We start from the raw sequence: 52,371 nt of genomic DNA, 5'->3' as shown, positions 1-52,371 counted from the left end.
ACCGCCACCGGGCGCGTCCGAGGCTGAGCTGGTCGACTGGATCGCTCGGCTCGAACAGATCAAATGCATTGCCGAGGCCGTGCAGGCAGAAGCAGCGGTACGCCTCGAGGAAGCCGCCCGCGTCCGACAGGCTGCCGCTGGGGTTCCCGCCCGGAAGCTTGGTGAAGGCGTGGGCTCGCAGATCGCTTTGGCGCGTCGGGTTTCACCGGCCAAGGGTGCGCAGCTGCTCGGGTTGGCGAAGATCCTGCTCGCTGAGATGCCGCACACCTTCAGGCTGATGAAAGCGGGGCTGTTCTCGCAGTGGCAGGCCACCATCTTGGCCCGCGAGACCGCCTGCCTCTCAATGGAGGACCGTCGGGTCGTCGATGACCGGCTCTGCGCGCCCGGACCGAGCGGTGAACAGCCGAAGGCCGTCACGATGGGGCTGCGGCAGCTCGAGAACGCCGCCAAGAAACTCGCCATCACCCTCGACCAGGAATCCGTCGTGGCCCGCGCCGCCAACGCGACCAAGGACCGCCGGGTCGGTCTGCGGCCGGCACCGGACACCATGACCTGGCTCGGAGCCCTGTTGCCGGTCAAGGACGGCGTTGCCGTGTTCGCGGCCTTGGACCAGGCCGCGAACGCGGCCCGTGCCGCCGGTGACGAACGGACCCGTGGCCAGGTCATGGCTGACACCCTCGTCGACCGGGTCACCGGCCGCGAGACCGGGGTGAAGCCTCGGATCGAGGTCAAGGTCGTGATGACCGCCGACACCCTCACCAACGACGGCGACCAGCCGGCCACGGTCGAGGGCTACGGACCTGTTCCCGCAGCCTGGGCCCGCGACGCCTTGGCAGACGCCGAGGTGTTCGTCCGGCGGTTGTTCACCGACCCCGCCGGCCAACTGGTCGCGATGGAATCGCGCTCCCGCAAGGCACCCGACGGGCTGGCCGAGTTCATCGCCACCAGGGATGGCGGGATCTGCCGCACCGTCGGGTGTGATGCCCCGATCCGCAACATCGACCACATCCAACGCCACGCCGACGGCGGCCAAACCAACGCCCAGAACCTCCAAGGGCTGTGCGAGCGATGCAATCAAGCCAAAGAAGCCGTCGGCTGGCAGGCAAGACCAGGGCCAGACGGCAGCATCACCACCATCACACCCACCGGGCACACCTATGTCAGCCCACCACCCGAAACCTGGCAGCCGGACCCACCACCCCTGTCCCCAGCCGAGCTCAGGCTGCGCAACGTACTTCTCGACTACACGGCTGCCTGAGCGTGCCGGTGGTAGACCTTGTTCGCGATCTTCCAGGCTCCGTCGACGAGCACGAGCAGGAACACGTCGGTGAAGGTGTCGGGGCCGTGGATGAGGGTCATCGTCGCGGTGGCGACGGTGCCGTGGACCTCGACGGAGTCGAGGCGGCGTACGCGGTCCTGCTCATCCGGAGCTGGGGAGCCGGTGAAGAGGGCGCAGTAGTCGTCGAGCGGCCAGGAGACGAAGGCGCCGTCGCGGATGCCTTCGATGTGGGCCGAGGGGAGGAAGGCGTCGCGGAAATGGGCGGGGTCGCCGGTGGCGTGGCCGGATACGTAGGCGTCGAGCGGACGCAGGGCGTCCGTAGGCACGTTCACACCATCTGTCACGAGCAGAGTCATGCGCACAGGGTGCTGTGCTCGAGGGCGCGTGACAAACAGATTTCCCGAGCGAGGATGGGCCTCAGAGCGGCTCGAGCGAGTCCTCTCCGGAGACGGGGTCGTAGAGGTAGACCTGCTCGCCGGCACGGGGGTCGCGGGCGCTGATCACGTGGAAGGTGGGGGACGCCGGGTCGGCGAGGTCGACGACGGTGGCACCGGCTCCGAGCACGCCGCGTACGAGGTGTGGGGGTGCGGTGGTGTCGATGCGGGTGACGATGCCGGGCGTGACCCAGACCGGTATGCCGGCGAGGAATCCGCTGACCTGGAAGTGGAGGTGGCCGGTGAGGACGGCGCGGACGTCGCTGCCGCGCACCACCCGGCCGAGGGCGGAGATGTTGCGGAGCACGACGCCGGCGACGTAGGGGAGCGAGGCGACGTGAAGAGGCGGGTGGTGGAGGACGAGGACGGTCCCGTCCCGCGTCGGAGTCGCCAGCTCGGCCGCGAGACTGGCCAGCTGGTGCTCGTCCAGGAAGCCGTGGGTCTGGCCCGGTACGAGGCTGTCGAGGGTGATGACCCGGAGGTCGCCCAGGAAGCTGACCGCCGCGCACAGGTCCGAGTCCGGATCCAGCAGACGACCGCGGTCGCTGCCGTCGGCGTCGCGGTGTCCGCTGCCGAGCACCTCGCGGAACGGTCCGCGGGCGTCGTGGTTGCCGGTGGAGTAGAGGTGCGGGATGCCGCGCTCGGCCGCGAACGCGCCCACCCGCTCCAGGACCGCGCGGCAGCCTGCGGCCGAGCCGTCGTCGGCGATGTCGCCGCTGACGACGACGGCGTCCAGGCCGGGCACGTGGCGGGCGTCGCGCAGAATGCCTTCGAGCGCGGCCACGGCATCGACACCGTCCATGTCGGTGCCGCTCGCGGAGACATGGGTGTCGGAGAGATGCAGGATCCGGGTCATGTCGTGAAGGCTGACATGAGGACCTCGGCGACGCCGTCCTTCTCGCTCCGCACGGCGACGTCGAGGTAGTGGGCGTCGACCTCGTCCCCGGCCTGGGTGAGGTCGACCTGGACACAGGCGATCGCATCGGTGCAGCCGGACTCGGCCAGCGTGGGCGAGCCGGGGAACTCGGCGAGCCAGGCGTCGAGCTCCGCCCGGGGGACCGTCATCGCGCCCTCGTACTGCCAGTCCTGGAACTCGATGTAGGTGCAGCTCGCGGCCGAGGTGCCCTCCGGCAGGCTCGGCGCCCCGACTGCGTGCGCGAGGTCGACGCAGTCTGCCGGCACATCGTCGGCCGCCTCGCGCAGGTCGGTGTCCACCCAGGCGACGAACGTGACGCCCCCGGCCAGCGCTGCGACGAGGAGCGCCGCCGCGCCCGCCATCAGCGCCCACGCCCACCAGGGAACCCGGCGCCGGGGACCGCTCATGCCCACTGTCGGGAGCGCTCGACGGCCCGCGTCCAGGAGGCGTACGCCTCATCGGCCGCCCCACGACGCGAGGCGTCGGGGGAGAAGGTGCGGTCCAGGGCCCAGGTCTCGCGGATCTCGTCGAACGAGGACCACACGCCGACCCCGAGCCCGGCGAGGAAGGCCGCGCCGAGGCCGGTGGTCTCGACGTAGCGGGGACGCGAGACGTCGACCTCGAGCTGGTCGGCCTGGAGCTGGCACAGCAGGTTGTTGGCGGCCGCGCCACCGTCGACGTTGAGCGAGGCGACAGGCGTCGGCATGGTCGACATCACGTCGCGCACCTCGAAGGTGATCGCCTCCAGCGTGGCCCGCACGATGTGGGCACGGGTGGTGCCGCGGGTGATGCCGATGATCGTCCCGCGGGCGTCAGGATCCCAGTGGGGCGCACCCAGACCGGTCAGCGCGGGCACGAAGACGACGCCGTCGGACGAGGAGACGGTGCGCGCCAGCGCCTCGGTCTCCGCGGCCGAGCCGATGATCTGCAGACCGTCGCGCAGCCACTGCACCGCGGCGCCGGTCACGAAGATCGAGCCCTCCAGGACGTAGGTGACCTCCCCGGAGGGTGACATCCACCCCGGCGAGGTGAGCAGGCCGGACTCCGAGCGCTGCGGCGAGGAGCCGGTGTTGGTGAGCACGAACGAGCCGGTGCCGTAGGTGCACTTCGAGTCGCCCACCTCGAACGCGGCCTGACCGAACAGCGCGGCCTGCTGGTCGCCGGCCACCCCGGCGATCGGCAGCGAGAGGTCCAGGAACGAGCGCGGGTCGGTGACCACGCCCTCGCCCCAGTTGGGGCCGATCTCCGGCAGCGCGTCGCGCGGCACCCCGAACAGGTCGCACAGCTCGTCGGACCAGTCGTTGGTCGTGATGTCGAACAGCAGCGTGCGCGACGCGTTCGAGACGTCGGAGACGTGGTGCAGACCTCGCGTCATCCGGGCGATCAGGTAGGAGTCGACGGTGCCGATCGCGTAGCGCCCGGACTCCACGTGGGTCCAGGTGTGCGGCTCGTTCTCGCGGATCCAGGCCAGCTTGGTCGCGCTGAAGTAGGGGTCCAGGCGGAGCCCGGTCAGCTCCCGGACCCGCGCGTCGTGGTCGGCCATCGAGGAGCACATCGCGGTCGTACGCCGGTCCTGCCACACGATCGCGCGCCGCGGCGAGCCCAGCGTCTCCCGGTCCCACAGCACGACCGTCTCGCGCTGGTTGGTGATCCCGATGCCGACCAGATCGTCCCGGCCATGGGCCGCGAGGACCGTACGGCACGCCTCCAGCGTGGCCTGCCAGATCCCCTCGGGCACGTGCTCGACCCGGCCCGGGCTGGGGAAGTGCTGGTCGAACTCCTCATAGCCCCGAGCGGCCACCTCGCCCTTCTCCGTCACGATCAGCGCGGTGACGCCGGTGGTGCCGGCGTCGATGGCGAGGATTGCGCTCACTTCGGGGCCCTGACGATGTCGAGGATCCGCCGGTCGATCCAGGCCAGGTCCTCGGCCACCCGCATCTCGTAGTTCTCGGTGGCGACCCAGGCGAGGAAGCCGGTGGCGCCCTGCGCCGCGGCGTACGTCTCCAGCTCGGCCTCGAGCTCGGGGGTGACCGGCACCTTCTCGGCCTCGGTCGAGGCGGTCAGGTAGAAGTCGCTCAGGTCGAGGAGTCGCTTCAGCTCGGTGATCGGCGCCGCGTGGTCGTCGACGCGCAGGTCGGCCGCGATGTCGTCGTTGCCGCCGTAGCCGGCCTCCTCGCGCACGACCAGGAGCGCCGCGCTCTGCCGCCCGCGGCTGTCGCCGCCGGCCTCGTCGCCCGCGGCCAGGGCCGCCAGGAGCCGGTGCTGCAGAGGCTCATCGGGGGACGAGGCCAGCCAGGCGGCCTCCATCGCCTCGACCACCTCGGGGCCGGTGAGGATGTTGCCCTGGATCGCGTAGCCGTCGCCGGTGCGGCCGCCCGCCCAGTCGAAGCAGGACGACCCGGTGTGGGAGACGGCGTTGCCGTCGACGTCGACGATGCCGACCTGGCGGTGGTCGCTGCGCTCGTCCTCCTCCAGGAGCCTCTCCAGGGCGACAGCAGCGGTCGCGCCCTCGTCGAGGTGGGCCAGCGCGAGGCCCTTGTAGGCGACGTTCGCCTCGGCCTGCGTGGCGATGGCTCCGACGCCCGCGACGGCGGCCGGAACGGCTGACCCGACGGCCAGGAACTTCGAAGCGACGGCCACACCCCAGGTGGGCTCCCCGGTGCCGGGATCAACAGCTCTGGCGACGATGGAGAAGGTCATGACAGCGACCCTATCCACGAAAATTCGGCTGGTTACGGCGTGTTTACGAATTGTCGTACACCTAACGGCGCCGTTGGGCTTTGATGGATGGATCCCTTCACCGTTTTCGAGCACATGTCTTGAAATCCATACCAGGAGGAACCATGACCAACCTGGCGCAAGAGGAGACCCCCGAGCTCAAGAGAGTCATCGGCCCCAAGCTCCTGCTTCTGTTCATCGTCGGGGACATCCTCGGCACCGGTGTCTATGCTCTGACCGGTTCGGTGGCCGGCGAGGTCGGTGGTGCGGCGTGGGCCCCGTTCCTGGTCGCCTTCGCCGTCGCGACGATCACCGCCTTCTCCTACCTGGAGCTGGTGACGCGGTTCCCGCAGGCGGCCGGGGCGGCGCTCTACACGCACAAGGCCTTCGGCATCCACTTCATCACCTTCCTGGTCGCGTTCACCGTGATGTGCTCGGGAATCACCTCGGCCTCGACCGCGTCCAACGCGTTCGCGGGCTTCCTCAACGACGGCCTGGGACTCGGTGCCGCACCGGGAAGCCTGACCCTCGTCCTGATCGCGCTCGGGTTCATGACCCTGGTCGCGTTGATCAACCTGCGCGGTGTCGGCGAGAGCGTCAAGGCCAACGTCGTGCTCACCCTCGTCGAGCTCTCCGGTCTGCTGCTGGTCATCTTCGTCGGCCTGGCCGGGATGTTCGCCGGCAAGGCGGACTTCTCCCGCGTGATGATCTTCGAGTCGGCCGAGGGCAAGAACGCCTTCATGGCGGTCACCGCGGCCACCACGCTGGCGTTCTTCGCCATGGTCGGCTTCGAGGACTCGGTCAACATGGCCGAGGAGACCGAGAACCCTCGCCGTGACTTCCCCAAGATGATGCTCACCGGCCTCGGGATCACCGGACTCATCTACGTCCTGGTGTCGATCTCCGCGGTCGCCCTGGTCCCGGTCGGCGACCTCACCGACCCGGAGAAGGGATCCGCGCTGACCCAGGTCGTCGCCGCCGGCGCCCCGAACCTGCCGTTCGACACCATCTTCCCGTTCATCGGGATGTTCGCGGTGGCCAACTCCGCCCTCATCAACATGCTGATGGCCTCGCGGCTCGTCTACGGCATGGCCAAGCAGTTCGTGCTGCCGCCGGTGCTCGGCAAGGTGCTGCACGGGCGGCGCACTCCGTGGATCGCGATCCTGTTCACCACCGCGATCGCCTTCGGCCTGATCATCTGGGTGGTCAACGCCAGCGGCTCCGAGAAGGGTGCCGAGACCGTCTCGCTGCTGGGCGGCACGACCTCGCTGCTGCTGCTGTGCGTCTTCACCGTGGTCAACATCGCGCTGCTGATCATCCGCCGCCGTCCGCCGGAGAACCCCGACTACTTCAAGGCGCCGATCTGGATCCCGGTCGTCGGAGCGGTCACCTGCGCCTACCTGGCGGGCCCGTGGGCACGCAGCGCCGAGCAGCTGGACCAGTACAAGGTCGCCGGTGTGCTGCTCGTCATCGGCATCGTCCTGTGGGGCCTCACCCGGATCTTCTACAAGCCCGAGGGCGGACACTTCCAGGACATCGAGCACATGGACCTCAACCCCGAGGACGACGAGTAGCGGGGTGACTCTCGGTCGGGGCCGGCGTACGTTCCCCACGGACGTACGCCGGCCCTGGCCGTCGTCGCGCCGCGCTATGTTCGGGTGCTGTGAGCGTTCCCGCGAACCTGGATCATCTGGTCTACGCAGGATCAGATCTCGCTGCGGCCGTGGCAGAGGTCGTGGCGCTGACGGGCGTCACGCCCGTGGCCGGCGGGAGGCACCCGGTCGGGAGCGCGAACGCGCTGGTCGCGCTCAGCGTGGGAGGCGAACGACGGCAGCACTACCTCGAGGTGGTCGGTCCGGACCCGGACCGGGCCGGCGCCGCTCCGGTGACCGCATTCGGCATCGACCGGCTCACCGAGCCGCGGATGGTCACCTTCGCCGCACGGGCGGACGGTGAGAGCATCGAGCGGGTCGTAGAGCGCTCACGCGCGGGCGGCTACGACCCCGGCGACCCGCGCGCGATGTCGCGGGCGACTCCGGGCGGCGAGATGCTGGAGTGGCGGCTGACGCGTGCGATGGAGGGCCCGGTGGAGCCGCTGAAGCCGTTCCTGATCGACTGGGGCCCCACCCCTCACCCCGGCCTGGGTGCCCTGCCGGTCCTCGACCTGGTCGCCGTGCGCGGTGAGCATCCCGATCCGCGTGCCGCGCGGCGTACTCTCGCTCTTCTCGGGGTCGAGCTCGAGGTCGACAAGGGACCCGAGCAGCGGCTGGTCGTGGTCCTGGACACCCCCAGGGGCCAGGTCACGCTGGGATGACCCGATCGCTGAGATGACTTCGTAACAATCGGGTAGCCCGCGTACCCTGAGGCTCGTGAACGACGCCTTCCCCTCCCTCGAGCAGCTGCACGCCATCGGAGCCCTTCAGCAGCCGACCTATTCCGACCCGGTCGCCCTGGCCGCGGCGGTCGACAAGCTGAGGAACCAGCCGCCGCTCGTCTTTGCGGGGGAGTGCGACCAGCTCAAGAGCTCGATCGCTGCTGCCGGCCGCGGTGAGGCGTTCATCCTGCAGGGCGGCGACTGCGCCGAGGTGTTCGCCGAGGCGACCGCCGACAACACCCGCAACAAGCTCCGCGTGCTGCTCCAGATGGCGGTCGTGCTGACGTACGCCGCCTCCGTGCCGGTCGTGAAGATCGGCCGTCTCGCGGGGCAGTACGCCAAGCCGCGCTCCTCCGACACCGAGACCCGCGACGGTGTGACCCTGCCCGCCTACCGCGGCGACGCCGTCAACGGCTTCGAGTTCACCGCCGAGTCCCGTGTCCCCGACCCGCAGCGGCTGCTGGACGTCTACCACGCCTCCGCCTCGACGCTGAACCTCGTGCGCGCCTTCACCACCGGTGGTTACGCCGACCTGCGCCAGGTGCACACCTGGAACTCCGAGTTCGTGCGCAACTCGCCTGTCGGCGCGAAGTACGAGGCGATGGGCTCCGAGATCGAGCGCGCGATCGCGTTCATGGAGGCCATCGGCGCCGACCCGGAGGAGTTCCACCGGGTCGACTTCTACTCTTCCCACGAGGCGCTGCTGCTCGAGTACGAGCACGCGATGACCCGCATCGACTCGCGCACCGAGACGCCCTACAACGTCTCCGGCCACTTCGTCTGGATCGGTGAGCGCACCCGTCAGCTCGACGGTGCCCACGTGGAGTACTTCCGCCACCTCAACAACCCGATCGGCTGCAAGCTCGGCCCCACCGCGACCCCCGACGACGCGCTCGCGCTGGCCGCCAAGCTCAACCCGAAGAACGAGGAGGGCCGGCTCACCTTCATCACCCGCTTCGGTGCGGGGAAGGTGCGCGACGGGCTGCCCGGTCTGGTCGAGAAGATCACCGCCGAGGGCGTCAACGTCACCTGGATCTCCGACCCGATGCATGGCAACACCTTCTCCACCTCCAACGGCTACAAGACCCGCCGCTTCGAGGACGTCCTCGACGAGGTCCAGGGCTTCTTCGACGTCCACCACGCGCTGGGGACGGTCCCCGGCGGCATCCTCGTGGAGAACACCGGCGACGACGTCACCGAGATCATCGGCGGCGGCGAGGAGCTCGACGAGGCCGGCCTCGTCCACCGCTACGAGTCCGTCGTCGACCCGCGTCTCAACCGCGTCCAGTCGCTCGAGATGGCCTTTCAGGTCGCCGAGATGCTGCGATCCCGCTAGCCCTCGCGGGCCCAGGCGAGCTGCATGATCTCCTCGCCGTCGTGGAGCGTGCTGCGGTTGTCCGTGTCGGTGAAGCCGGTGCGCTCGTAGAGGCGCTGGGCGCGGCGGTTGTCGGTGCGGGTCCAGACGCTGAGGCCCTCCCAGCCGCGTGACTGGAGGTCGCGGATCATCTCGGTGCCGACGTGGGAGCCCCACACGGCGGGGTCGACGAAGACCATCGAGATGTGGCCGTAGCCGGGAAGCGGGACGCCGTCGACGAGGTAGGTCTCGGCCACCAGCATCCCGGCCGGGCGGGTGCCGTAGTGGGCGATCAGCGCGAGCTCGGCAGCCTCCAGCTTCTCCCGGACCCGGCGGACCCGAGCCTCGGTGGCGGTGCGGCGGCGGGCGGCGTTGGCCGCCCGCCAGACGTCGAGGGCAAGGGCGCGCTGCTCGTCGCTCTCGATCTCGGCGACGATGATTCTCGGCATACAGTCAGCGCTACAGCGTCATCAGCCAGATGCCGAGCACGAGCATCACGATCATGAAGATCGCGCCCACCCACAGCAGCACCAGCCAGGTCGAGGGGTTGTCCTCGGCCTCCGCGGCCATCAGCGAGGTGACGTACTCCTGCTGGGCGCCGTAGTCGCCGAAGTCCTGCTCGAGCGGCTCCTGCTCGCCGACGTAGCCGTAGCCGGTCTGCCAGTCGTCGGATCCCGCGGTGGCATAGGCCTCCTCGGCGTAGCCGGTCGCATAGGCGGGCTCGGCGTCGTGGATTCCGTCGGCCGGCACCGTCTCCGCCGGCGGCGCCCAGTGGCGGGCCTGCCCGTTGTGGGCCTCCTGGACCAGCATCCCGGAGGGCTGGACGAAGGGCTGGTACGCCACCTCGGCCGTGGCCTCGGAGACCGGCTCGGGCGCGGGGACCGGCTCGGGGGTCGGCTCCGGCTCGGGAACCGGGCCCGGCTCCGGGATCGGCTCCGGCGTCGGCTCCGGGTCGGGGACAGGATCGGGTCCGGGAACCGGCGTCGGCTCCGGGAAGGGCGAGGGGTCAGGGATCGGCGACGGCTCCGGATCGGGGATCACCGCCACCTCCGCTGCCGACTCCGTGGCGGCCGGCTCCTGGGCCGGCGGGGGAGTGGCGGGCGGCGGTGACGTCGGCGGTGCGTACGCCGGGCGGATCACGGTGGCCTCGGTGGGCTCGGCGGTGTCGAGCTCCTCCTCCACGGCCTGCGAGGGGCGCCGCGAGGTGCGCTCGGTCGGCTCGGCGTCGGCGACCGCCATCGAGGAGGCAGGACCGGGCCGGTCTTCGTCGCCGTAGGCGCTGATCCGGGGCAGGCTCAGAGAGGTGTGGTCCGCATCGGGCTCGTCCTCGACAGCCTCCGGCGCGGTCGCCTCGACCGGCTTCCGGATCGCCGTGCTCCCGTTGGGCTCGTCGAGCTCGTCCGTCTCGGGTGTGACGTCGTCGGACTGCGCTTCAGCAGTGTGCGTTGCTTCGGGCTTCGCTTCAGCAGGGTGTGTTGCTTCGGGCTTCGCTTCAGCAGTGGACACGGGTGGCGTCCTTTCCTCTACATCGGTGGAGTCAACCTCGACTGCTCGATCGGGCTCCGTGGCGACCTCGAGACCACACATCGAACACGTCGGCTCGTCGGACAGCCGGTGTCCACACTGTGCGCAGCTGGTCATGCCACCCCCATGGCGTCGAAGTTCACTCCCGTGTTTCCCAAGCCTAGGTCACACGCCTCGACCGTGCGCCGATGCGCGGAGATCGCGCAGCAGCGGGATGTCGGGGTTCTCGGCGTCGCGCGAGCCCGGGGTCTCCAGGATGAAGGGCACCCCGTCGGTCGCCGGATGCGCGAAGAGCTCCTCGAAGGCGGTCGTGCCGATGTGGCCGCGACCGATCTGCTCGTGGCGGTCGAGGTTCTTGCCGCGTACGTCCTTGGAATCGTTGGCGTGGATCAGCCGGAGCCGCCCGGCGCCACCGATCTCGACGATCCGGTCGACACAGGCGGTCGCCCCACCGGGCTCGTCCAGCGGAGCGCCGGCGGCGAAGACGTGGCAGGTGTCCAGGCAGATCCCGGCCTTGGGGTGGAAGTCGACCGCCCCGAGGTAGGCCGGCAGGTCCTCGACGCCCGCGCACAGCGAGCGTCCCTGTCCGGCGGTCGGCTCCAGGAGCAGCCACGGAGCGTCGTCGCCGGAGATCTCCTCGAGCACGGGCAGCAGCGCCTCACGGACCTGCTTCAGCGCGGCGGTGTGCTTCTCGCCGGCATCGCCCTCGGGGGAGACGAACGAGCCGGTGTGGATGACGACGCCCTCGGCGCCGATGTCGGCGGCGCGGCGGAGATTGTGGGCGACCAGGGCCGCCGACTTCTCGTAGGTCGTGGGGGTCGGCGAGCCCAGGTTGACCAGGTAGGGAGCGTGGATGAAGGCACGCATCCCGCGCCGTTCGAGCTCGGCGCGGAACGCCTTGTCCTCGGCCGGCTTCCCGGCCGAGAGCGCCCAGCCGCGCGGGTTGCCGACGAAGATCTGCAGCGTCTCGCCGCCGACCGCGTCGGTGTTGGCGAGGGCGCCGGCGACGAGGCCCTTGCCGACCTGTACGTGGGTGCCGATCGGGTTGCGAAGCGAGGTCCGAGAAGAGGTCCGAGGAGAAGTCAAGGTCAGTTCAACCAGATCGTGATCTCGGAGCCGTAGGGCGCCTCGCCCTCGGCGGGCTCCTGTCGGGTCACGAAGTTGAGACCGATCGAGAAGTCGTCGTGCTCCTCCTTGACCTTGAAGCCGGCGGCCTCGAGGGTCTGCTTCGCGGCGTCCTTGCTGCTGCCGACGACGTTGGGGACCGGGACGGAATCGGGGCCCTTGGAGACGACCAGGGTCACCGTCTCGCCCTTGGGGAGGGTGCCGGAGTTGGGGCTCTGGCTGAGCACGGTGCCGGGCTGGACCTCCTGGTTCTCCTCCTCCTGGATCTCGACCTTGAGGCCGTCGCCCTCGAGCGACTTCTTGGCCCGCTCGGCGCTGCGGCCGGTCCAGTCGACGATGGCGACGGGGGCCGGGCCCTTGCTGATCACGAGCACGATCGCCTTGCCGGGCCGCACCAGGGTGCCGGCGCGGGGCTGGGAGTTGATGACGTAGCTCGCGGGGACGTTGTCGTTGAACTTCTCGATCGGGTCGCCGACGCTGAGGCCGAGGTCTTGGATCTCGTCCTGGGCATCGTCGGCGAGCATGCCCTTGACCTTCGGCACCGAGTATTCCTCGATGCCCTTGCTCACGCTGATCTCCACCGTCGAGCCGGGCAGCGCCTTGTGGCCGCGCCCGGGGTCGGAGTCGATCACGGTGCCCTTCGGGACGGTGTCGGAGAACTCGGTGTTGGCCGAGACCTCGAAGCCGGCCTCCTGCAGCTCGGTGGTCGCCTCGCCCCTGCTCAGGCCCGCCACGGACGGCACCCGCTCGTAGCGGCCGTCGATGAACCACCACAGGCCGCCGGCCACCAGCGCGACGGCCACGACGGCGGCACCGATCGCGATCGGGCCCTTCCAGCTCGCCGGCATGCTCCAGCGCTGCTTCGGCTGCGTGGGCGTGGGGGCGATGCGTACGTTCTCCTCGGGCTCGCTCAGCGAGAGCCGTGTGCCGGCGGGAAGGCCGACGGCCGGAGGTGGTCCCGGCGGACCCGGGGGACGGCCCGGCGGCGGGCCGGACGGGCCGGTGGGGCCCTTGGGGCTCAGGCCGAGCGCGGGCAGGACGGCGGTCGCCTCGGAGCCGGCCTCGTCGTGGGCCCGCGCCGGGGCGTCGGGGCCACCGGCCTGGGTCGCCTTGTCCGGGGCGCCGGCTGAGGGCAGCGCCAGGTCGGCGGTGAGATCGGGGTCGTCGAAGATGCCGGCGGACAGGGTGGCCATGACGCGGTTGACCATCCGCAGGAGCACGCCGGCGTCGGCCGGGCGCAGCTCGGGGTCGCGGGCGGTCGCGCGGGCGACCAGCGCGTCGACGTACCGGGGGATCCCGGGGGCGGCCTTCGACGGCGGCGGTACGTCCTCGTGCACGTGCTTGTAGGCGATGTCGACCGGCGAGGGGCCGCTGTGCGGCTTGCGGCCGGTGAGCAGCTCGTAGAGCACCACACCGGCGGCGTAGACGTCGGTGCGCGGCCCGGACCTGGACTCGGTGACCAGCTCGGGCGCGAGGTAGGAGACGGTGCCGACCAGGTTGCCCGTGGTCGCATCGTTGGAGTTGTTGGTCATCACCCGGGCCAGGCCGAAGTCGGCGACCTTGACCCGCTGCGAGATCGAGGCGGCACCGGTGGTGATGAGCACGTTCTCGGGCTTGATGTCGCGGTGAACGATCCCGATCGCGTGCGCTGCGGACATCGCGCTCAGGATCGGCTCGATGTAGGCCAGCGCCTTGCCGGCGCCCAGCGGGGCCTGCGAGGCGATCGTGTCGCGCAGGGTGTGGCCCTCGATGTATTCCATGGCGAGGAACGCGACGCCATCGTCCTCGTCCTGGTCGTAGACGGCGACCACGTTGGGGTGGGAGAGCTTGGCCGCAGACCTGCCCTCGCGCACGAACCGCTCGGCGAAGTTGCCCTCCTCGTCGAGGTTCTGGTGCATCACCTTGACGGCGACGATGCGGTCCAGCCGCATGTCGTGGGCGACGTAGACCGTCGCCATGCCGCCCTTCGCGACCTTCTCGACGATCCGGTAACGCATCCCCAAGACCTTGCCCAGCAGGGGGTCGGATGCGGTAGCCGAGCCTCCGCCGTGGCGCCCGACGACGCCGTCACGGGGGTCCGCCTCACTAGCCACGCGATCCTCCTGTCTCCGGTCGGAGAAGTATTCCGGACCGGGCAATGGTACGGACCAGCGGGTCCCACTCACGACTTTCCGGCGCGGCTACCCGGGCCGGTAATGTGATCGTTATGAGCGATGTGCGGTTGGCTGAGCAGGATCTGGGTGTCCTGGTTGAAGAGTGGATCGACTGGGCTACGGCCGCGTCGCTGCTCGGGGTGACCGTGGGGAAGGTGCGCACCATGATCCGCGAGCACGAGCTCGCCGCGGCGGTGCCTCCGGGGATGAAGGGCCAGCACATTCCGGCCCTGTTCATCCAGGACGGCCTGCCGGTCAAGGGTCTGAGCGGGCTGCTGCACGTGCTCCACGACGGACGCTACGACGACCGCGAGATCATCGCCTGGCTCTTCCTCGACGACGACCTCCCGGGCCGCCCGATCGACGCGCTTCGGGAGAACCGCGGGTCGGAGGTCAAGCGCCGGGCCCAGGCCATGGCACTCTGACCAGGCCTGCCCAGGCCCTGCCCGTACGTCTCGGAGGAACCTCGTGAGGTCGAAGTCTGCCCTGATCGGTCTGCTGCTCGCCGTCGTGATGGCGCTGTTCGCCGGATGCGGCACCGCCGGCGGCGGCGCCGGCTCGGGTGAGGGCGGGAAGACAGGCACCGATCCGGAGAGCGGGCTCGCCTGGATCGCGGAGTCCGACCTGCCGCCCGAGGGCGTCGAGACGCTCGAGCTGATCGACGCCGGCGGCCCGTTCCCCTACCCGGGCAAGGACGGCAGCACCTTCGGCAACCGTGAGGGCATCCTGCCCGAGGAGGCGCCGGGCTACTACGCCGAATACACCGTGCCGACACCTGGCTCCGAGGACCGGGGTGCGCGGCGTATCGTCACAGGCGAGGGTGGGGAGTTCTACTTCACCGAGGACCACTACGAGTCGTTCTCACGGATCGACCGGGGGTGATGGGAATGAGTGGACTGGCAGGTCTCCTGGCCGGGAAGGTCGAGCCCGGCGTCTACCGCTGGCACACCGAGCTGGCCGCGGCCGACCTCTCCGAGTCGGTGACCGGCGCCGGCTGGGCGCTGGCGCAGATCGCCGACGTGGCCGAGACCAAGGACGAGGTGCTCGGCGCCATCGGCACCGCGCTCGGGTTCCCGGCCCACTTCGGCCGCAACCTCGACGCGCTGTGGGACTCGCTGCGCGACCTCTCCGCGCCGACGGTGCTGCTGTGGGAGACGTGGGGGTGCGCTGCGTACGCGGACCGTGCCGGTTTCGACAAGATCGTCCAGGTCCTCCGAGACCGGGCGGCGGAGATCTCCGAGGACCGGCCGGCGTTCACCGTGCTGCTGCGCGGCGACGGTCCGGAGACCGACCTGCCCGACCTGGGCTGAGCCTCAGCCGACGGTCACGACGCGGGTCGGGTAGCCGGTGGCCCCGTCGGGGACCACGGGTGCCTCGTCGGCGGTCTGCGGGACCCCGGTGCGGTCATAGGCCCGTGCCTGGATCCGGTGCTCACCCTCGGTCGCGTCCCACCGGAAGGTCCACTGCCGCCAGGTGTCGATGCTGTCCTCGGTGGCGAGCGTGGCGGGCTGCCAGGGGCCGTCGTCGATGCGTACCTCGACCTTGCTCACGCCGCGGTGCTGTGCCCAGGCGACCCCGGCGACGGTGCGCTCACCGGCCATCACGTCGTCACCGGGGAGGTCGATGCGGCACTCCGTCTTGATCGGGCCCTGCGCCGACCAGCCGCGGTCGGTCCAGTAGGCGCGGAAGTCGTCGAAGCGGGTCACCTCGAGGTCGGTCAGCCACTTGGTCGCCGAGACGTAGCCGTAGAGGCCGGGGACGACCATGCGTACGGGGAAGCCGTGGTCCTGGGTCAGCGGCTCGCCGTTCTGGGCGATCGCGAGCAGGGCGTCGCGGCCGTCGGTGAGCGCCTCGAGCGGGGTGCCGATGGTGATCCCGTCGGCGCCGGTGGACTTCACCGCGTCGGCGCGGGGATCGACGCCGGCGCGCTTGAGCACGTCGCGGATGCGTACGCCGGTCCAGGTCGCGTTGCCGATCAGGTCGCCGCCGACCTCGTTGGACACGCAGCAGATCGTGACCCGGCGCTCGTAGAGCGGCATCGCGACCAGGTCCGCATAGGTCAGCTCGACCGGGTTGTCGACCAGGCCGTGGATCTTGAGCCGGTAGTCGGCGACGTCGACGCGTGGGGTGAGCAGGGCGATGTCGATGCGGTAGAAGTCCTCGACGGAGGTCAGGTGGGGCGTCAGGCCGTCGATCCGGAGCTCCGCGCCCGCCGGGAGGGGCGCGGCGGGGGAGACGGCCGCCGGGATGGCCACCTTCGTCGCGGGATGCCGGCGGCCGGTGACGACCTTCGCGCCGACCCCGCCGGCGGCGCCCACCGCGGTCACCGCAGCGGCGGCGACCAGGAACCGGCGACGGTCGAAGCCGTCGGGCGCCTCCGCCTCGGCCGGGGTGGCATCGGCTTCCCGCAAGGGCCGGGTGAGCAGCACCAGGGCGGTGATCCCGACCGCCAGGCCGATGACCAGCGCCACGATTCCCCTGGTCCCGTTGCCCGCCCGGTCGGCCAGGAGGGCGGCCACGTCGACGGCCCCGAGGAGCAGCAGCATGGCCGCGCCGAGTGCGGGGCGGCGTACGGCCAGGGCGCCGGCCACACCGAGGAGGACCAGCGTGACCAGCGCGACGCTGGCCAGCAGGACCGGCTTGTCGGCGGTGCCGAAGGCGGAGACGGCCGCCTCCTTGAGCCAGCGCGGGGTGAGGTCGATGACCCGGTCGCCGAGCGCGAGCAGGGGTGAGGTGCCGCGGGCGAGGGCCGCGATGAGCTCGGCGACACCGAGGCCGAGCACGCCGGCCGCGATGCCCGTGACGGGGCCGTTCGGACGTCCGGGGACGATGCGGGATGTCATGCTGTGGGTTCGTGGCCGTTCGGTGGGCGGATGGGTCCAATCCTCCCACTCCTCGGCTGCGAACCCAGGGGTGAGATCGATCATCTGACGGAAGGGGTGCGTGTGCGACGAGCGCTGCGGGTCGTGAGCGATGCTGCGTCGCCGGACCCGGACGGCGAGCTGGACCCGGAGGCGGCGCTGGCCGCGGTCGCCGGGGGAGACCTGGATGCCTTCGGCCGGCTCTACGACGACCTGGCTCTGCTCGTCTTCGGCGTCGCCCGGCGGGTCGTGCGCGACCCCTCGCGTGCGGAGGAGGTGACCCAGGAGGTGTTCACCGAGGTCTGGCGCCAGGCGACCCGGTTCGACCCCGCCCGCGGGAGCGTGCGGACCTGGGTGCTGACGATCGCGCACCGGCGGGCGGTCGACACGGTGCGCTCGTCGCAGGCGTCACGAGCGCGGGAGGAGCACGTCGCCCGGCGCGAGCCGGTCGAGGTCGCCGGCCCCGAGGAGGCGGTGGTGACGGCCGACGAGCACGAAGGCGTACGCCGCTGCCTGGACTCCCTCACGCCGCTGCAGTCGCAGGCGGTGCGGCTGGCCTACTACCAGGGTTTCACCTACCCGCAGGTCGCCGAGATGCTCGGGCGGCCGCTGCCGACGGTGAAGACGCGGATGCGGGACGGGCTGATCCGGCTGCGGGACTGTCTGGAGGGTCACGATGGCGCCTGACGTACACGGTCTGGTCGGGGCCTATCTCCTGCACGCGCTGGAGCCCGGTGAGCGCGCAGAGGTCGAGGCGCACCTGGCCGTCTGCCCCGACTGCCGGGAGGAGGTCGACTCGCTGCGGGCGGCGACCGCGGCGCTCGCCCTCCCGGTCGCCGAGGCGCCTCCGGCGGCGCTGCGCGCCCGGGTGATGCGTACGGCCTCGGAGACACCGCAGGTGCCGCCCGTGGTCGCGGCGATCCGTCGACGTCGCCGGTGGCTCGCGGGCGTCGCGGCCGCGGCCGCCGCCCTGGTCATCGGTGCCGGCGTGACGGTCGGCGTGGTCGTCCGGCACGACGACCCACCCGCGACGACCGCGGCCGAGGTGATGTCGGCGCCGGACGCGCGGATGCACAGGAAGGAGACCTCCGACGGCGAGCTGATGGTCGCGATGTCCCACCAGATGCGCATGGTCGCCGTCGACACCGCCCACCTCGCGCGTCCCGCCGGGATGACCTACCAGGTCTGGTGGCACACCGACACCGGCATGGAGTCGGCCGGCGTCCTGGACGAGGAGATGTCCGTCGCCGTACCCGTCGAGGACGGCGACCTCATGGTCACCATGGAGCCGATGGGCGGCTCCGAGGAGCCGTCCGAGAAGGTCCTCTTCCAGATGCCCGCCGAGCGTCTCTGAGGCGACCTCAGACGGTGCGCTGGGTGGCGGCGGTGGCGAGGGCGCGGAGGACTTCCGCGGCGTCCGGGTCGAGGAGACCCGACGTCTTCGCGTCGTCGAGGGCGGTGAGACCCTGGTCGGCGAGCTCGGTGATGGCCTTCTCGACCTGCTGCTCGGCGCCGGAGGAGGCGATGATCGTACGCAGCGCCGCGACCTGCTCCTCGGTGAGCTGCTGACCGAGGGAGCGGTCGAGGAGGTCGGCGTCGGCGGACGGTGAGCCCGTCAGGGCGAGCGCGACCAGGACCGTGCGCTTGCCCTCGACGAGGTCGTCGCCGGCGGGCTTGCCGGTGACCGAGGGGTCGCCGAAGACGCCGAGGAGGTCGTCGCGGAGCTGGAAGGCCTCGCCGACCGGAAGGCCGTAGGCCGACAGTGCCGCGATCTGCTCCGGGGAGGCTCCCGCCAGGGCGGCGCCGACGTGGAGCGGCCTCTCGACGGAGTACTTCGCCGCCTTGTAGCGCACCACCTTCATCGCCGCCTCGACGTCCGCGGCGCCGCGCGCCTGGACGGTGATGTCGAGGAACTGCCCGGCGATGACCTCGCTGCGGGTGTGGTCGAAGACCGAGAGCGCGGCGGAGGTCTCGGCACCCCCGAACCCCGAGGTACGAAGCAGCTCGTCCGACCAGGTCAGCAGCAGGTCTCCGAGGAGCACGGCAGCGGCATCGCCGTAGGCACGGGACCGGCCGGGCCAGCCCGCGGCGGCGTGGTCGGCCTCGAAGGCACGGTGGGCGGCCGGTGCGCCCCGGCGGGTGTCGGAGTCGTCGATGACGTCGTCGTGGACGAGCGCCGATGCCTGGAGCAGCTCCAGCGCGGCGGCCGCGCGTACCAGTGACTCGTCTTCGGCGGGCGTGGGGGAGGGGTTGACCGCGCGGAAGCCCCAGTAGCAGAACGCGGCCCTCAGCCGCTTGCCGCCGGACATCGACTCACGGGCCCGGCGCAGCAGCGGTTCGACCTCGTCGCCGAGCGGGGCCAGCCGCTCGGACTGCGTCTCGAGAAAGGTGTCCAGAGCCCCCTGGACGCGACTGCGGAATTCACCGGCGCCCCACGTTTCATTCACTCTCCGAGCCTAGGGCACTCACTACGATGGCCCGATGGTGACTGGACGTGGACGCTCCCTCGCGGAGCTGATCAACCAGGGCGAGCGCTCGTTCTCCTTCGAGTTCTTCCCGCCCAAGGACGAGGCCGGCGAGGAGCAGCTGTGGAACGCCGTGCGCGCGCTGGAGCCCTACCGCCCGACCTTCGTGAGCGTCACCTACGGCGCCGGCGGCTCGACCCGTGACAAGACGGTCGCCATCACTGGCCGGATCGCCGCCGAGACCGAGCTGCTGCCGGTCGCCCACCTGACCTGCGTCGGTCACACCCGCGACGAGGTCGCCGCGATCCTGGACTCCTACGCCGCCCAGGGCGTCGCCCACGTGATGGCACTGCGCGGCGACCCCGCCGAGGGTCCGCGGGCCGCGTGGACCCCGACCCCCGGCGGTCTCGACCACGCGATCGACGTGGTGAGGCTGGCCAAGGAGCGGGGTGACTTCCGCATCGGCGTCGCCGCCTTCCCCGAGGGCCACCCGAGCGCGGAGTCGATCGAGGCCGACGCCGACGTCCTGGTCGCCAAGGCGAGGGCCGGGGCGGAGTTCGCGGTCACCCAGATGTTCTTCCGGGCCGCCGACTACTTCGGCCTCGTCGACCGGGTCCGCGCCCGCGGCGTCGACATCCCGATCCTGCCCGGCATCATGCCGATCCTGAACCTCGCCGCCATCCGCCGCCAGAGCGAGCTGATCGGCGCCGAGGTCCCCGAGGAGATCGTCGAGCGCCTCACCGCCGCCGGTCCGGAGCCCGCCGACATCCGCGCCGAGGGCATCGCCGTGGCCGCCGAGCTGTGCCAGGAGCTCCTCGACGGAGGCGCGCCCGGGCTGCACTTCTACACGCTCAACCGCTCCAAGGCGACGCTGGAGATCTTCGCCAAGCTCAACGTCACCGTCTAGGCCGCGCTCACTTCGCGGCTGGTCCGATCGACTGCGCGACCAGCGCCGACGACAGCCCCGCGAACGGCAGTCCGGAGCCGGGCGTCGCGTGCGCACCGGCGGCGTAGACGTTCGGGATCGGGGTGCGCGGCCCGAGCCGCTGGAACACCGTGTTGCGCCCTGCCCACTTCACGCCCAGCGGGGAGCCGCGCCAGCGGCGTACGAGCTCGGCGGCGCCCAGGTCGACCCGGTGCACGACGTGCTCGCGGACGTCGATCCGGTGGCGGGCCAGCGCCAGCAGGACATCCTCCATCAGCTTGCCGTAGGAGTGGATCGTCCAGCCGTGCTGCCCTGCGGGGGCGAGCCCGCGGGTGCGTACGACCAGGGTCGGCTCGCCGTGGAGCACCAGCTCGTCGGGGAGGTCGGTGAGGTGCTCGGGCAGCTCGGAGAGCCCGAGATGGAACGTCATCGGCGGGATCGCCGGCAGGGTGCGCTCGACCAGCGGCCGCAGAGCCGGCAGCGAGCGCGGGTCGAAGGCGACCACGACCGCGCCGTCGGCGCCGAGGTCGATCTCGCCGGCGGTGGTGCTCACCGCGACCGCCCGCCCGTCGCGTACGACGATGTCCTCCACGCGGGTCGCGGTCTGCACCGAGACCCGGCGGGTCGTCATCCGGGCGGCGAGCACCTCGGCGACCACGCCCATCCCGCCCTCGACGCGCCAGGCTCCGAACCGCTGCTCGAGGTAGGCGGTCAGCCCCGCCCAGGCAGGTACGTCACGCAGCTCCTGCCCCGCGGCGACGAACGGGTGCGCCGCGACCAGCCGGAGCCGCTCGTCCTTGAACGTCTTGCGCAGCCGCTTGTGGAGGGTCTCGCGGGACCTGAACCGCTCCGCGACGGCCGACGGCAGCGCCGACGGCTCCCACGGCACCTCGAAGTAGTGCTGGCGCAGCACCTCCCAGTCCTCGCTGAACCGGGCGACGTAGTCGGTCCACGCCTGACCCACGCCGCGGCCGAGCCCGTCGAAGGCCGCCAGCTGGGCCCCGCGGGTCCCGCCGGGCACGGCGACCGAGGTCTTGTCGGCGAACCGGTGCTCGCGGATCACGTCCATCGGCACCAGCTCGAGCTCACGCTCGGCGGGCCGCCCGGACTTGCGGAACAGGTCGCGCATCACCGCGGGCAGCAGGGTCGAGGTCGCCGAGGCGTCCCAGGTGAACCCCTCCTCGCGCACCGGCACCAGGGCGCCGCCGAGCTCGCCGGAGGCCTCGAGCAGGGTCACCGAGTGGCCGAGCTTGGCCAGCCTGGCGGCGCTGGCCATCCCGGCGTACCCGCCCCCGAGGACGACGACGCTCGTCACTGGACGGGATAGGGCTTGGTGGTGCCGTCGGAGGGCCCGCCAGGTGGTGGGGCGCCCCGTCGCCCGCGCCGGGTCAGCCTGCGCCAGCCCCCGCGGACCGCGCGGACGATGAGATAGACCAGCACCAGCCCGGCCACCAGCAGGACGCCGGCGACGCCCGCCGCCGCCAGCGGGTGCTCGGTCGCGAACCAGACGACACCGAGGACGAGCCCGTCCTCGGCCAGGCTGACCACCGAGTTGGAGACCGGCTCGGGGGAGGTGTTGACCGCGAGCCGCTCGCTGGCCTTGATCAGATGGGACATCAGCGCCGAGGTGCCGCCCACGACGCCGCCGACGGCCTCGTTGAGGGAGTCGGCCTCACCGGCGAGCAGGACACCGATCACGGCGCCGATCGTGGGACGGATCACGGTGGAGATCGAGTCCCACGTCGAGTCGATGTAGGGCACCTTGTCGGCGACGAACTCGATCGCGTACATCAACCCCGCGGCCGCCAGCACCGGCCAGGTGCCGAGCACGTCGGGGATCTCCTCGGCCCCCGTCGTACGCTGCACGACGCCGAGCACCAGCACGACCAGGTAGGCGTTGATGCCACTGGCCCACCCGCTGGAGAAGGTCAGCGCTAGAGATTCCATGAGGACATCTTGGCCTACGCCACCGACAGTGCGGCCCCGGCCTGAGACCGGGAGCACGCGCTCGGGTATTTACCCCCGTTGTGTCCCGTACGGCAGAATGGCCTGATCAACGGAGACCGAACCCCACGTCGCAAGGAGACCGGATGACCATGACGACACCCGACGAGAACGAAGGTGTGGTCGTGAGCGAGGAAGCGGAGGTCGCCTACGAGGTGGCCGCCCTCGCAGCGGAGCCCGTCCCGCGGGAGATGACCTGGGCGGTTCGGCTGATCATCGGTCTGATCGCGTTCAGCGCGGTCGTGGTCGCGGTGATGGTGCTGCGCTCCGACGACCTGGTGCGCGCGTGGGCGGAGGGCAACTCCTCGGCCAAGCGCATCCTGGAGACCGAGGGTCTCGACGCGCTGATCAACCCGCCCAACGACAACCGGGTCAGCGCGCCGGCGTTCATCGCCCCCGCGATCACCCTGTTCTGCGTCATGGCCAGCATGCTGGGTGTGCTCACGGTCTTCCTCCGCAACGGCTTCGAGTGGGCCCGCATCGTGATCACCTTCCTGGTGTTCATCTCCGTGGTCGCCAGCATCGGCGGCATCATGACCGGGCCGCCGGTGACCATCAGCGTGCTCACCGTGATCGCGATCCTCATCGCCGCCGGCCTGCTGGCGGTCATGTGGCTGCCGGCGAACACGCGCTACATCCACCCGCCGCACCGCATCCGCGGCGCCGTCGCCGACGACTGAGCGACCCGCTCCACCGCTTCGACACGCCCCGTCACCGAAACGTCTTGTGACTGTCGGTGGCGGGGTGTAGTTTGATCACGTGTTCGAACAGATGTTCGAACAAGCAGGCTCCGGCGGGTGTCGTCCTCGACCCCCGACCCCCGCCGGAGCCGTCCACTGCGGGGTCGACCGTGAGCGAGAAGGACGACCCCGATGCATCTGCTGCCGGCGACGACCCACAGCTACCTGTTCCGCGCCACCGAGTCGCTCTCGGAGGCCATCGCGGCCGACGACGTGCCGAGCCGGTACGCCATGGCGCACGTCGCCGCCCTCCAGGCCGCGGCGGCGCTGATCGCGGCCCGCACCGACCCTGTCGAGGCGGCCAGCCGCGCCGGTCGCCGCCGTCCGTGGAACGCCTGGGTCCGGCTCAAGAAGGTCGCGCCCGAGCTCTCCGAGTGGGCTGACTACTTCGCGGCCGGCGCCGCCAAGCGCGCCGCTGCCGAGGCCGGCTCGATCCGGGCGGTCACCGCGGAGGAGGCCCACGACCAGGTCCGCGACGCCGACCGGTTCCTCGCCGTCGTGGAGGAGTCTCTCGGGCTGATGGCGCACAGCTCTCAGGTCACCCGCCTGCGGCACGACAGCCTCGTGGGCTGATTCAGGTGTGGTGGGATCAGGGCCTACGCTTGGCCCCATGGCAGCTGGCTCCGCATCAACCAGTCGTCGGGCAGGCGCCCGGACCGTCGCCGTCTGGGACGCGCTCGACCCGGTCCTGGCCTCCGGCCAGCTGGACGTCCTCGACATCGGCGGCGGCACCGGCACCTCAGCCGTACGCATCGCCGGACTCGGCCACCGGGTCACCGTCGTCGACCCCAGCCCCGACGCGCTGGCGGCGCTCGACCGCCGCGCCCGGGAGGCCGGAGTCTCCGTCGACGCGCGCCAGGGTGACCTGGCCGAGCTCTCCGACGTCGTCGACCCCAGCGGCGCCGACGTGGTGCTCTGCCACGGCGTCCTCGAGGTCGTCCCCGACCCCGCTGCCGCACTGGCGGGGATCCGCGAGGTGCTCCGTCCGAGCGGCACGCTCAGCCTGCTCGTCGCCCAGCGCACCGCGGCCGTCCTCTCCCGCGCCCTGGCCGGCCACTTCGCCCAGGCGGCCGAGCTCCTCGACGACACCGCTCCGCAGGGGCGCTCGGGGCGCCGGTTCGCGCTCGACGAGGTCACCGGGCTGCTGGACTCGGCCGGGTTCGAGGTCAGGGACGTGCGTGGCGTACGGGTGTTCGTCGATCATGTTCCTGGGTCGCTGCTCGACGTCGACCCTGGTGCGACCAACGCGCTCGTCGATCTCGAGCAGCGGGCTTCTACCCGCGCCGAATACCTGCCGTTGGCCACCCAGGTGCATCTGCTCGCTTCGCTTCGCTGATGGCTCGCTTCGCTTCGCATTCGGCTCGCTTCGCTTCGCCGGATTGCGCCGACGCGGCGCAAAGGTCCCGCCTCCGCTAGCGCTCCGGCGTGACATTTGCGCCGAGTCAGCGCTGGTCCGCGTCCTCGGAGGATCGGGGTGACCTCCTCCGCTGGCGCTCCGGAGGTCACCCCGATCCTCCATGTCGACATGGACGCCTTCTTCGTCTCGGTGGCGATTCGCCATCAACCCGAGCTCTGGCACCAGCCGGTCGTCGTCGGGGGACACGCACGAGGCGTGGTGACCTGCGCCAACTACCCGGCCCGGGCCTACGGCGTGCGTGCCGCGATGCCCGGCTCGATGGCGCGACGGCTGTGCCCGCAGCTCGTCTCGGTCCGCCTCGACTTCGGCGAGGTCGCCGAGGTCTCCCGGCAGGTCCGGGAGATCTTCCGCCGTGCCACCCCGCTGGTGGAGGTGGTCAGCGTCGACGAGGCGTTCCTCGACGTACGCGGGGCGACCAGGCTCTTCGGAAGCCCCGAGCGGATCGCGGAGCGGATCCGGAGCCAGATCGCCGAGGAGCTGAGCATCACCTGCTCGGTCGGCGTCGCGCCGACGCCGAGCGTCGCCAAGGTCGGCAGCCGCAAGGCGAAGCCCGACGGCGTCGTGGTGGTCCGGCCGGAGGACATCCCCGGCTTCCTCCATCCCCTCGACGTCGGTGAGCTCTACGGCGTCGGTCCCAGCACCCGGAAGCGGTTGCGGCGGCTCGGCTTCGAGACGGTGGGAGACATCGCCCGCACCCCGGTCCCGACGCTCCACCAGATCCTCGGCCCACGCCTCGGCGGCCACCTGCACCGGCTCGCCACCGGCACCGACCGGCGCGAGCTGACCGGACGGCTGGGGCCGGACCTGCCCGACCGGTCGACGGGCGCCCAGGAGACCTTCGGTCACGACCTGAGCGACCGCGAGGACATCGTCCGCGAGCTGCTGCGCCTCTCGGCACGCGTCACCCGGCGGATGAGGAGGGCCGGCACGGTCGGTCGCACCATCACGCTGACGGTCCGGTTCACCGACTTCAAGACCATCTCCCGCTCCCGGACGCTGCCCGATCCCACCGACGTCACCCAGGAGGTGCACGCGACCGCGGTCCGCCTCTACGACGAGCTGAACCTCCGCGGCCGGGCTCTACGCCTGGTCGGGGTCCGGGTCGAGCACCTGGTCACCCGCGACGGCACCGACCGGCAGCTCGTCCTGGGGGAGCGGGAGCGGGGCTGGTCAGAGGCCGACCGTGCCGTCGACCAGGTCGCCGAGCGCTTCGGATCCAGCCTCGTCCGCCGCGCCAGCCTCCTCGATACCGGCCGGGGTTGACGCGGCAGCCGGTCTGGTTGACACAATCAGCTCTGGTTGTGCCATGTGGCAGAACGTCGAGGGGCAAGAATTTTCCGGGCTCACTACCGACTTCAGGATGGCGTGCCTAGACTTGGAGGTGCCCCAACAGGACATGGGAGGTACGGTGCCACTCTCGGAAGAGGAGCTTCGCCTGCTCGAGCAGATGGAGCGCGCGCTCTCGGCGGAGGACCCGAAGTTCGCCTCCGCCCTCCGAGGCACGGCCTTGCGCCGTGCCCAACGTCGGCACGCGGTCATCGCGGGCTTCGTGCTCGCCGGTGGCGTCGCGTTGCTGATGACCGGTGTGATCTCACGGATGTGGATCGTCGGGGTGGTCGGCTTCCTGGTGATGCTGGCTTCGACCTCCGTGCTGCTCACCGCTCTTCGCGGTGCCGCCGCGGTCGAGGAGGACGACGGGAGCCACACACCCCGCAGCTCGTTCTTCGACCGGGCCACCGAGCGCTGGAAGCAGCGCCGCCGCGACAACGACCTCTGATCCACTCCGTCAGGAGGAGATCAGCTCCCGCTCGGACCGAGTGACCGGTCCCTCGGTGGCTGGTGCCGCCACCCGGCGCCGGAAGACCGATGCCGGCCACAACGCCGCCCGGCGGCGCGCCCGCCTGTCAGCATGCTTCCTGAGCGTGGCCGCGACCAGGCGTACGTCGTCCCCGACCGCCGCGGCGACGCGACGCTCCGCGTAGCGATTGCGCTCGACCGCGGTGACGATCCGCTGCAACGCGACCATCGGCTCACGATCCTGCAGGTGAGGCGCCAGGCCGAGCGCCTCCTCGCGCGGTGACCGGTTGCCGGACCAGGGGAGCCCGAGGTCGATCGCGGTGGCACCCAGCTCGGTCCAGCCGTCCTCCGCGTCACCCCTGAGGCGAGCCGCGCGCCGCCTGCGCCGGATCACGGTCGGCCCCGCGAGCACGATCGCGCCGGCCAGGACCACGATCCCCAGACCGATCCAGAGCGGGCCGGTGCTGGATCCCTCGTCGCCGGTGTCGGCGACCTCGGCCGTGTCCGGGGCCTCCCGCTGCGGCCGGTTGGGCACCGGCGCGACGCTCGTGCCGGCGCTGGGGAGGGGCGCCTCCGGCTCGTTGCGGGCGTTGCCGAGCGCGCCGGTGGTGTAGTCGGGCTCGCGGGTGTCGGCGGCGGCGGGGGTCGGCTCGAAGCGGATCCAGCCGATGCCCTCGAACCACAGCTCGGGCCAGGCGTGCAGGTCGCGGCCACGGAACTGCCAGACGCCGTCCTCGTCCTGGTCGCCGCCGAGGAAGCCGAAGGCGACGCGGGCCGGGATGTCGAGCTCGCGGGCGAGCACGGCCATGGCCGTGGCGTACTGCTGGCAGTAGCCGACCTTGTTGTCGGTCAGGAAGTCCAGCAGGGCGGCGCCGTCGGTGCCGACGTCGCGTTCGAGGCTGTAGGTGAACTCGCCGCTGTGCCGGAACCAGTTCTGCAGCGCGACGGCCTTCGCGAATGGGCTGTCCTCGCCGGCGGTCCGCGCCAGGGCGATCTCCTCGATCTTGTCGGGGAGCAGGGGCAGGTTGGTCATGCCGGGCGGCGCGCTCACGCCGGGGTCGCCGGCGGCCAGCAGCCGCTCCTGGGACGGTTCGACCGGGGCGGCCGTCATCTCCCACTCCTGGCCGGCGACGGTCTCGTCGCGGCCCTCGGTGGACATGAAGTCGAGGGTGTCCTCGTCGTAGCGCCACGGCCCCCTGGCCGTGACCTCGAGGGGATGGGTGAAGATCGGGAGCCAGGTCGACTGGAAGTTGTCGCTGGCCTTCAGACGGTAGGTCGTCGCCTCGCCCAGCAGGGTCTCGTCCGACATCGGTGGGTCGAAGGTGGCGATGCCGGTGTGGTCGGCGGGGACGTCGCGGTTGCCCGAGGTCCATTCCGTGCCGGTGAACTTGGTGAGCACGCCGACCCGCAGGTAGGACGGTGGCGTCTTGGTGTCGCCGTCGACGGGGGTGACCGAGACCATCACCTGGTCGCTCTGCCGCCGCAGGTCGTCGTAGAGCCCGACGGTCGGGTTGATCACCCGCAGCGGGCCGTTGCCGTCTCCCGGACCCAGACCGGGGAGGGTCACGTTCGGGGCGGGCATCCAGGCGGGGGTGAGCAGCGCGATCACGACCGCGGAGACGCCGATGACCGCGGGTCCGGCAGCGGGCGCCGGTGGGAGATCCTCGTCGAGGCGCCGGCCCCAGCGGCCCAGCTGCTGGGCCCGATCGAGGCGCAGCATCACCAGGAACGAGGTCGCGGTGAAGACGAAGACGACCCAGGAGACCCCGCCCCAGCCACCGGCGCCGATGATGCTGAACGGCAGCGTGAAGACGCCGAGCACCACCAGCCCCATCATGGGCGGGCGCCGCAGCGTGATCGCCAGGATGTCGGCCAGCAGCACCGCCGCGACGCCGCCCGGGATGAGGTAGGGGGCCACGTCCGGCCCGGACATCGGCAGGTCGAACGGGTTGAACGCGGCGTACGCCTCCGTCATCACGGCGACGAGCCGGGCCCGGCCGGCGCCGGCGACCGGGAAGGGGTGATGGACGACCAGGAGGCTGGTCGCGATCGTGCCGAGGAGCAGCTGCAGCAGGACCACGACCGAGCCGTGCACGCGCAGGAGCCGAGCGGAGATGCCGGTGCCGACGATGAGCACGCCGACGACGAGGATCGGGCCGAGATAGGAGAACCGGGTGTTCGTGAACGAGCCCCACGAGGACAGCGCGAACAGGACGGTCACCAAACAGGTCACCGGCACCGACATGGCGGGCGCGACACCGCGTACGTCGCTGGAGGTCATCATCGTGCCACCCCCGCTCCCGCCGCCGCGCCCCTGGTGCCGAGCTCGCGCCAGCGCGTCGCCACGGAGTCGCCGATCCCGAGCTCGACGGCCTTCCAGCCGTGCTGGATGAGCAGAGGTACGCCGCTGGGCCGCTCCTGCTCGGGTGCCAGATGCACCGCGCTCCACCCGTCGACGGCCAGGGCGAAGGCGAGGGCGGTCCCGGTGTGGTGGCGCACCCGGCGGAGCACCCCGGCGTCGTCCTCGTCGAGGGACCCGAGCACCGCCACGGTGATTCCGCCCTGTCCGGCCTCGCCCATCCAGGAGGCGTCGATGTGGTGCTGGTGGGTGGTCTCGACCACCGCGAGCGCCTCCAGCAGGGCGGCGGCGTCGGCCTGACCTTCGCGGTCGTGCCAGCCGGCGTTGAGCTCACCACCTCCCGCCGAGGCGAAACCCGTCGCACCCGTGGCGCCGGGGGCGATCCCGCCCGAGGTCACCAGGCGCACGGAGTAGCCGGCCTCGACCAGGTGCACCGCCACCGAGGCGGCGACCACGACGGCCTGCTCGAAGGAGGAGCCGGCACCCTGACCGCGATGGACCGAGCGGCGGTTGTCGAGGAAGACGGTGGCCCGGGCCTGCCAGGGCTGCTCCTCGCGGCGCACCATCAGCTCACCGAGCTTGGCCGAGCTGCGCCAGTGGACTCGCCGCAGGTCGTCGCCGCGACGGTATTCACGCACCGTGACGTCCTCCGCGCTGCCGCCCAGGAACGCCCGCGGCCGGGAGTCGCCGGAGGCGGTGGCGTTGCCGGTCAGCGGTGTCGGCGGCAGCGCGACCACCCGCGGCGTGACCGTGAAGGGGAGCGTGGACTGGAAGGCGCGGTTGAGCTCGACCAGGCCGAACGGGTCGGCCACGGTCACCCGCATCGGGCCGATGTCGAAGCGGCCCCGGATCTCCGAGCGGATCTGGTAGCCGAGCTTGTGGCGCCAGCCGAAGCCGATCCGGTCGACCACGAAGCGCGGGCGCCCGCCCAGCGCGTACGGCACCGTCTCCTCCAGCAGCAGGGTGCCGGTGGGGATCCGGCCCTCGTTGGCGATGGTGAGCTCGACCCTGGCGGGTTGGCCGGCCTCGGTCAGGTGCGGCTCGATGTGGCGTACGAGTGCGAGCCGGTAGCGGCCCCAGGCGGCGACCACGGCGGTGACCAGCGGCAGGGCGACCAGCAGCATCCCGATCCGGGACAGCGTGGACTGGTCCAGCAGGATTCCGCAGACGATCGCGGTGATCCCGGCGGCCAGGAAAGCCCGGCCCCGGACGGTCAGTCCGGCCAGCGCCTCGCGCATCGCGCTTCTCCCTCGAACTCGGCCCGGTAGGTCAGGACTGCGGCACCGGCACGGCGGACACGACGGTCTCGAGGATGTCGGTGACCGACCGGCCGTGCATCGCCGCGGAGGCGCTGGGGAGGAGACGGTGGGCAAGGACCGGGCCGGTCAGCCTGCGTACGTCATCGGGAAGGACGAACTCGCGTCCGTGCAGGGCGGCATGGGCCTTCGCGGCCCGCAGCAGGTGGAGGCTGGCCCGCGGGGAGGCGCCCAGGGCGAGCTCGTTGTTGGCCCGGGTCGCCGCGGTCAGGGCCACGGTGTAGCGGCGCACCGCGTCCGCGATGTAGACCTGGTTGACGACGCCGACGAGCTTGCGGATCTCCGCGGCGTCGGTCACCGGGTCGAGGTCGTCGAGCGGGTTCGCGGCACTGTGGCTGGCCAGCATCGCGATCTCCGAGGCGAGCGGCGGATAGCCGACCGAGACCCGCGCCATGAAGCGGTCGCGCTGCGCCTCGGGCAGGGCGTACGTCCCCTCCATCTCGATCGGGTTCTGGGTCGCGATCACCATGAACGGCGACTCCAGCTGGTAGGTCACGTTGTCGACGGTGACCTGGTGCTCCTCCATGCACTCCAGCAGCGCCGACTGGGTCTTGGGGGAGGCACGGTTGATCTCGTCGCCGACCACGATGTTGGCGAAGATGCCGCCCGGGCGGAACTCGAACTCCCGGGTGTCCTGGTTGAAGATCGACACCCCGGTGACATCGCTCGGGAGCAGGTCGGGGGTGAACTGGATCCGGCGCACCGAGCAGTCGATCGAACGCGCCAGCGCCTTCGCGAGCTGGGTCTTGCCGACCCCCGGCACATCCTCGATCAGGAGGTGTCCCTCGGCGAGCAGCACGGTGAGCGTGGAGTCGACGACGTCGGTCTTTCCCTCGATCACCTTCTCGATGCTGTCGCGAATGCGGCCCGCGACCCGCACCAATGTCTCGATCTCTGCCCCTTGGGCCGGGCTTGACCCTGGGGCCTCCAACGGCGTCGTCACGTCGCGTCCTTCCGACTCACACCTGCGTATGAGAACACCGTACGGGGTAGCGCCCATGGGCGTCTGCGGCATTGACCCGACTGTGACCTGTGGGCGGCCCCCGGACGGCCTCTGGGCGGCCTCTGGACCGGTCGCCGCCGGCCGCTGCCTCCTGCCTCCTCGTGGAGCGGGATGTGGTGGGAAAACACCTCGTGGGGGAGGAAGGTGGTTTGAATGTGGGGGATTGTGGGGTACGGTGGGGCAAAGTGGAGGAACGATCCACGTTGAGCTGACCGCGGGGGCGAGCACATGTTCTTCATGGGCACGTACACGCCGAAGCTCGACGAGAAGGGCCGGATCTTCCTTCCCGCAAAGTTCCGAGATCGACTGGCGGAGGGGGTTGTCGTGACGCAAGGTCAGGAGAACTGCCTCGTGGTGTGGCCCGAGGACGTCTTCATGCAGGAGGCGCAGCGGGCCCAGCAGACGCCGCTCACCTCTCGGGACGCACGCGACTACGCCCGTGTCCTCTTTGCGGGGGCCGAGCAGACGACACCCGACAAGCAAGGCCGGATCGGCATCCCGCCGCTCCTGCGTGACTACGCCGGGATCGTCAAGGACGTGGTCGTGATCGGTGTGATGGACCGGATCGAGATCTGGGACCCGGCCAAGTGGGCGGAGTACTCCGCGGGTGCACAGGCCAAGTTCGCGGACCTCGACGAGTCGGCAGACTGATAAAGGGACAGATCGACAAAGCGACAGAGCTGATCAGAACCAAGACAAGTCAACAGCGGATCCGCAGGACGAGGTCTCAGTCCCGCTCCACTCACCCAGCCATCCGGGGCACCTTCCCCGGTTCCGGACGGCACTTCGGTGGTGACGGAGCGGGCATGAGACCTGGCTCTGCGGATCCGTGGCGTTGTCAGCCCGTGGCTCTGCCACAGAGCCGGGGAGAACACACACCAGACGAAGCCGTGCGATGGGGGTCGAGGCGGTGACGAACCAGAAGCACGTGCCGGTGATGCTCGACCGCATCGTCGACCTGCTCGCACCGGCGCTCGCCGACGGCGGCGTCCTTGTCGACTGCACGACCGGCCACGGCGGTCACACCGAGGCGGTCCTCGAGCGGATCCCGGGTTCACGCGTGATCGGCATCGACCGGGACACGTACGCCCTCGGCATCGCGGGGGAGCGGCTGGCCCGTTTCGGCGACCGGTGGACCGGGGTCCACGCGGTCTACGACGAGATCCTCGACGTGATCGCCGGTCAGGGCCTCGACCACGTCGACGCCGTTCTCTTCGACCTGGGTGTCTCCTCGATGCAGCTCGACCAGCGGGAGCGGGGCTTCGCCTACGCGGAGGACGCGCCGCTCGACATGCGGATGGACGCCACCCAGGGACAGACCGCTGCGGATGTGCTCAACACCTACTCCGCGGCCGACCTGACCCGGATCCTGCGGGACTACGGCGAGGAGAAGTTCGCCAAGAAGATCGCCTACGCGATCGTCAACCGTCGCGAGAAGGTGCCGTTCACGACGAGCGGGCCCCTGGTGGAGCTCCTCTACGCGGAGATCCCGGCACCTGCGCGTCGCACCGGCGGACATCCGGCCAAGCGCACCTTCCAGGCGCTGCGGATGGAGGTCAACGACGAGCTCGGAGCGCTGCGGAAGGCGCTGCCGGACTCGCTCGAGGCGGTCGGCGTCGGCGGCCGGGTGGTGGTCGAGTCCTACCACTCGCTCGAGGACCGGCTCACCAAGCGGGCCTTCGCCGAGGCGACGAAGCTGGACGTACCTCCCGACATGCCGATCGTGCCGCCCGAGGCCGAGCCGTCATTCCGCCTGCTGACCCGTGGGGCCGAGCAGGCCACCGAAGAAGAGATCGAGGAGAACCCGCGCGCCGCCTCGGTGCGGCTGCGCGCGGTGGAGCGCGTCAAGCCCCGAAACAACCCACGAGACAACACAGCCAAGTCAACCCCTGGAGCAACCAGATGAGCATCGCCGCCGCGCCACAGTCACCTGTGCGCAGCCCGGACCGGGCCACCGAGACCCAGACGCGCCTCACCGCAGTCCCGGCGCCGCTGCCGGCCCCGGTGGCCCCGCGGCTGCCGTTCGTCGTGCTCGTCTCGATGCTGCTCGTCGGTGGCGTCGTGGGTCTGCTGGTCTTCAACACCTCCATGCAGCAGTCGGCCTTCCAGGAGCAGCGTCTCCAGGAGCAGGCGACCACCCTCGCCGCCCGGGAGCAGGCGCTCGACGGTGAGCTGAAGAAGATGGAGGACCCGCACAAGATCGCCGCCAAGGCGAAGAACCTCGGCATGGTGATCCCGCAGAACGCGGCCATGCTGCGGGTCCCCGAGGCGAAGATCGAGGGCGAGGCGGCTCCGGCCGACCGCTCGGCGACCCCGCCGCTGCACCCGAAGGTCGCCAAGCCCTACAGCGTGCTGGTCGCCGAGCAGAAGGCCGCCGAGGCGGCCGCGGCGAAGAAGAAGGCCGCGGAGCTCGCCGAGAAGAAGCGTGCCCAGGAGGCGGAGGAGAAGCAGCGTACGTCTTCGGGCGAGGCTCGGTAGGGGGAGCGATGGCCAGGCGAGAGGTCAAGCGGAGCGTCCGCCGGCCGGCGCGACGGCCCGTCTCACGGCCAGCGACCAAGGCGACCCAGCGACGCGGGCCGGTGCACATCCGGCTCCGCGTCGGCTTCATCCTGGTGGCGATGGTGCTCTCGGTCTTCGGCGGCCGGCTGGTGCAGCTGCAGGGCATCGACCCGCACTCGTACGCCGCGATGGCGGCTGCCGAGAACGTCGTCGACGTCGTGCTGCCGGCCGAGCGCGGCGAGATCCTCGACCGCGACGGGGAGGCGCTGGCCGACTCCTCCGACGGGCTGATGGTGCTGGCCGACCCCAAGCAGACCAAGAAGGACGCCCCGGCGATCGCCGCGTTCCTGGCCAAGGAGCTCGGCGTCGACTACGCCTCGGCACTGACCAAGCTGCGCAAGGACGGCAGCCGGTTCCAGTACATCAAGCGTCAGGTGCCCGCGACCCAGGCGACCGCCGCGGTGGAGAAGGCGGGCAAGGAGGGCTTCCAGGGGCTGTGGACCAGCCGCGACCCCCTGCGCAACTACCCCAACGGCGACGTGGCGGCCAACCTGGTCGGCTTCATGGGCAACGACGGCCCCCTCGCCGGTCTCGAGGCCGCCTTCGACAAGCACCTCGCCGGCAAGGACGGGCACGCCGAGTACGACGCGACCAGCCCGGTCAGCGGCACCCGGATGCCGCTGGGCACCAACAACCGCGTCGACCCCGTCGACGGCCACGACCTGACCCTCACCATCGACCGGGACCTGCAGTACTACGTGCAGCAGACCCTGATGGACGCGGTGCAGAAGTCGCGCGCCGAGTCGGGGATGGCGGTGGTCATGGACACCCAGACCGGCGAGATCCTGAGCCTGGCCGACTACCCGACCTTCGATGCCCGCGACCCGGCGGCCTCGCCGAAGTCGCTGCGCGGCAGCAACGCCCTCTCCAACGTCTACGAGCCCGGCTCGGTGCAGAAGGTGCTCACCGTCGCCGGCCTGCTCGACCAGGGGCTCGTCTCGCCCTCGACCCGGCTCAAGGTGCCCGGCTCCTACCGCTCGGGCGACGCGGACATCCACGACTGGTACGAGCACGGCATGGAGAAGCTCACCCTGGCCGGCGTGATCGCGAAGTCCTCCAACATCGGCACCGTCATGGCCGCCGACAAGTACGCCGACGGGCAGCTGCGCGAGTACCTGGCCGCCTTCGGGGAGGGCCGGCGCACCGGCCTCGGTCTCGACACCGAGTCGGCGGGTCTGCTGGCGTCGCCGGAGTCCTGGACCGACGCCAACGAGGACCGCATCGACTTCGGTCAGTCGATCTCGGTCAACGCCGTGCAGATGACCGCCGCGCTCAACACGATCGCCAACGGTGGCGTACGCATCGACCCCAGCCTGATCTCCGGAAGAGCCACCAACAACTCCGGCGCCGAGGTCGGCACCGACACCGCCGAGCGGACCCGGGTGGTCTCCGCGAAGGCCGCCACCGAGACCGCGGAGATGATGGAGCGGGTCATCAACGACCCGGTCAACGGCGTCGCCCCGGGGGCTGCGGTCGAGGGCTATCGCGTCTCCGGCAAGACCGGAACCGCGCAGCGGGTCAACTCCGAGTGCAAGTGCTACGACGGCACCACCACGGTCTCCTTCGGGGGCTTCGCCCCGACCGATGACCCGCGCTTCACGGTCTACGTCGCGATCCACAACCCCGGCAACGGTGGTGGCGGTGGCACCGTCACCGGCCCGGTCTTCTCCCAGATCATGTCCTTCGCGCTGCGCCGCTACGGCGTCCCGCCGACCGGCACTCCGCCGTCGAAGTTGCCCACTGGCTGGTGAGGTGTGCCGGTGCAGGGATACCCGGTGAACCGGGTGTTCCTGCACTTCTCAGGCATTGCAACACCGGAGAAGTGCAGGCATTGCCCGTGCGCTGTGACGGAAGAGACAGTTGTTCCGGCCGAAAACATAACATAGATATGTTATGTTTCTCGGGTGAGTACGACGCCAGCCTCCGGCCGTGACCTGTCGCTCGCCCTCGAGAGGGTGGTGCGCATGGTGCGGGAGGTGTCGACGGCGGGGGACATCTCGCCGACCTCGGCGACGGTGCTCGGCGTGCTGGCCCGGGCCGGGGCACAGCGGGTCACCGACCTGGCGAGGATCGCCGGGGTGTCCCAGCCCGCGATGACGCAGCTGGTCAACCGGCTCACCCAGCAGGGGATGCTCGCCCGGGTCGCCGACGACGCCGACCGGCGGGCGGTCCTGGTCGAGATCACCGACACCGGACGCGAGGTCATCGAGGCCAGGCGAGGCCAGCGGGCCGGTGCGCTCGACGCCGCCCTGGCCAGGGTCTCCGCCGAGGACCGCGCCGCCATCGCGGCGGCGCTGCCGGCGCTCGACCGGCTCGTCGACGCCGTGCTCGACTCCTGACGCGCCGGCCTGCCGGCGACGCGTACGAAACCAACGTCTGAGAAGAGGCAAGAAGAATGAGCTCCCACCAAGGGGCAGCTGCCGCCAGTCCGTTCAAGCAGCCACGCGCCGTGTGGGCGGTCGCGTTCGCGTGCGTGGTGTCCTTCATGGGCATCGGGCTCGTTGACCCGATCCTGCCGGTGCTCGCCGAGGAGCTGAAGGCCACGCCGGCGCAGGTGTCGCTGCTGTTCACCAGCTATCTCGTGGTGACCGCCGTGGCGATGATCGGCGTCGGCTGGGTCTCCAGCCGCATCGGCGCGAAGTGGACCCTGATCCTCGGCCTGGTGCTGATCGTCGTCTTCGCCGGGCTCGCCGGGACCGTCGACGGGGTCGACGGCATCGTCGGCTTCCGCGCCGGCTGGGGCCTGGGCAACGCGCTGTTCATCTCCACCAGCCTCGCCGTCATCGTCGGCTCGGCGACCGGGGGATTCGCGGGCGCGATCATCCTCTACGAGACCGCGCTCGGCCTCGGTATCGCGGTCGGCCCGCTCCTGGGCGGCGTGCTCGGTGGCATCTCCTGGCGCGGTCCGTTCTTCGGCGTCTCCGCGCTGATGGCGATCGCGCTGGTCGCGACGCTGGTCTTCCTGCCGCCGACGCCCAAGCCGGAGAAGAAGGTCTCGCTGCTCGCCCCGATCGCCGCGCTGCGTCACCGCGGGCTGCTGACGATGGGCATCATGGCGCTGCTCTACAACTGGGGCTTCTTCACCCTGCTCGGCTACGCGCCCTACCCGATGGGGCTGCACGACCCGCTGCAGCTCGGCTGGGTCTTCTTCGCCTGGGGCATCCTGGTCGCCGTCTTCGCCGTGTGGGGCGCCCCGTGGGCGCAGCGCCGCTTCGGCACCGCGCCGACGCTCTACGTCAACCTGTTCGGTCTCGGCGCCCTGCTCGCCGTCATCGGCCTGGGCGTCTCCTCGCCGACCGTGGTGATCGTCGCGGTGATCCTGTCCGGCATCTTCGTCGGCCTCAACAACACGCTGACCACCCAGGCGGTCATGCTGGTCTCCCCGGTGGAGCGGCCGATCGCCTCCTCGGCCTACGGGTTCGTACGCTTCATCGGCGGTGGCCTCGCGCCGTTCGTCGCGGGCAAGATCGCCGAGGCGACCGACCAGTCGGTGGCCTTCTACGTCGGTGCCGCCGCGTTCCTGGTCGCGATCCCGGTCCTGGCCAGCGGCCACCGACTGATCACGGCCGCGGAGTCGGCCGAGACCGCCGAAGCGGTCGCGCCGACGCTCGAGCCCGTCGGCCCGGTCCGCGGTGAGGGCCGCCCGGTCCTGGTCGCCGTCGGCGCCACCCTCGACGCCGACGCGGTCGTCGACCGGGCCGCCGAGATCGCCGCCGCGGAGGGAGCTCCGCTGGAGGTGGTCCACGTCCGCGAGACCGAGGTGATCGAGGAGCTCGCGATCGACGCCGAGGAGCCGGAGACGGCTGCCGCGACCGTACGCGCCCACCTGGACCGCCTCGCCGCCCGGGGTGTGACCGCGACCGGACTGGTGCTGCACAGCGTCGGCGACCACGCCAGCGCGGGGATCGAGCTGGCCAGGTACGCCACCGAGGCCGGGGTCCGCACCATCGCGCTCGGCTCCTCGCCCCGGGGCCGTGCCGCGCAGCTCGCCGACGGCTCGATCACCTCGGCGGTGGTGCGGAACGCCGGCGTACCCGTCGTGCTCGTCGTCCCCGGCGAGGAGCCGCGCGAGCTCAGCGCCGCGGCGCTGACCCAGCTGCGCCACGCCTGAGATCCAAGGCTGAGCGCCACGCCTGATGTCGGCCCGGCGGGACCTGGTCCCGCCGGGCGGATAACCTTCGGCAGGTGAGCAGTGCGTACGAGACGGCGGATCCGCAGAACCCGACCCGCCCACGGGTGACCGAGCCGGTGAGGCTGGCCGAGCTGGCCGGCGAGCTCGGCCTGGACGTACGCGGCGAGGCCCGTGTCACCGGGGTCACGCTGAGCTCTCAACGCGTGCTGCCCGGTGACCTGTACGCCGCGCTGCCCGGCAGCCGCGCGCACGGCGCCGCCTACGCTGCCGGTGCGATCGAGGCCGGCGCGGTGGCGGTGCTCACCGACGCCGCCGGCGCCGCCGAGCTGGAGGCCCGGGGCCTCGGCGAGGTGCCCCTGCTGCTCGTGGAGCAGCCCCGCACGGTGCTCGGCGCGCTCTCGGCCCGCGTCTACGGCAACCCCGCGGCCAAGCTGCGGCTGATCGGCGTGACCGGCACCCAGGGCAAGACGACGACCACCCGGCTGGCCGAGAGCGCGCTGCTCGACGCCGGTCACCGCGCCGGCGTGATCGGCACCGTCGGCACCCGGATCGGCGGGCGCGACGTGAAGACGCCGCTGACCACGCCCGAGGCGCCCGACCTGCACGGTCTCTTCGCCCGGATGGTGGAGGAGGGCACCGAGTCGTGCGCCATGGAGGTCTCCTCCCACGCGCTGGTGATGGGGCGGGTCGACGGGGTCGTCTTCGACGTCGCCGTCTTCCTCAACCTGGGCCGTGACCACCTCGACTTCCACGAGACGGTCGAGGACTACTACGCGGCGAAGGCCGGCCTGTTCACCCCCGAGCGGGCGAAGATGGGCATCGTCAACATCGACGACGAGCACGGCCGCCGGCTCGCGGCCGAGGCGACCATCCCGATACTCACCTACGCCCTCCACGACGACACCGCCGACTGGCGCGCCACCGACATCGAGCTGCGCCCCGACGGCTCCAGCTTCACCGTCCACGGCCCCGACGGGCTCTCGTTCCCGGCCGCGAGCCCGCTGGCCGGCGACTACAACGTCAGCAACACCCTCGCGGCGCTGGCGAGCATCCACCACGCGTACGAGGCTGCGCACGATGCCTCGGGCTCCGCTTCGGCAGACGTCGTGCGCAGCGTCGCCACGGCCCTCGCCAAGGGATCCGGGGTGCCCGGGCGGCTCGAGCGGATCGACGAGGGCCAGCCGTTCACCGTCGTGGTCGACTACGCGCACAAGCCGGACGCGGTCGAGGCCGCGCTCGGCACGCTCCGGCCGTTGACCGAGTCCCGGCTGATCGTCGTGATCGGGGCCGGGGGAGACCGCGACACCGGCAAGCGGCCGATCATGGGGGAGATCAGCGCACGCCTGGCCGACCACGTGATCGTCACCGACGACAACCCCCGCACCGAGGACCCGGCGAGCATCCGGCGACAGGTCCTGGAGGGCACCACCGGCGGGAGCGCGAGCGTCGAGGAGATCGGCGACCGGCGGGCCGCGATCGAGCGTGCGATCGGCCTCGCCGAGCCGGGCGACATCGTCGTCGTCGCAGGTAAGGGCCATGAGACGGGCCAGGAGATCAACGGCGTCACCCACCCGTTCGACGACCGCGAGGTCGTCCGTGCGGCGCTCACGAGCCGTTGAATCGGCGGGGCGCCGCAGAGGCTGCCGAGGCGTAGGGAAGAATGCCGGGGGCCGGTGTCTTCGCTATGCACACCGGCCCGGGGGCAAGGACCAGGAACGGCATGGCAAGGAAGGCACCCGGCTGACATGAGAGCGATCTTGCTGAGCGGAGCGATTGCGCTTCTGTTCTCGCTGCTCGGCACCCGATTTGCGATCGTACAGTTCACGAAGTTGGGCTACGGCCAGGAGATCCGCGAGGACGGGCCGACCACCCACCGCACCAAGCGCGGCACCCCGACCATGGGTGGCGTCGCGATCGTGATCTCGGTCCTCGTGGGCTTCATCGCGGCCAAGCTGCTGACCGGCGACGCCCCGAGCGCGACCGCCTACCTGCTGCTCTTCCTGCTGGTGGGCATGGCCGCCGTCGGCTTCGTCGACGACTTCATCAAGGTCTTCATGCAGCGCAACCTCGGTCTGCGCGCGTGGTCCAAGATGGTGGGACAGACGCTCGTCGCGGTCGGCTTCGGCGTGGTGGCGATCCATCCGGCGATGGAGAACGACGACGGCATCACGCCGGCCGCCGACCAGCTCTCCTTCATCCGTGACTTCGGTCCCCACTTCCTCGGTGGCGACGGCCTGCTCTTCTGGCTCGGCGGCGCGCTGCTGCTGGCGATCTTCTGGGTGATGGTCACCGGCACGTCGAACGCCACCAATCTCACCGACGGGCTCGACGGCCTGCTGGCGGCGTCCTCGGCGATCGTCTTCGCCGCCTACACGATCATCTCGATCTGGCAGAACAACCAGCGGTGCGGCCGTCCCAGCGTGGAGATCGGCACCTGCTACGAGGTCCGCGACCCGCTCGACATGGCGATCCTCGGCGCCGCGATCAGCGGCGCCTGCATCGGCTTCCTGTGGTGGAACGCCAGCCCGGCGAAGATCTTCATGGGCGACACCGGCTCGCTCGCGCTCGGCTCCGTGCTGGCCGGCTTCGCGATCATGTCGCACACCGAGTTCCTGCTGATCATCCTCGGCGGCCTGTTCGTCATGGAGACCTCGGCCGTGATGATGCAGGTCGGCTGGTTCAAGCTCTCCCGCAAGCTCACCGGCACCCCGAAGCGCATCTTCCGGATGACACCGATCCATCACCACTTCGAGCTCCTCGGCTGGGAACAGGTCACCGTGGTGATCCGGTTCTGGATCATCACCGGCCTCTGCGTCGCGGCCGGTCTGGGAATCTTCTACGCCGAATGGGTGGCGACCATCTGATGACTGAGCCCGACAACATGGCTGAAAAGCTCGACAAGCTCGGCCGCAACGACTCCTGGGAGGGCGTGAAGGCGGTCGTGGCCGGCTTCGGCGTCTCCGGGTTCGCGGCCGCCGACAACCTCACCCACCTGGGTGCCGCCGTGATCGCGCTCGACGAGTCGCCGGGCGACGAGGAGCGCCAGGAGAAGGCCAAGCTCCTCGGCATCCTGGGTGCCGACGTACGCCTCGGCGAGGGCGCCACCCACGTGCTCCCTGACGACGTCGACGTCGTGGTCACCTCGCCGGGCTGGCGGCCGACCGCTCCGCTGCTCGCGCAGGCGCGCGAGCGCGGGATCCCGATCTGGGGAGAGGTCGAGCTCGCCTGGCGGCTGCGCGACCCCGACAACGCCGCGCCCTGGCTGGCGGTGACCGGCACCAACGGTAAGACCACGACCGTGCAGATGCTCGACAACATCCTGCGTACGGCAGGGCTGCGCTCCGTCGCCGTCGGCAACGTCGGCCTGCCGATCGTCGAGGCCGTGATGGATCCCGAGCCCTACGACGTCTTCGCCGTCGAGCTCTCCTCCTTCCAGCTCCACTACACCTCCTCGATGGCCGCCGAGGCCGCGGTCGTGCTCAACATCGCCGAGGACCACCTCGACTGGTACCCCTCGATGGAGGAGTACGCCGCCGACAAGGGCCGCGTCTACGAGGGCGTCGAGCGCGCCTGCGTCTACAACGTCGCCGACGAGGCCACCATGCACCTGGTCGAGGAGGCCGACGTCGTCGAGGGCGCCCGCGCGATCGGGTTCACCCTCGGCACCCCAGCGGTCGGTCAGGTCGGGGTCGTCGAGGACATCCTCGTCGACCGCGCCTTCATCGAGGAGCGGCAGACCTCCGCCGCGGAGCTGTGCCAGATCTCCGACCTCGCCTCCTCCGCGCCCCACTACGTCCAGAACGCCCTCGCCGCGGCCGCCCTGGCCCGGGCGCACGGGGTCTCCCAGGCCGCCGTACGCGACGGGCTGAAGTCCTTCCGCCCCGACGGTCACCGCATCGAGGTCGTCGCCGAGTCCGGCGGCGTGACCTGGGTCGACGACTCCAAGGCCACCAACCCGCACGCGGCCCAGGCCTCGCTGCAGGCCTACGACCCGGTGATCTGGATCGCCGGCGGGCTGGCCAAGGGTGCCCGCTTCGAGGACCTGGTCGCCTCCATCCACGACCGGCTCCGTGCCGTCATCCTGATCGGTCAGGACCGCGACGTGATCGCCTCGGCCCTGGCCGCCCACGCGGGTGACCTGGAGATCGTCGAGCTCGACGACCCCGACGGCGAGGCCGCCCTGGCCGAGGCCGTCGAGATCGCCGCCGCCCTGGCCAAGCCCGGCGACACCGTGCTTCTCGCCCCCGGCTGCGCCAGCCAGGACCAGTTCCGCGACTACAAGGCCCGCGGCGACGCCTTCGCCGACGCCGTACGCCGCCAGATCTAGGTCGCCGGTCGAGCGGCTGCGGCGGCTCGGCCAGCGTGAGGGCGACACGCGGGGGAGATGCGCGGGGAACGCGGAGACGGCGGCGAGAATGTAATCGACGTACGTCGCACCGCAACTGGGAGGTAGGCCGTGACGACCACCAGCCCCGACCAGACCGGTCACGGCTCGGCCGAGCAGGCGAGGGCGTACCCGAAGTCGGTCCTCGGCTACCTCAAGGCCTGGTTCCATGCGCTGCGGGTGGCACTGAACCGGCCGCTGGCCGCCTACTACCTGCTGCTCACCAGCACCGCGCTGCTGCTGACCATCGGGCTGATCATGGTGCTGAGCGCCTCGAGCGTGTGGGCCTACACCCAGATGGGCAACTCCTACGCGATCGTCGGCCGTCAGGTGCTCTGGGTGATCATCGGCATCCCGTGTGCGTTCATCGCCTCGCGGATCCGGCCCAAGGATGTGCGGCGGCTGGCGTGGCCGGGCTACTTCGTGGCCTGCGTGCTGCTCTTCCTGACGATCTTCCTGGGTCACGACGTCAACGGGCAGCAGAACTGGATCGGCGCCGGCCCGGTCAAGATCCAGCCGTCCGAGATCGCCAAGCTGGCGATCGTGCTGTGGTCCGCCCACGTCTACGCGCTCAAGGACCGCCGGCTCGACAGCCTCCACGAGGTGCTGATGCCGGTCCTGCCCGGCATCGCGGTGGCCACGGGGCTGGTCCTCGCCGGCAAGGACCTCGGCACCGCGCTGGTCTTCTTCGCGATCGCGCTGGGGATGCTGTGGGTCGTCGGCGCGCCGGGCAAGCTCTTCGGGATGGCGATCTCGATCATCGGGGTCTCGGTGCTGTTCCTGATCAGCACCGACACCGAGCGTCTCGCCCGGTTGACCAGCTTCGCGGACCCGTTCAAGGACTACCACGGACAGGGCTGGCAGCCCTCCCACGGTCTCTACGCGCTCAGCTCGGGCGGCGTCCTGGGGCAGGGGATCGGGGCCTCCCAGCAGAAGTGGGGCGACCTGCCCGAGGCCCACACCGACTACATCTTCGCGGTGCTCGGCGAGGAGCTCGGCCTGGTCGGCACGCTCCTGGTCGTCGGTCTCTTCCTGACCCTCGCCTTCGCGCTGGTCAAGGTCGCGCGCCAGACCGACCGGCCCTTCGTCCGCTACTTCAGCTTCGGCGTGCTGGTCTGGCTGCTCGGCCAGATGATCATCAACGTCGGCATGGTGCTCGCGCTGCTGCCGGTCATCGGGATCCCGCTGCCGCTGGTCTCCTACGGCGGCTCGGCGCTGATCCCGTCCATGGTCGCGCTGGGCGTGGTGATCGGTTTCGCCCGCCGTGAACCCGCAGCGGCTGCCGCGCTGAAGCAGCGTAAAGCCTTGGCAAAGGATCGGGCGCGCCAGGCAGCCGCTTACCGGTCCGCCCAACGCACCCGCTAAGTTCGGACGCATCATGAAGGCCCTCCTCGCCGGCGGTGGCACCGCCGGACACACATCCCCCCTGCTCGCCACGGCTGATGCCCTGCGCCGTCTCGACCCCAGCGTGGAGGTGACCTGCCTCGGCACGCCGCGCGGCCTGGAGAACCAGGTGGTTCCCGCCGCGGGCTACCCGCTCGAGCTGATCCCGCCGGTGCCGATGCCGCGTCAGCTCAGCAGCGATCTGCTCAAGGTCCCGGCCAACCTGAAGGGCGCGGTCGACGCGACCTACGAGGTGCTCGACCGGGTCAAGCCCGACGTGGTCGTTGGCTACGGCGGGTACGTCTCGATGCCCGCCTACCTCGCCGCGAGGCGGCGGCGCATCCCGATCGTCGTGCACGAGGGCAACGCGATGCCGGGACTCGCCAACAAGGCGGGAGCCCGGGTCGCCGACCGCGTCGCGGTGAGCTTCCCGGACACCAAGCTGCCCAAGGCCGAATACATCGGGCTGCCGATCCGCCGGATGATCTCGACGCTGGACCGCTGGGCGCTGCGCGCCGAGGCCCGCAGCTTCTTCGGCCTCGACCAGCACCGCCCCACGATCGTGGTCACCGGCGGCTCGCAGGGCGCCCGGACGATCAACGAGTCGGTCTCCGGCGCCTACCGGGCGCTGGCGGGCAGCGGCATCCAGGTGCTCCACGTGATCGGTCCGAAGAACGAGCTGGCCTCGCCCGGCCCGGGCTACCACGTGCTCAACTACGTCGACCGGATGGACCTCGCGCTGGCTGCGGCCGACCTGATGATCTGTCGTCCGGCGCCAACTCGGTGATCGAGGCGAGCGCGGTGGGCGTCCCCGCCGTCTACGTACCTCTCCCGATCGGCAACGGCGAGCAGTCGCTCAACGCGCGCGCCGTCGTCGACGCCGGCGGAGCGCTGCTCGTTGCCGACGCCGACATGAACGCGGCCTGGGTCAGCAGCCACGTACCCCCGCTCGTCACCGACCGCGCCCGGCTCGAGGCGATGTCGAAGGCCGCCAGCGACCTGGTCCCGCGCGATGCCGACGAGCGGCTGGCACGGATCGTGATGGAGACGGCGCAAGGAGGATCCCGATGAGCGAGCGCAAGCGAGCGGCGATTCAGTGCAACATGCCGCCGCATCCGTACCCTTGCTTCGTCTCGACGGAGGTGGCGGCATGAGAGTTCCGGTTCCCGAGCACATCCTTCCCGCCGAGCAGCTGGGCCGGGTCCACTTCATCGGCATCGGCGGCGCGGGCCTGTCCGCGATCGCCCGGGTCATGCTGGCCCGCGGGATCGAGGTCTCCGGCAGCGACGGCGCCGACTCCTCGATGGTGGCCGCGCTGCGCGAGGAGGGCGCGACCGTCTACGTCGGTCACGAGGCCTCCCAGGTCGACGGCGTCGACACGCTGATCGTCTCCACGGCGATCCGCGAGGACAACCCCGAGTACGTCGCGGCCGTCGAGAAGGGCCTGCGGATCTACCCGCGCTCGGCCGGCCTCGCCTCGGTGATGGAGGGCCGTCGCGTCCTCGCCGTCGCCGGCACGCACGGCAAGACCACCACGACCTCCCTGCTGACCGTCTCCCTGCAGGCGGCCGGCGCCGCGCCGACCTACACCGTCGGTGGCGAGCTGGCCGCGTCGGGTACCAACGCCGCGGAGGGCTCCAGCGACCTGTTCGTGGCCGAGGCCGACGAGTCCGACGGCGCCTTCCTGGTCTACAAGCCCTACGCAGCGGTCGTCACCAACGTCGAGGCCGACCACCTCGACCAGTGGGGCACCGAGGAGGCCTACCGCGAGGGCTTCGCCCAGTTCGTGGGACGGCTGGCCCCCGACGGGTTCCTGGTCGCGGTCATCGACGACCCCGGCGCCGCCGACCTGCGCCACGTCGCCCACTCGCTCGGCCGCCGCTTCATCGGCGTCGGTGAGTCGGAGCTGGCCGACGTGCGTGCCGTCGACATCGTCCTGGAGGGCACCACCTCCTCCTTCACCGTCGTCGACGGTTTGAACGAGCTCGGCCGGATCACGCTGCAGATCCCCGGCCGCCACTATGTCGCCGACGCACTGGCCGCGCTCACCGTCGGGCTGCGTCTGGGCCACTCCTTCGACCTGCTCAAGGCGGGGCTGGAGTCGTTCACCGGCACCCGGCGGCGGATGGAGCGCAAGGGAGAGGCCGCAGGCGTACGCGTCTACGACTCCTACGCCCACCACCCCTCCGAGATCGCCGGCGACCTCGTCTCCGGCCGGTCCGTGGCAGGGGAGGGGCGGCTCGTCGTCGCCTTCCAGCCGCACATGGTCTCCCGCACCCGGATCTTCGGCGAGGAGATGGGCCGTGTGCTCGGCGCCGCCGACGAGGTCGTCGTCCTCGACGTCTACCTGGCCCGCGAGGACTACGACCCCGAGGTCACCGGCAAGCTCGTCGCCGACGCCGTGCCGCTGCCGCCGGACCGGGTCGTCAGCGTCGCCGGGCTCGAGGAGGCCGCCACCGAGCTGGCCCGCCGCGCCCGTCCGGGTGACCTGGTTCTGACCCTCGGGGCAGGTACCGTGACCGAGGTGGGCCCGATGGTGCTCGCCAGGCTACGTACGGCTGAGCAGTAACGCTGGGGGAGGCGAGCATGGGGGAGGACGGGTCCGGCGCGGACACGGAGATCGCCGAGGCCCTGGAGATCGCCCGGTCGGCGTCCGGGGAGCGCGAGCTCGACCTGGACTCGGAGGAGGCCAGGGCCGGATCCGGGTCGGGTGCAGAGACGGAGTCGGAGCCGGAGTCCGAGCGGCCGGCCGTCGACGCCGCGACGCTCAAGAGCCGCAAGGCCTTCGCCCGGCGCCAGTGGCGCCGGCGCTGGCTGGCGTGGCGCTACCTCATCGTCGGCACCTTGGTCATCGCGCTCCTGATCGGCGGGATCTGGGCGGTCTACTTCTCGACCTGGCTGCAGGTCAAGGGCACCTCGGTGCACGGCACGATGAAGATGACCAGCGCCAAGGAGGTCGTCGAGTTCGCCGCCGTCCCGGTCGGGGAGCCGCTGGCCACCGCCGACCTGGAGGCCGTGCAGGTGCGGGTGCTCAACGGGCTGTCGATGGTGCGCTCGGTCAACGTCTCGCGCGAGTGGCCCGACAAGATCCGGGTCGACGTCACCGAACGTACGCCGGTGGCCGTCGTCTCCATCGGCGGGCGACTGCGGGCGCTGGACGAGACCGGGACCGTCTTCTGGGACTACAAGAAGGCGCCGCCGGGCCTGCCGATGGTGAACACCGTGACCGGCACCAACTCCGACGCGCTCAGCGAGGCCGCCGCGGTGGCCTCGGCGCTCCCGGCCGACCTCGCCAAGAAGGTCGACCACGTCGAGGTGACCACCGTCGACTCGATCTCGCTCGAGCTGCGCAACGAGAAGCGGGTGGTGTGGGGGAGCAGTGCCCAGTCCGACACCAAGGCCGACGTGCTCGTCGCGTTGATGAAGGCGGAGCCCGACGTGGCCCGCTACGACGTCTCCGTGCCGGGCCAGCCCGTCACGAGCAAGAGCGTCGACTGATCCTTTGCCGGGCTCGTCCACCGGATGGCTCTGCCACAGTGCGCCTACCGGATGGCACGAGATCGGCACAACTGATCCGCATCCGCGTGTCCTGCCAGTTTGAGGACGTACGTCTGCCTACTGTTCTGAGAACGGTGAGGTTGACATAACTATAACCCTCAGGTTGAGGGTAAGGGTTGAGAACCCGCCGTCAGGAACAACCAGCGATCGAAGGGGCGACCACCGTGGGAGCTGCACAGAACTATCTGGCGATCATCAAGGTCGTCGGCATCGGTGGCGGCGGCGTCAACGCTGTCAACCGGATGATCGAGGTCGGCCTCAAGGGGGTCGAGTTCATCGCCATCAACACCGACGCCCAGGCGCTGCTGATGAGCGACGCCGACGTCAAGCTCGACATCGGTCGCGAGCTCACCCGCGGCCTCGGCGCCGGCGCCAACCCGAGCGTGGGGGAGAGCGCCGCCGAGGACCACGCCGACGAGATCGAAGAGGTCATCAAGGGCGCCGACATGGTCTTCGTGACCGCCGGCGAGGGTGGCGGCACCGGCACCGGTGGCGCCCCGGTCGTGGCCCGCATCGCCCGCAGCCTCGGTGCGCTGACCATCGGTGTGGTGACCCGCCCGTTCGCCTTCGAGGGCCGTCGTCGCGCCAACTCCGCCGAGGAGGGCATCAGCAAGCTCCGCGAGGAGGTCGACACCCTCATCGTCATCCCCAACGACCGGCTGCTGTCGATCTCGGACCGCAACGTCTCGGTGATGGACGCCTTCCGCCAGGCCGACCAGGTGCTGCTGCAGGGTGTCTCCGGCATCACCGACCTGATCACGACCCCGGGTCTGATCAACCTCGACTTCGCCGACGTGAAGTCGGTCATGTCCAACGCCGGCTCGGCGCTGATGGGTATCGGGTCCGCGCGCGGTGACAACCGCAGCGTCGAGGCCGCCGAGATGGCCGTCTCCTCGCCCCTGCTGGAGGCATCCATCGACGGCGCCCACGGCGTGCTGCTCTCGATCGCCGGCGGCTCCGACCTCGGTCTCTTCGAGATCAACGAGGCCGCCGCGCTGGTCGCCGACGCGGTCCACCAGGAGGCCAACATCATCTTCGGCGCGACCATCGACGACGCGCTCGGCGACGAGGTCCGGGTCACCGTCATCGCCGCCGGCTTCGACGGTGGCATGCCCAAGCGACGCGAGGGCGCCTCGGCGCTCGGCAGCGTCCAGGGCCGCTCCACCGGCTCCCAGTCCGCCAACAACGGTGAGACCGCCGCGGTGGCCACCGCGGTCGCGTCCCGGCGCACCGAGGAGGCCGAGGAGCCCCCGGCCAAGCCCGCCAAGCCCGCGCCGGCCGCGCCGGCCACACCTCCGCCGGCGACCCCGCCGGCCGAGCCCGCTCCGGTCGCCAAGAAGCCCGCCCCCAGCGTGCAGTTCAGCGATGATGAGCTCGACGTTCCCGATTTCCTCAAGTAAGCACAGCGTGAAGTAAGGCCCCCACGTGTATTCCTTCCGAGCCTCAGCAGGCCTCGTCGACCTGGCGTTCACCGACAGGTACGGCGGGGTCAGCCCTGCTCCGTACGCCGAGCTCAACCTGGCGGTCAACGGCTCGGGCTCGCCGGAGGCGAAGGCGGAGAACCACCGCCTGCTCCTGGCTGACTTCGCCGATGGCGCACCCTTCGCCGACCTCTACCAGGTCCACGGCAACGCGGTCGCCGACGCGGAGTGCGGCACCCGCCCCGAGGCGGACGGCATCGTCACCACGGAGCGTGACCTGGTGCTGCTGGTCCGCACCGCCGACTGCGTACCCGTGCTGTTCGCGGACGAGGCCGCCGGGGTCATCGGCGCCGCCCACGCCGGACGCAAGGGGATGGCGGTCGGGGTGGTGCCCGCGACGATCGCCCGGATGCGCGCTCTCGGCGCGACCCGGATCATGGCCTGGGTCGGACCGCACGTGTGCGGCAAGTGCTACGAGGTGCCTGCCGAGTTGCAGGAGGAGATCGCCGCGATCGAGCCGGCCACCCGCGCCACCACGAGCTGGGGCACCCCCAGCCTCGACGTCGGCGCCGGTGTGCTCGCCCAGCTGGCCCGTGAGGGCGTCGAGACGGTCGACGCCAGCCGCTGCACCCGCGAGTCGGAGGACCTCTACTCCTACCGCCGTGACGGCGCCGGCATGTCGCTGGGCGCCCTGATCCGGCTGCGCGGTGCCTGATGGCGACCAGCCGCACCGATGAGATCGCCGCGGGGCTCGCCGAGACCCGCGAGCGGATCGCGACGGCGGCCAAGGCCGCCGGCCGTCCGGCCGAGGACGTCCAGCTGGTCGTGGTCACCAAGTTCTTCCCCGCCTCCGACGTACGCATCCTGGCCGGTCTCGGTGTCACCGACGTCGGTGAGAACCGCCACCAGGAGGCGTCGGCCAAGGCGGCCGAGTGCGCAGACCTCGGGCTGCGCTGGCACTACATCGGAGGGCTCCAGTCCAACAAGGCGGCCGCGGTCGCGGCCTACGCGGACGTGGTCGAGTCGGTCGACCGCGCCTCGCTGCTTCCCCGGCTCAGCCGCGGCGCGGGGGAGCGCGGCCAGATCCTCGACGTGCTCCTGCAGGTCTCCCTCGACCCGCCTGGACGAGAGGGCCGTGCCGGGGCGGATCCCGGTGACGTACGCGACCTCGCCGCTGCGGTCGTGGAGACCGACGGTCTCCGGCTGCGGGGCCTGATGGCGGTCGCTCCTCTGGGTGAGGATCCGGAGCCGGCCTTCGTCCGGCTGGCGCGGATCCGGGAGGACTTCCTGGTCGAATATCCCGAGGCGACGGTGCTGTCGGCGGGGATGAGCGGCGACCTGGAGCAGGCGATCGCCCATGGCGCGACACACGTACGTGTCGGGTCTGCGGTCCTCGGACAGAGGCCGACTGTCAAGTAATGTCTCGGACAGCAATACTTTGGGGAAGGTGGGACACACATGAGCGGCGCGATGCGCAGGTTCGGTGAATACCTCGGCCTGCTCGAGGACACGGGCTATGACGACGATGTCTACGAGGGTGACGACGACGAGACCCGCTCCCACGAGCCCGTCAAGGCGCCGGTGCGGTCGAAGCAGGCGCGCCCGGCCCCGGTGGCTGACCTTTCCGAGCGGCGACGAGCAACGGTGGTGCCTGCAGTGGCAGAGCTTTCCAAGATCATCACGCTGACTCCGACGTCCTACAACGAAGCGCGTCAGGTCGGCGAGAACTATCGCGACGGCACGCCAGTGATCATGAACCTCACTGAGATGAATGATGCTGACGCAAAGCGGCTTGTCGACTTTGCGGCGGGCCTGATCTTTGCTACCTATGGGAACATCGAGAGGGTCACCAACAAGGTGTTTCTTATCTCACCTGCGAACGTTTCGGTCACGGCTGAGGCCAAGCAGAGGATCGTTGAGGGCGGCTTCTTCAACCAGAGCTGAGGCCTTCGACACCTGCTCGTAGGTGCCTGGATGCGGTCCGCATCTGGCGCGTCTACGGACAGGCGCTAGAGTTTCGACAGCATTACCTGATGCCGCCCCCCGGCGGTGCAGTCCGTACGTCTGAGTCAACCGAGTAATGAATGGGTGAGGTCATGCCGCTGACGCCAGAGGACGTGAGCAACAAGCGCTTTACTCCCGTCCGGCTCCGCGAGGGCTACGACATGGGCGAGGTGGACCAGTTCCTCGACGAGGTCGAGGCCGAACTGGCACGTCTCACCCGGGAGAACGACGACCTTCGCGGGAAGTTGGCATCTGCGCAGTCGGGTGGGGGTCCGTCCTTCCCGATGGCTCCCGAGCCGCCTGCGCCTGAGCCGATGCCGGCCCCTGAGCCGGTCTCGCACCAGATGCCGATGTACCAGGAGGCACCGCAGACCGGCGGCATCGAGACGATCCGGGTCGAGACCGTGCCGGAGGCGTCCAACGCCGCCGCGCGCCTGCTCGAGCTGGCCACGCGCAACCACGACGCGCTCATCGACACGGCCAAGAACGACGCCGACAAGATCGTCGGCGAGGCCCGCACCAAGGCCGAGCGCCTCGAGGCCGAGTCGAAGGCGAAGGCCGACCGCATGGAGGCGGACGCGCGCACTCGTGCGCAGATGCTCGACAGCGAGACCGCCGAGCGTCGCCAGCAGCTCTTCGGCGAGCTGGAGCGTGAGAAGGACAACCTGACCACCGAGGTCGACACCCTGCGCAACTTCGAGCGTGAGTACCGTTCGCGCCTGAAGAGCTACTTCACGCAGCAGCTCGACGCGCTCAACAACTCGGCCGAGTCACAGGCGCCCGTGATGGCCGCCGCTGTCAACGAGTCGGGCCCGGCGCCCAAGCGTCTGCGTTCCATCCTGGGGGAGGACGAGGGCTGAGGTCCTCGTAGTCAGGCTTCCATCGGCCGGTCCCGCGTCGCGGGGCCGGCCGATGCGCATGTTCGCGCCGTCCAGCGGGTACGGCGAAGGAACGCGTTGTAGCAGGTGAGGCGGGTCTTGTAAGAGGATTGCCCGGTTTTTCCGCGCTGCGGACCAATATGAGTGCAGTTTCGGTGTGTTAGTTGAGCAGAGCCGAATCCCGGGCTACATTCCGGGCACGCACTCCGCACCGACTCGGCGGCGCGAAGTGATGGCAGGAGAAAGGGGACTCCATGTCCGTACCTATGAGCGGTCGCGTCGTCGCGACCGTCGGGCGCGTCCACGTGATGCCGTCCGAGCTTTCTGGGAATACCAGCCTCGCAGTCATGGCTTCCACGTCGGTGGCCGCGGCGAGCGCCTAGCCAAACCTTGACCACCGTGCGGCCCGGGGGGCCGTGTCTCACACCAGAAAGCGAGTGCCGTGCCTAAGAAAGCAACCAAGACCGTCGTCTCTCCTGACCAGCTGAAGGTCAAGGACGGCGAGGACCCGTGGACCAAGGATGAGCTCAACGAGGTCATCGACGAGCTCCACGAGATGAGGGCCCACAGCCTCGAGGTGCTCACCGCTCTCGAGGCCGAGCTCTCCGGCCTGATGAAGGACTCCGGCGACGGAGCCGGCCAGGACCAGGCCGACATGGGCGCGACCAGCTTCGAGCGCGACCACGAGCTGACCGTGGTCAACAGCGAGAAGGACAAGCTGGCCCAGATCGAGCGTGTCCTGGGATACCTCGAGGACGGGACGTACGGCATCTGTGAGTCCTGCGGGGAGCCGATCGGCAAGATGCGGCTCATGGCGTTCCCGCGTGCCACACTGTGCATGACATGCAAGCAGCGCGAGGAGCGTCGCTGAGCGACGCACACACCGGTCCTGAGTCCCACGTGCGTCCTGTTCGGTGGGCAGAGTTCGCGGCCGTCGCAGTGTTTCTGCTGGTCATCGACCAGATCACGAAGCTCTGGGCGGTCGCGACGCTCGTTCCTGGGCAGCCGCAGGAGCTGATCGGCTCCGTGCTGCAGCTCAACATCATCCGCAACCCCGGAGCGGCCTTCTCGACGGGGACCGGGTTCACCTGGTTCTTCACGACGCTCTCGATCGTGGCCACGATCGGCGTGATCTGGTTCGCCCGCCGGGTGCGCCACCGGGGCTGGGCGTTCGCGCTCGGCATCCTGGTCGCCGGCATCAGCGGCAATCTGATCGACCGGCTGCTGCGTGAACCGGGGTTCTACGTCGGGCACGTGGTCGACTTCCTGCAGCTGCCCAACTGGCCGA

At 70.7% G+C, this 52,371-nt stretch carries 50 protein-coding genes and 1 pseudogene (1 of these 51 running past the window's edge); 35 read left to right on the top strand and 16 right to left on the bottom strand.

The window, feature by feature from the left end:
- A partial coding sequence (locus UG56_RS15455) for an HNH endonuclease (RefSeq protein WP_084101101.1) occupies nucleotides 1-1,258 on the top strand: 1,258 nt, incomplete at its 5' end.
- Here the strand turns inward: UG56_RS15455 and UG56_RS15450 are convergent.
- The 5 genes from UG56_RS15450 to UG56_RS15430 all read right to left on the bottom strand — a co-directional run bounded on the left by UG56_RS15450 (nucleotide 1,243) and on the right by UG56_RS15430 (nucleotide 5,329).
- Complete coding sequence (locus tag UG56_RS15450; RefSeq protein WP_256206654.1) at nucleotides 1,243-1,635, bottom strand: nuclear transport factor 2 family protein; 393 nt, start codon at nucleotides 1,633-1,635, stop codon at nucleotides 1,243-1,245. The genes UG56_RS15455 and UG56_RS15450 overlap by 16 nt on opposite strands.
- Nucleotides 1,636-1,696: 61 nt before the next feature.
- Nucleotides 1,697-2,569, bottom strand: coding sequence for a metallophosphoesterase (locus UG56_RS15445; RefSeq protein WP_045551031.1), 873 nt, complete (start codon nucleotides 2,567-2,569; stop codon nucleotides 1,697-1,699).
- The gene (locus tag UG56_RS15440; protein WP_143055056.1) at nucleotides 2,566-3,036 is read right to left on the bottom strand and encodes a hypothetical protein; all 471 of its coding nucleotides are present in this window, start codon (nucleotides 3,034-3,036) and stop codon (nucleotides 2,566-2,568) included. The genes UG56_RS15445 and UG56_RS15440 overlap by 4 nt, the downstream gene beginning before the upstream one ends.
- A complete protein-coding gene (locus tag UG56_RS15435; RefSeq protein ID WP_045551033.1) occupies nucleotides 3,033-4,502 on the bottom strand; it encodes an FGGY family carbohydrate kinase in 1,470 nt (489 codons plus the stop codon). The genes UG56_RS15440 and UG56_RS15435 overlap by 4 nt, the downstream gene beginning before the upstream one ends.
- Nucleotides 4,499-5,329, bottom strand: a complete 831-nt coding sequence (locus tag UG56_RS15430; RefSeq protein WP_071327113.1) for a DUF1028 domain-containing protein — start codon at nucleotides 5,327-5,329, stop codon at nucleotides 4,499-4,501. Before UG56_RS15430 ends, UG56_RS15435 begins: the two co-directional genes overlap by 4 nt.
- Before the next feature lie 143 nt (nucleotides 5,330-5,472).
- On the opposite strand from UG56_RS15430, the gene UG56_RS15425 reads away from it, so the two are divergent.
- From UG56_RS15425 to UG56_RS15415, 3 genes are all read left to right on the top strand, one after another.
- Nucleotides 5,473-6,921: an APC family permease gene (locus tag UG56_RS15425; RefSeq protein ID WP_045551495.1), complete on the top strand. Its 1,449-nt coding sequence runs from the start codon at nucleotides 5,473-5,475 to the stop codon at nucleotides 6,919-6,921.
- A gap of 89 nt (nucleotides 6,922-7,010) precedes the next feature.
- Complete coding sequence (locus UG56_RS15420) at nucleotides 7,011-7,661, top strand: VOC family protein (RefSeq protein ID WP_045551496.1); 651 nt, start codon at nucleotides 7,011-7,013, stop codon at nucleotides 7,659-7,661.
- 55 nt (nucleotides 7,662-7,716) lie between these two features.
- Entirely contained in the window at nucleotides 7,717-9,057 is a 1,341-nt protein-coding gene (locus UG56_RS15415) for a class II 3-deoxy-7-phosphoheptulonate synthase (RefSeq protein WP_045551497.1), read from the top strand.
- Here the strand turns inward: UG56_RS15415 and UG56_RS15410 are convergent.
- From UG56_RS15410 to pknB, 4 genes are all read right to left on the bottom strand, one after another.
- Entirely contained in the window at nucleotides 9,054-9,524 is a 471-nt protein-coding gene (locus UG56_RS15410) for a GNAT family N-acetyltransferase (RefSeq protein WP_045551498.1), read from the bottom strand. The two genes, UG56_RS15415 and UG56_RS15410, sit on opposite strands and share 4 nt — an antisense overlap.
- A 10-nt stretch (nucleotides 9,525-9,534) precedes the next feature.
- The gene (locus tag UG56_RS28410; protein ID WP_052694153.1) at nucleotides 9,535-10,581 is read right to left on the bottom strand and encodes a hypothetical protein; all 1,047 of its coding nucleotides are present in this window, start codon (nucleotides 10,579-10,581) and stop codon (nucleotides 9,535-9,537) included.
- Nucleotides 10,582-10,764: 183 nt separating this feature from the next.
- Entirely contained in the window at nucleotides 10,765-11,685 is a 921-nt protein-coding gene (locus UG56_RS15400; protein ID WP_045551499.1) for a deoxyribonuclease IV, read from the bottom strand.
- Between the two features lie 2 nt (nucleotides 11,686-11,687).
- On the bottom strand, nucleotides 11,688-13,817 hold the full coding sequence (gene pknB / locus UG56_RS15395) for a Stk1 family PASTA domain-containing Ser/Thr kinase (RefSeq protein ID WP_143055055.1): 2,130 nt from the start codon (nucleotides 13,815-13,817) through the stop codon (nucleotides 11,688-11,690).
- A gap of 113 nt (nucleotides 13,818-13,930) precedes the next feature.
- On the opposite strand from pknB, the gene UG56_RS15390 reads away from it, so the two are divergent.
- Genes UG56_RS15390 through UG56_RS15380 form a run of 3 tightly spaced genes read left to right on the top strand, consistent with a single transcriptional unit; the run spans nucleotide 13,931 to nucleotide 15,187 of the window.
- Complete coding sequence (locus UG56_RS15390; RefSeq protein ID WP_045551989.1) at nucleotides 13,931-14,302, top strand: Rv2175c family DNA-binding protein; 372 nt, start codon at nucleotides 13,931-13,933, stop codon at nucleotides 14,300-14,302.
- A 43-nt stretch (nucleotides 14,303-14,345) separates the two neighbouring features.
- Entirely contained in the window at nucleotides 14,346-14,759 is a 414-nt protein-coding gene (locus UG56_RS15385; protein ID WP_143055054.1) for a ribonuclease domain-containing protein, read from the top strand.
- Nucleotides 14,760-14,764: 5 nt separating this feature from the next.
- Nucleotides 14,765-15,187: a barstar family protein gene (locus tag UG56_RS15380; protein WP_052694254.1), complete on the top strand. Its 423-nt coding sequence runs from the start codon at nucleotides 14,765-14,767 to the stop codon at nucleotides 15,185-15,187.
- Nucleotides 15,188-15,190: 3 nt separating this feature from the next.
- Here the strand turns inward: UG56_RS15380 and UG56_RS15375 are convergent, their stop codons facing one another.
- Nucleotides 15,191-16,720: a molybdopterin-dependent oxidoreductase gene (locus tag UG56_RS15375; protein WP_071327111.1), complete on the bottom strand. Its 1,530-nt coding sequence runs from the start codon at nucleotides 16,718-16,720 to the stop codon at nucleotides 15,191-15,193.
- Nucleotides 16,721-16,843: 123 nt separating this feature from the next.
- Between UG56_RS15375 and sigK the strand changes: the two genes are divergently transcribed.
- The gene (gene sigK, locus UG56_RS15370; RefSeq protein ID WP_256206653.1) at nucleotides 16,844-17,425 is read left to right on the top strand and encodes an ECF RNA polymerase sigma factor SigK; all 582 of its coding nucleotides are present in this window, start codon (nucleotides 16,844-16,846) and stop codon (nucleotides 17,423-17,425) included.
- Nucleotides 17,415-18,092, top strand: a complete 678-nt coding sequence (locus UG56_RS15365; RefSeq protein WP_071327110.1) for an anti-sigma factor — start codon at nucleotides 17,415-17,417, stop codon at nucleotides 18,090-18,092. Before sigK ends, UG56_RS15365 begins: the two co-directional genes overlap by 11 nt.
- A 7-nt stretch (nucleotides 18,093-18,099) precedes the next feature.
- On the opposite strand, the gene UG56_RS15360 is transcribed toward UG56_RS15365, so the two are convergent.
- Nucleotides 18,100-19,185, bottom strand: coding sequence for a polyprenyl synthetase family protein (locus tag UG56_RS15360; protein ID WP_045551729.1), 1,086 nt, complete (start codon nucleotides 19,183-19,185; stop codon nucleotides 18,100-18,102).
- Nucleotides 19,186-19,219: 34 nt separating this feature from the next.
- On the opposite strand from UG56_RS15360, the gene metF reads away from it, so the two are divergent.
- Nucleotides 19,220-20,110, top strand: a complete 891-nt coding sequence (metF, locus tag UG56_RS15355; protein WP_045551728.1) for a methylenetetrahydrofolate reductase [NAD(P)H] — start codon at nucleotides 19,220-19,222, stop codon at nucleotides 20,108-20,110.
- Between the two features lie 7 nt (nucleotides 20,111-20,117).
- On the opposite strand, the gene UG56_RS15350 is transcribed toward metF, so the two are convergent.
- Both UG56_RS15350 and UG56_RS15345 read right to left on the bottom strand, forming a co-directional pair.
- Nucleotides 20,118-21,443, bottom strand: coding sequence for a phytoene desaturase family protein (locus tag UG56_RS15350; protein ID WP_143055053.1), 1,326 nt, complete (start codon nucleotides 21,441-21,443; stop codon nucleotides 20,118-20,120).
- Entirely contained in the window at nucleotides 21,440-22,075 is a 636-nt protein-coding gene (locus UG56_RS15345; RefSeq protein WP_045551727.1) for a DUF4126 domain-containing protein, read from the bottom strand. The genes UG56_RS15350 and UG56_RS15345 overlap by 4 nt, the downstream gene beginning before the upstream one ends.
- A 143-nt stretch (nucleotides 22,076-22,218) precedes the next feature.
- On the opposite strand from UG56_RS15345, the gene UG56_RS15340 reads away from it, so the two are divergent.
- The 5 genes from UG56_RS15340 to UG56_RS15320 all read left to right on the top strand — a co-directional run bounded on the left by UG56_RS15340 (nucleotide 22,219) and on the right by UG56_RS15320 (nucleotide 26,066).
- Complete coding sequence (locus tag UG56_RS15340) at nucleotides 22,219-22,812, top strand: hypothetical protein (RefSeq protein ID WP_045551726.1); 594 nt, start codon at nucleotides 22,219-22,221, stop codon at nucleotides 22,810-22,812.
- Between the two features lie 192 nt (nucleotides 22,813-23,004).
- Nucleotides 23,005-23,445 (top strand): SAV_6107 family HEPN domain-containing protein, encoded by a 441-nt coding sequence (locus UG56_RS15335; RefSeq protein WP_071327109.1) that lies wholly within the window; start codon nucleotides 23,005-23,007, stop codon nucleotides 23,443-23,445.
- Between the two features lie 37 nt (nucleotides 23,446-23,482).
- Entirely contained in the window at nucleotides 23,483-24,208 is a 726-nt protein-coding gene (locus tag UG56_RS15330) for a methyltransferase domain-containing protein (protein WP_071327108.1), read from the top strand.
- Nucleotides 24,209-24,346: 138 nt separating this feature from the next.
- Nucleotides 24,347-25,552 (top strand): DNA polymerase IV, encoded by a 1,206-nt coding sequence (gene dinB / locus UG56_RS15325; RefSeq protein ID WP_045550944.1) that lies wholly within the window; start codon nucleotides 24,347-24,349, stop codon nucleotides 25,550-25,552.
- 145 nt (nucleotides 25,553-25,697) lie between these two features.
- Nucleotides 25,698-26,066, top strand: a complete 369-nt coding sequence (locus tag UG56_RS15320) for a DUF3040 domain-containing protein (protein ID WP_045550950.1) — start codon at nucleotides 25,698-25,700, stop codon at nucleotides 26,064-26,066.
- Between the two features lie 9 nt (nucleotides 26,067-26,075).
- Here UG56_RS15320 and UG56_RS15315 read toward each other — a convergent pair whose 3' ends face one another.
- Genes UG56_RS15315 through UG56_RS15305 form a run of 3 tightly spaced genes read right to left on the bottom strand, consistent with a single transcriptional unit; the run spans nucleotide 26,076 to nucleotide 30,602 of the window.
- A complete protein-coding gene (locus tag UG56_RS15315) occupies nucleotides 26,076-28,370 on the bottom strand; it encodes a transglutaminase family protein (protein ID WP_084101098.1) in 2,295 nt (764 codons plus the stop codon).
- Nucleotides 28,367-29,683, bottom strand: coding sequence for a DUF58 domain-containing protein (locus tag UG56_RS15310; protein WP_045550942.1), 1,317 nt, complete (start codon nucleotides 29,681-29,683; stop codon nucleotides 28,367-28,369). Before UG56_RS15310 ends, UG56_RS15315 begins: the two co-directional genes overlap by 4 nt.
- 31 nt (nucleotides 29,684-29,714) lie before the next feature.
- Nucleotides 29,715-30,602: an AAA family ATPase gene (locus tag UG56_RS15305; RefSeq protein WP_371264391.1), complete on the bottom strand. Its 888-nt coding sequence runs from the start codon at nucleotides 30,600-30,602 to the stop codon at nucleotides 29,715-29,717.
- A gap of 390 nt (nucleotides 30,603-30,992) precedes the next feature.
- Here UG56_RS15305 and mraZ point away from each other — a divergent pair, with 390 nt between their 5' ends.
- The 20 genes and pseudogenes from mraZ to lspA all read left to right on the top strand — a co-directional run.
- Entirely contained in the window at nucleotides 30,993-31,415 is a 423-nt protein-coding gene (mraZ, locus tag UG56_RS15300) for a division/cell wall cluster transcriptional repressor MraZ (RefSeq protein ID WP_045550941.1), read from the top strand.
- Nucleotides 31,416-31,659: 244 nt separating this feature from the next.
- Complete coding sequence (gene rsmH / locus UG56_RS15295) at nucleotides 31,660-32,670, top strand: 16S rRNA (cytosine(1402)-N(4))-methyltransferase RsmH (RefSeq protein WP_045550940.1); 1,011 nt, start codon at nucleotides 31,660-31,662, stop codon at nucleotides 32,668-32,670.
- Nucleotides 32,667-33,242 (top strand): hypothetical protein, encoded by a 576-nt coding sequence (locus UG56_RS15290; RefSeq protein ID WP_143055052.1) that lies wholly within the window; start codon nucleotides 32,667-32,669, stop codon nucleotides 33,240-33,242. Before rsmH ends, UG56_RS15290 begins: the two co-directional genes overlap by 4 nt.
- 8 nt (nucleotides 33,243-33,250) lie before the next feature.
- Nucleotides 33,251-35,074 (top strand): peptidoglycan D,D-transpeptidase FtsI family protein, encoded by a 1,824-nt coding sequence (locus tag UG56_RS15285; protein ID WP_052694030.1) that lies wholly within the window; start codon nucleotides 33,251-33,253, stop codon nucleotides 35,072-35,074.
- Nucleotides 35,075-35,227: 153 nt separating this feature from the next.
- Nucleotides 35,228-35,662, top strand: a complete 435-nt coding sequence (locus tag UG56_RS15280) for a MarR family transcriptional regulator (RefSeq protein WP_071327107.1) — start codon at nucleotides 35,228-35,230, stop codon at nucleotides 35,660-35,662.
- A 56-nt stretch (nucleotides 35,663-35,718) separates the two neighbouring features.
- Nucleotides 35,719-37,434, top strand: coding sequence for an MFS transporter (locus tag UG56_RS15275; protein ID WP_045552131.1), 1,716 nt, complete (start codon nucleotides 35,719-35,721; stop codon nucleotides 37,432-37,434).
- Between the two features lie 74 nt (nucleotides 37,435-37,508).
- The gene (locus tag UG56_RS15270; protein WP_371264390.1) at nucleotides 37,509-39,074 is read left to right on the top strand and encodes a UDP-N-acetylmuramoyl-L-alanyl-D-glutamate--2,6-diaminopimelate ligase; all 1,566 of its coding nucleotides are present in this window, start codon (nucleotides 37,509-37,511) and stop codon (nucleotides 39,072-39,074) included.
- Between the two features lie 126 nt (nucleotides 39,075-39,200).
- Nucleotides 39,201-40,319 (top strand): phospho-N-acetylmuramoyl-pentapeptide-transferase, encoded by a 1,119-nt coding sequence (gene mraY / locus UG56_RS15265; RefSeq protein WP_045551115.1) that lies wholly within the window; start codon nucleotides 39,201-39,203, stop codon nucleotides 40,317-40,319.
- Nucleotides 40,319-41,782: a UDP-N-acetylmuramoyl-L-alanine--D-glutamate ligase gene (gene murD, locus UG56_RS15260; RefSeq protein ID WP_256206649.1), complete on the top strand. Its 1,464-nt coding sequence runs from the start codon at nucleotides 40,319-40,321 to the stop codon at nucleotides 41,780-41,782. Before mraY ends, murD begins: the two co-directional genes overlap by 1 nt.
- A gap of 129 nt (nucleotides 41,783-41,911) precedes the next feature.
- Entirely contained in the window at nucleotides 41,912-43,204 is a 1,293-nt protein-coding gene (ftsW, locus tag UG56_RS15255) for a putative lipid II flippase FtsW (RefSeq protein ID WP_045551116.1), read from the top strand.
- A gap of 13 nt (nucleotides 43,205-43,217) precedes the next feature.
- Nucleotides 43,218-44,293 (top strand): annotated as a pseudogene (gene murG, locus UG56_RS15250) (undecaprenyldiphospho-muramoylpentapeptide beta-N-acetylglucosaminyltransferase).
- Between the two features lie 79 nt (nucleotides 44,294-44,372).
- A complete protein-coding gene (murC, locus tag UG56_RS15245; RefSeq protein ID WP_045551118.1) occupies nucleotides 44,373-45,791 on the top strand; it encodes a UDP-N-acetylmuramate--L-alanine ligase in 1,419 nt (472 codons plus the stop codon).
- Between the two features lie 17 nt (nucleotides 45,792-45,808).
- Entirely contained in the window at nucleotides 45,809-46,720 is a 912-nt protein-coding gene (locus UG56_RS15240; RefSeq protein ID WP_045551119.1) for a cell division protein FtsQ/DivIB, read from the top strand.
- A gap of 224 nt (nucleotides 46,721-46,944) precedes the next feature.
- On the top strand, nucleotides 46,945-48,180 hold the full coding sequence (gene ftsZ / locus UG56_RS15235) for a cell division protein FtsZ (RefSeq protein WP_071327105.1): 1,236 nt from the start codon (nucleotides 46,945-46,947) through the stop codon (nucleotides 48,178-48,180).
- A gap of 25 nt (nucleotides 48,181-48,205) precedes the next feature.
- Nucleotides 48,206-48,916: a polyphenol oxidase family protein gene (locus tag UG56_RS15230; protein ID WP_045550044.1), complete on the top strand. Its 711-nt coding sequence runs from the start codon at nucleotides 48,206-48,208 to the stop codon at nucleotides 48,914-48,916.
- Nucleotides 48,916-49,620, top strand: coding sequence for a YggS family pyridoxal phosphate-dependent enzyme (locus UG56_RS15225; protein WP_045550045.1), 705 nt, complete (start codon nucleotides 48,916-48,918; stop codon nucleotides 49,618-49,620). The genes UG56_RS15230 and UG56_RS15225 overlap by 1 nt, the downstream gene beginning before the upstream one ends.
- 39 nt (nucleotides 49,621-49,659) lie before the next feature.
- Nucleotides 49,660-50,145: a cell division protein SepF gene (locus UG56_RS15220; protein ID WP_045550046.1), complete on the top strand. Its 486-nt coding sequence runs from the start codon at nucleotides 49,660-49,662 to the stop codon at nucleotides 50,143-50,145.
- A 152-nt stretch (nucleotides 50,146-50,297) separates the two neighbouring features.
- Nucleotides 50,298-51,065: a DivIVA domain-containing protein gene (locus UG56_RS15215; protein WP_040757109.1), complete on the top strand. Its 768-nt coding sequence runs from the start codon at nucleotides 50,298-50,300 to the stop codon at nucleotides 51,063-51,065.
- A gap of 460 nt (nucleotides 51,066-51,525) precedes the next feature.
- Nucleotides 51,526-51,954 (top strand): TraR/DksA family transcriptional regulator, encoded by a 429-nt coding sequence (locus UG56_RS15210; protein ID WP_045550047.1) that lies wholly within the window; start codon nucleotides 51,526-51,528, stop codon nucleotides 51,952-51,954.
- A protein-coding gene (gene lspA / locus UG56_RS15205) for a signal peptidase II (protein ID WP_045550048.1) crosses the window boundary here: on the top strand, nucleotides 51,927-52,371 show its 5' portion. Its footprint extends 143 nt past the window's final position; 445 of the gene's 588 nt are visible here — the first part of the coding sequence; the start codon lies at nucleotides 51,927-51,929; its stop codon lies off the right edge, out of view. Before UG56_RS15210 ends, lspA begins: the two co-directional genes overlap by 28 nt.

This window comes from Nocardioides luteus, from assembly GCF_000960475.2.
GTDB classification, from domain to species: Bacteria; Actinomycetota; Actinomycetes; order Propionibacteriales; family Nocardioidaceae; genus Nocardioides; species Nocardioides luteus_A.
The sequence above is the reverse complement of the archived record's forward strand: the minus strand, read 5'-3'. Positions and strand labels throughout refer to the sequence as shown.

Bases quoted from the DNA above. Each gene is read 5' to 3' on its own strand.
- UG56_RS15450 (WP_256206654.1), bottom strand. From the start codon at position 1,635: ATGACTCTGCTCGTGACAGATGGTGTGAACGTGCCTACGGACGCCCTG.
- UG56_RS15445 (WP_045551031.1), bottom strand. From the start codon at position 2,569: ATGACCCGGATCCTGCATCTCTCCGACACCCATGTCTCCGCGAGCGGC.
- UG56_RS15440 (WP_143055056.1), bottom strand. From the start codon at position 3,036: ATGAGCGGTCCCCGGCGCCGGGTTCCCTGGTGGGCGTGGGCGCTGATG.
- UG56_RS15430 (WP_071327113.1), bottom strand. From the start codon at position 5,329: ATGACCTTCTCCATCGTCGCCAGAGCTGTTGATCCCGGCACCGGGGAG.
- UG56_RS15425 (WP_045551495.1), top strand. From the start codon at position 5,473: ATGACCAACCTGGCGCAAGAGGAGACCCCCGAGCTCAAGAGAGTCATC.
- UG56_RS15410 (WP_045551498.1), bottom strand. From the start codon at position 9,524: ATGCCGAGAATCATCGTCGCCGAGATCGAGAGCGACGAGCAGCGCGCC.
- UG56_RS15390 (WP_045551989.1), top strand. From the start codon at position 13,931: ATGAGCGATGTGCGGTTGGCTGAGCAGGATCTGGGTGTCCTGGTTGAA.
- UG56_RS15380 (WP_052694254.1), top strand. From the start codon at position 14,765: ATGAGTGGACTGGCAGGTCTCCTGGCCGGGAAGGTCGAGCCCGGCGTC.
- UG56_RS15375 (WP_071327111.1), bottom strand. From the start codon at position 16,720: ATGACATCCCGCATCGTCCCCGGACGTCCGAACGGCCCCGTCACGGGC.
- UG56_RS15365 (WP_071327110.1), top strand. From the start codon at position 17,415: ATGGCGCCTGACGTACACGGTCTGGTCGGGGCCTATCTCCTGCACGCG.
- metF (WP_045551728.1), top strand. From the start codon at position 19,220: ATGGTGACTGGACGTGGACGCTCCCTCGCGGAGCTGATCAACCAGGGC.
- UG56_RS15345 (WP_045551727.1), bottom strand. From the start codon at position 22,075: ATGGAATCTCTAGCGCTGACCTTCTCCAGCGGGTGGGCCAGTGGCATC.
- UG56_RS15340 (WP_045551726.1), top strand. From the start codon at position 22,219: ATGACCATGACGACACCCGACGAGAACGAAGGTGTGGTCGTGAGCGAG.
- UG56_RS15335 (WP_071327109.1), top strand. From the start codon at position 23,005: ATGCATCTGCTGCCGGCGACGACCCACAGCTACCTGTTCCGCGCCACC.
- UG56_RS15330 (WP_071327108.1), top strand. From the start codon at position 23,483: ATGGCAGCTGGCTCCGCATCAACCAGTCGTCGGGCAGGCGCCCGGACC.
- UG56_RS15315 (WP_084101098.1), bottom strand. From the start codon at position 28,370: ATGATGACCTCCAGCGACGTACGCGGTGTCGCGCCCGCCATGTCGGTG.
- UG56_RS15310 (WP_045550942.1), bottom strand. From the start codon at position 29,683: ATGCGCGAGGCGCTGGCCGGACTGACCGTCCGGGGCCGGGCTTTCCTG.
- mraZ (WP_045550941.1), top strand. From the start codon at position 30,993: ATGTTCTTCATGGGCACGTACACGCCGAAGCTCGACGAGAAGGGCCGG.
- rsmH (WP_045550940.1), top strand. From the start codon at position 31,660: ATGGGGGTCGAGGCGGTGACGAACCAGAAGCACGTGCCGGTGATGCTC.
- UG56_RS15290 (WP_143055052.1), top strand. From the start codon at position 32,667: ATGAGCATCGCCGCCGCGCCACAGTCACCTGTGCGCAGCCCGGACCGG.
- UG56_RS15285 (WP_052694030.1), top strand. From the start codon at position 33,251: ATGGCCAGGCGAGAGGTCAAGCGGAGCGTCCGCCGGCCGGCGCGACGG.
- UG56_RS15275 (WP_045552131.1), top strand. From the start codon at position 35,719: ATGAGCTCCCACCAAGGGGCAGCTGCCGCCAGTCCGTTCAAGCAGCCA.
- mraY (WP_045551115.1), top strand. From the start codon at position 39,201: ATGAGAGCGATCTTGCTGAGCGGAGCGATTGCGCTTCTGTTCTCGCTG.
- murD (WP_256206649.1), top strand. From the start codon at position 40,319: ATGACTGAGCCCGACAACATGGCTGAAAAGCTCGACAAGCTCGGCCGC.
- murC (WP_045551118.1), top strand. From the start codon at position 44,373: ATGAGAGTTCCGGTTCCCGAGCACATCCTTCCCGCCGAGCAGCTGGGC.
- UG56_RS15240 (WP_045551119.1), top strand. From the start codon at position 45,809: ATGGGGGAGGACGGGTCCGGCGCGGACACGGAGATCGCCGAGGCCCTG.
- UG56_RS15225 (WP_045550045.1), top strand. From the start codon at position 48,916: ATGGCGACCAGCCGCACCGATGAGATCGCCGCGGGGCTCGCCGAGACC.
- UG56_RS15220 (WP_045550046.1), top strand. From the start codon at position 49,660: ATGAGCGGCGCGATGCGCAGGTTCGGTGAATACCTCGGCCTGCTCGAG.
- UG56_RS15215 (WP_040757109.1), top strand. From the start codon at position 50,298: ATGCCGCTGACGCCAGAGGACGTGAGCAACAAGCGCTTTACTCCCGTC.